Origin of the sequence: Bacillus sp. RIT 809 (assembly GCF_016892495.1) — a bacterium.
Classification (GTDB): domain Bacteria; phylum Bacillota; class Bacilli; order Bacillales; family Bacillaceae_G; genus Bacillus_A; species Bacillus_A cereus_U.
On record NZ_JAFEMR010000031.1, the window covers coordinates 1 to 49,979 of the forward strand.

The following is a 49,979-nucleotide window of genomic DNA, read 5'->3' on the forward strand; positions in this document are numbered from 1 at the left end:
ATTGAGCGTTGGCCAATGCCAATGAATCGACTTCTTTCAACCATTCATACTCCACTTTGTATTTTGCAGGAGTAGGGAATTTTTGTTTCTTCAGTTCTTCCTTGTTCTCTTTGTACGTTTCGTATACTTCTTTCCGCTCAGCCAGCATTTTATTATACACAAAGCGTACACACCCGAAAGTTTTACGTATCAGATAGGCTTGTTTTTCTGTTGGATACAGGCGAAACTTATACGCCTTATTATGCTTTGTCATATCAATTCATCTCACTTTCCCATAAACATTTCTACTTTATCTATGGCGGTGATAACACAACATGAACACTGCATGATCATCTCATTTCATTGTTATACCAAACTTTACCTCTTATAAGACTGATTATAGCAGAGGCGAAATAAATAGGAAAACCAATTTTTTGGCTACGCCAAACCGCAATTCATCTCCCACCTACCGCTTTGCTATCGTCCTTCACACGCTTGAGGAAGGAGACTTCTTCCGGATAATGCGTTAAAATTAAAAGTTATTTTCAGATTACAAAAGCACTTAGCTCATTTTGAAACATACACTCTTTACTATAACAGTTATAGAAAGGTGGTATCACTATGCCCCTTATCCCATACAACGAAAGTGACGTTGATTTACTAGCACGTTTAATCCGTGCTGAAGCTGAGGGCGAAGGACGACAAGGTGAACAACTTGTTGGATGTGTTGTAGTAAATCGTGTATTTTGTGATTGCTTAGATTTTAAACAACTTCGATCTGTAAGTGATGCAGTATATCAAAGTCCTGGTGGATTCGAAGCGGTACAATACGGATACTTTTATCAACGTGCCCGTGAATCAGAAAAAGAAATCGCAAGAAAAGTTTTACAAGGTGAATGGCGCTGGCCGGCAAGGTGGGCTCTTTGGTATTTCCGTCCAGTTGGAGCTTGTCCGCCTGAATGGTATAATCAGCCGTTTGCAGGGCAATTTAAAAGCCATTGTTTTTACGAACCACGTGGTGATGAATGTCCAAAAATGTATTCACGGTAGCAAAAATTGTAGTTTATATGAGTGGTGACAATTCTTATTTTTTATAGTCACCACTCATATATTTATGTAACCATCATTCCATTGTAATTACAATTTTCCCTCTAGTATGCTGACTTTCACTCAAAATATGAGCTTCTCTAACTCCTTTTTCATTAAACGGAACAACTTTGCTAATGATTGGTTTAATTTTTTCAGCTTGGATCAAACTAGTTAATTCGTCTAATTGCTTCCCACTTGGTTTCAACCATAAAAACCCTGATTTTATGCCCTTTACTTCATGAAGTGGTTCATGAACGATAGAAACTAGAACACCACCAGATTTAATAATTCGAAAACTTTTTTCTTGTACTTCTCCGCCGATTGTATCTAACACAATATCATAATCTGATAGTAACTCTTCAAATTTATCTTTTTTATAATCAATAACAAGGTCAGCCCCTAAACACTTTAAAAACTCTTCATTTTTACTACTTGCAGTTGTTGCGACAAAGGCCCCAAATGATTTTGCGATTTGAATTGCAAAACTCCCTACTCCGCCCGCTCCAGCATGAATGAATACTCGGTCATTTTCTTTTATTTGTGCATAATCAACAAGACTTTGCCAAGCTGTTAGTCCTGCAAGAGGTATAGATGCTGCCTCTTCAAAATTAAGATTATTTGGCATTTGCGCTACTAAATCCGATTTCACTGTAATGTATTCAGAATAAGAACCTTTCCCTATATTTTCGGGTTTCGTAAATACTTTATCTCCTATTTTAAAATGATTCACACCTTCTCCAACTTCTTCAACTACTCCAGCGACATCTAAACCTAAAGTGATCGGAAATGAAAATCGTAACTTTTCTTGTAAGTCCCCTTTTCTTATTTTCCAATCAACAGGATTGACAGATGTTGCGTGTATGCGTATTAATACTTCATTACATTTAACAACTGGCTTTGGAACTTGTCTTTCTTGTAATTCTTCAACACTACCATATTGATTAATAACAATTGCTTTCATTTCCTCGCCCCCTTGCTGTTTATTTTAATAACAAACAATTATTTTTCAAAATTTTTCGCCTTGAATGACAATAAATATGTTTGGAGGTGATATTTATCTCTACTAATTAAGTATCATGAGTGCAAAAAGCATGTACTTAACTTTAATACAATCTAGTTTACGGCTAAGAAACACCCAAAGTTATATTTCTCTTTATTTATTAATGACCTTTAAATGAAACGGAGAGTGTGCTATGAGTGAACAAGTTTTCAAAGTAAACGGTATTGATATATGTACAGAAGGCTTTGGAAATCCTAATAATCCAGCAATATTATTAATTATGGGAGCTACGTGTTCAATGGTTTATTGGGATGAAGAATTTTGTGAAAGGTTGGCTAGCACAGGAAGATTTGTCATTCGCTATGATAACCGTGATGTTGGGCGCTCTGTTACATATGAGCCTGGGACTTCCAATTACACTGTAGCTGACCTGGCTGAGGATGCAATCGGGGTACTCGATGCATATCATATTGACAAGGCACACCTTCTGGGCATGTCATTAGGAGGTATGATTGCTCAAATTGCTGCAGTAAAACACCCAGAAAGAATTTTGTCCTTAACATTACTAGCAACAAGCGTTATTGGATCTGATAACAATACTCGTGATTTGCCTCCAATGGATGAAAGAATTTTGACACATCATGCTAATGGTGCGAATTTAGATTGGACAAATAAAGATGTTATAGCGAAATATTTAGTTACAGGATCACGTCTACTCTGTGGATCAAAGCGTATATTTGATGAAGCAAGAACTTTGAAACAAGTAAAGCAAGAAATAGAACGTGCCAACAATTTATTAAGCATGTTCAACCATGCCCTCCTTACAGGTGATGATTCTTATGAAGGTATACTTAAGTCATTACTAGTACCTACTTTAGTAATTCATGGTACGGACGATACAGCTCTTCCACTTGAACATGGACTCGCACTTATTGATGAAATTCCGAACTCAAAGCTATTCCCCCTTGAAGGTACAGGACACGAGAATCATCCAGATGACTGGGATAAAATTATTAAAGCAGTTTCAGAACATATATCCCATATAAGATAAGAACAACTATTAGAAGGGGCACAAATTTTTTTGTCCCTTCTATTTATAATGATTACGATACAATAACAAAAACCCATCACTGCATTCTTATGTATAGTGATGGGCTCTACCTATATTTTTCTATGTTCAAAAGAATGGACAATCTAACTGATCAACAGATTCCCACGATTTTTTTTTTACATTTTCGGTGGATTTACTATTTTCTAGTGGTACGTTTTTAAATGGATTCACTTCAACTTTTAGTAGAGATGGCGGTTCTACATATAAAGAAAAAACATGACTACTTGGCAAGGCTTTCGATACATCAATATCTCCTACTTGTTTAAATAATTGCTGCGCTGCAAAGAAAAAGAAATTAGTTGGATTAGTTTGTTTATTAAGCCATGCAATCATTTCAGGTGATACCGATTTATTAATATTTATTTTCACTCGATCACCATGTTTAAATCGCCTAGATCGCATACTTCCACCAACTAACTTATCGTTAAGTTTGTGAATCCTAACTCTTTTTGCTTATGCTCTCTATATTTTGGCGAACATGTATATACTAAAAGACCACGAGCATTGGTGAATAACGGGTTATCTACAAAAATTACATTTTTCAAGCGTCCTTTTTGTTTCAAAATCATTTTTAAGCTATTTTTAATAATAACTGCGCCCCCACCATAAATAAATACGTATGGATCGTCTTTCATATCATCAATTTTGTTAATAATATCCGTTGCGACACGTGCTGCTAAACCTAAAAACGCTGGTTGCGATTCCTCAACTAACAATGCATTTCTTGGGTGCTTTTCATTTAAATAAATTTGGTTAAATTCTGTAATACTATCAATTGTTTTCGTAGGATATTTCCGATTCCACCTCGTAATAATTTGTAATAACGTTTCTTTTACACCGTACGATAATCCTTTACTTAATTGCGGGCGGAAATTCACCCCTAATGAAACAACTTCTTCCGTTGTCCCCGCGCCAATATCAAAAGACAATAAAGTTTTATCTACAAAATCAATTTCTGAAACTTGATTTTGTTCACATTCTATTTTATGTTTCACAACATTTCCTTCCTCATCATATACAATCCCCCACGTCCCAGAAGCGCCTTCAGGTAGACATTTACAAAACTCAATAGAAACATTAATCGTAACATCGCGTCCATTTGGATAATGGAATATGACCTTGTGATTACCCATATACCGTTTCGAATTTTCAGCAGCGATTTCCTGTGTAATAAGTTGCATTGGAAGAGCAACAGATAAATCATAACGAATATTAATATGACTTGAAGTTGGACTTTGACGCATAGCACTTATCGCTAAACCTGAAAGGATTGTAATAACCATTAACTCATCAGTAGATTTATTTGATTTTTTCTCCACTTCTGTACCTTTTAATTGATCTTGAATCACTTTTTCTCCAACGATGTATCGTACATTATTTAACATTAGCGATGGAGAACTAATGGTCACATCAATGTGATTCTCTAATTCTGACGATGAAACATCAACCTCATCTAACAACCCCGTAGGCTCACCGATATATAAAGAATAAATACTCGGAATAAAAATGGGTTCCTGCCCTTTCACCATTAACTTCAAACCATTATTTCCTGCATCTGCACCAGCTTTTAAAAGAATAGACATAACTACCCCCTAAATTAATCTGACATCCCTTCCAAATATATGCGAGCCCATTCTTTTACATTCAAATGTAATGTAATTTTTTATTTATCCCAAAAATAAAATATTATAAACACTCACTTCATATGTAAAAAACATTTCCAATTTTATACTATGGATGTAAAGAGTTTTTTACAACGGTGGAGGTGCAATTATATATTGAATACTAAAAAGATTATTTTTGTAATCATTGTTTTATCGTTAATCGCGATACTCGGACATGGCGCATACAAATATGCAACTGAAGGCTCGATTTTGGGCGGGACAATTTTCGCTGCTTCTTTAATACTTAGTAATTTAATAAATCATATTACATGGGGAGATCCAAACGGAGTATCAAAAAAAAGTCAAGATGAACTGGGACAACAAATTACATATAAAAGCTTTAAAATCGCGTATTTTGTGCTTGTAGTTGTTATGTTCCTTATATTACTCTGCTCAGAAGGATTTTCTATGGGTTCCAATTTGGATGGTGTAAAAAACCTTCCACTATTTATTGCACTCTGTTCTTCCTTTCTTATTTTCCCTATCGTTGAACTCATTGTCGCCAAACAATATAAATAAAAAAAGTGGTTTTCTATTTACAGAAAACTACTTTTTTTATTTAAATCTCTTCTGCTATTGCTTTCAGCTTATTCACAGTCCGCCAGTTCCTTACTGTAGCTGGCGTATGTAATTTTTGAAACTGGTTCATTACTTTAGAATTCCGAATGCTTTTTTTGAAAAACAAATACACTACTCCTCCTTCAATATGGCAATCTTCTATTTCGCTTTTAATCGTAAGCAACTGATTACTGTCTTCTTCAGAAAGTACATTGGCTAAGAAGGCAACATGTATGCTTTCTCCCTCTAACAATACATCGGCTTCATAAGGACACGTTTTTATAATATTTATAAATTCATCTTTTGTTCTTAACATAACTGGAACATCGAAATCAAAAACATTCTTAATTTCACATTCAATTCGTTCCTTTAAAAAACTTATCTCTTCTTCTGACTCAAACACTACATTTCCACTTTGAATATATGTTTTCACTTTTTTTAACCCTATTGATTCAAAGACTTTTTTCAAATCCGCCATTTTGATTACTTTATGCCCACCTACATTTATTCCCCGTAGTAATGCAATATAAATTGTCATATGATTACCCCTCGCGTATTTACATGCTTAGCAATCGAATTGTTTTGCACCTTCATACTTCTCGAATACTTACCTTAATGCCTCTAACATATCATGTTTGGAAAATATCTCAAATGAAAAAACTTACTACATGATTTTTTTCAAGAGTAAGCTTTGTTATCTTATTATCTCGTTATAGGTAAATGTAATATGAATTGTTGTCCAATTGGTCCCATTCTTCTAAATCCTCTATCTTGAAATCCAACTTTCTCATATAACTGTTGTGCCGGAATATTTTTTTCATTTACAGCAAGAATTACTTCATTTTTTATTGGATAATAATATTTTATAAAGTCTTGTAATAACGCCAATGATTTTTTAGCATATCCTTTTCCTTGTTTATTATGATTAACAGAAAAAGAAGTTAAAAGTATGGCATCCTTATTTTCTGTAAACTCCTGTACTCTATCACCTGTTTGTAATATAAATACACCTACAGGTACTCCGTTATAGTCTAAAATAACAACTACATTTTTCGTTCGATCATTTTTCGCTTTCTCCAGTAATTCACCTGGATTCGCCGTAAATTGAACTTGTTCACTTGGTAAAGTAAATGATTGTATTATCTCTTTATACTGCTCCTTATACGGAACTAATTGTATTTCCCCTGTATGTATGTTCATGCTTAACTCTCCCACTCCTTCAAGTTATTAACTTAAACCTTGCTGTGTTTTAGAATGCACTTTTCCATCCAAAAATGTAATTTCAGCAAATGATTTTGGATCGTTGCCTTTCCAAGCAAAAATTTGTTTAATTCGTGTAGAATGTTCTTCCCCTTCTTCTATGAGTAAATCCCCTTCAAAACCGATTAAATCTTTCACTTCTAAATATGTCATTCCTTCATTAATATTTGAGAAATGATTTACATTAATGGATTTTTGATTTTTATTTTCCGTTATAGTAGAAGATGTAGCAGTTTTCTTCTTCACTTCTTTCTTCTGGTCACACGCTGTCATACTAAAACCTATGCATAAACTACACAATATGAGTGTGCTTTTTTTCATCATAACGGTTGTCCCTCCCCTCATTATTAAACCATATTTCCCCTTAAAAATAAACTGAATATTTAATCTTAAACAAAAATCCCGTACGATTTAGTACGGGATTTCCACTATTTTTTCAAATGATTATTTGACTGATCATCTTGTTCTTTTCGAAGTTCTTGTTCTTCATCTTTTGGTAATTGTTTATCATTGTCTTTAATCGGGTTTGTTTCTCTATTTTCAATCATATCATTTGGAACTTGCGGCATTACACGGCCAACAATTGCTGCTAATTCATCAAGTATACCTTCACCCGTTTTACCATTCTTAATTTGCTTACCTATTTGTTTTAGTCTTTCATACGTATCAACATCTGCTACAACAACTGCATTAGCACCATTTGGGTCATTTTTCAAACTTTCTGCAACAGAATACTTAATTGACTCAACGCGAGTTCGATCAAGTTTCGCTTTTACATCAATACCTACAACAGCATATTTCCCAACTACTACTGCTGTCGCATCGTTTACACCAGGTATACTTGCAGCTAAAGATGCCAGATGATCAGCTGCTTTTTCATTTGGCTTATTTGATTTATTTGTATACGTAACATTTTTCATCGAGACATTTTTTTGTTCTGGCTTTTCATTAGGATTGTCTTTTTTTCCAATGCTACATCCAGTAATAACGAAACAAAGCATTAACATATATATAATGATTTTCATTATTTTCACCACTTTATCATTGATGTTTAATCATAAATTTTTTCAACAGCTTGCATCTTCTTCACTTTTTCTTCTGCCCCGCTATTTGCGTTAATGAAAATTTGGTACGTATCTTTCCCTAAAGTACCAACAAACTCATAGCAAAGTACTTCATTATGCAAGTCATTTACTACTACAGCTTTACGTTCTTCCATAACTTTTACATCGGGATTAATTTTCTTTCTCGCCTCAGCAGCAGTTAGCTTCGCACTCGGAATTGTTCGTTTTTGATGCGATGCTAAATATTCCTTTGCCGAAAAACCAACAATCGATCCATCATCTAAAGCAATTTTCATTTGAATTGCTTCTGGATAAATACGCACTCCATTTTCATTTACAACGTACGTAAACACACCGATATTATCATATTGAGAACTATCAAATAGCTCCATATTTGTAAACTTATGATCCTTTAAAAATGTTAATCCTTTACTTCCTGCATCATTTAAACTAATTTTTTGTTCTTTAATTTCTCGATTATTCATTACCCAAATTGGGTACCCACCTTTTCCGGTAATATCCATGTAATATTCGTTGTTTGTTGCTGGGTCTTTAATTTTCACACTGTAGAAAGATTCTTTTGCACCTTTTCCACTTTTCTCAACATCTACTTTTTCATTTCCTTTTAAATTCAAAAATGATTTTGCAATTTTTCCTGCCTCATCTTCTGAAATTGCTTTTCCTTCTGCTTCAAACCCACCTTTTTTGTTCTTTTGTGCACTTGTAAAAGTAGGTCCGAAATTAGTAGACGAGTACGACGTTACATTCTTTTCAACTGTTTTTAATCCATCAATAATTGTGTTATCTGCTGGATCTTGGTTTGACGCTAGAGCCATTTCTACATCCATCCAGCGAAGATTATTTTTCAATACAAGATGCTGCACTTTTCTCAGTTCATCTTGTATATTTTCTGCATTTGAATATAAACCTTGTAACGTTTTATATTCTTGATCATTTAACGGTTCTTTTTCTAAATCACGAACCGCTGCACGATAACTAAAATCACCGATATTCGCAAGGAACTCTTCCGTTTTATTAAATGGCATTAATGTTAATGGTAGTTGCCCTACATCAGAACGAGCCTCTGATGTTAAACGCCATACATCTGCTAATGCAGGTGATAAAGATGTGCGTGAATTCATAGCAAGCGTTGTGCCAATTTTATCGTGTAACAAATCAACCTCGTATGCTAAATCATGGAATGCTCGTTGATAACTATTTTCCGCTCGAATTAAAACCGCATTTTTCTCTTGGTGTTCTTTATAGCCCCAATATCCTGTTCCAACTACACCGATTGTTAATAACACAATAATAATACCTCTTAACATAGTTCCACCTCCGCTCTATTTACAGAAAATATGTTTACCGATTTTTTTAATTTGTGGACGAGTCCAAATCCATTTACTTGTCGCGGTATCTGGATTGAAATAATATAATGCATTCCCGGTTGGATCCCATCCATTGATCGCATCTAATACGGCTTTTTTCGCTGTTTCATTTGGCGTTAAATATATTTGTCCGTCTGCTACTGCTGTAAAGGCTCTCGGTTCAAAGATTACACCTGAAACGGTATTTGGAAACGATGCACTTGTAACACGATTTAAAATAACCGAAGCCACTGCAACTTGTCCTAAATATGGCTCGCCGCGTGACTCTCCGTATACAGCGTTTGCCATTAACTGAATGTCATTTTGAGAATAACCGTTTGGAACATTTGTCCCTTTACTTTGTGGTGGTTTATTTTCTTGTGCAGTACCACCGCTATTCCCTTTATTAGTTGTAGTACCTTTATTAGCGGTCGACTTATCATACTTCGTCGCTTTTACAAGCATTTGCTTCGTTTTAGCACCCGCTAAACCATCAACCGGCAATCCGAATTTTTGCTGAAAGTTTCGAAGCGCCCAATATGTACCCCATCCGAAAACACCATCTACTTTTCCTGAGTAAAATCCGTTATGTTTCAAACGAGATTGTAATTCAATGACATCTTCTCCAGATGCTCCCCTTTGGATTACTTGATTAGAAAAGGCTTCTACATTTTTGGTTTGTATACTACTTACCATTAAAGATAAGCCAATAAAGGTAAGTAAAACCGCTATCTTCAAAAAACCTTTTTGACGCATATGTTTCCCTCCTTAAATACAGAATGAATTCATGGTTATGTTTTGTAAATGTGAAGCTTTTATGTAAAGAAGACAAAAAAAGCCAAGCTTATATGCTTGAAGATATATGCACACAATATAAAAAAGAGTAAAAGGAGCTTATTATGAAGTATTTCTTCACACGTATAGCATTCGCGATTTTTTTACTAACAGCATGTTCAAATATATATACTGGTCCATCTATCGTTCACGCACAGCCACCCTATGCAAAATGGGGTAAACTAGCCGTTGAAAAAACGAAAGAACAATATCCGAAAGCTGAGATTATCGATTACCTTCATATAGGTAGAAAACCAAAAACTGTTCAAATAACAGTTGAAAAGTTTAAATTATGGCTACGTGAGGGTGGAAAAGAGTATGGTGTTTTTGTGGATATAGAGTTTGATACGAAAACAGAGAAATTTTTAAAGATGTCCTTTCAGAAGACAAATCGGTAAAACAAAGAAACCTCCGTCTTTACATACAGACAGAGGTTTCTTTATGTACTTCTTCCTTAATAAGGAGGATTATTTTTTATATGCAAAGATCGATTTCCTAACATTTTTACTAATCCGCAAATAGCTCCAATTACAACCGCTATTCCGATACTATATAAAAGCACTCTCCCATATCCACCTATTCTCGGATCGAGAAACGGATATGGGTACCAATTCACGAATGGACCGCGGATTAAGCTATAGACAACATATAAAAGCGGGAAAACAAGCCAACTCGCAGCCTGTTTCCATGTAATGGTCTTTGTAGGTGGATTTATAACCCAATCTAAAATCATCGCTAATGGCATGATGTAATGAAGCACAGTATTTACCCACGGTATCGGCGTTTGAAGTGACTCTTCTAATCCCCTTAATAACAAAAAATAAATAAGTCCTGTTGTCAGTATGTATACTGTAGCTGCGCCGCGAAGAACTCCAAACTGCTCGGAACGTCCGAATGTGGCTGTCCCCAAGCTACTTAATAGTAGAATTACCGCCACTAAAATATTACTTTCGATTGTAAAGAAACTAAAAAAATTAACTGGATTGAACGGTTTCACTTGTGCCCTTGTAACAAATTGTGTAATAAGTGCGCTAAACGCTAGAAGACTTAATAACAGTCTATAAACCGCTATCATTTTTGCACTTTTCATAAAACACCCCCTTCCTCTTCTTATTTATGATTGGAATTCTCTATTATATGCTCTATAAATAACTTTAATGGTACGAGGCCACGTTTCGGCATGTGACTACTAATAACCGCTACGAGCTCTAACTGCGGAATGATAATAATGTATTGCCCTCCGTATCCCATAGCAAAATACATACAATACGGTATGTGAAATCTTTCGTTATGTAATACCCACCAGTGATATCCATATGCCCCGACATGTTCATACGTTTCAAATAGAGCTGTATTTGATTCTTCTAACCATTTCGATGATACAATTTCATTCCCCTTCCAATATCCATTGTTCAAACATAATTTCCCTAACTTTAATAAGTCTATAGATTTCATTTTCATACCGAATCCGCCAACATATATATCTTGCGGGTCTTGTTGCCACTCATACTCCGTAATGTTTAACGGCTCAAATAAATACTTTTTCGCGAACTGCTCCGTCGACATTCCAGTTGCTTGTTGAATGATGTAACTAAGTAAGTGAGAAGAGCCTGAATTATAATTCATTTTCGTACCCATTTCTTCAATGAGCGGCTTTTCTAAAATGTATTGCACCCAATTGTCTGATTCCACAAAGTCATTTGGGAAAATAACCCCATTTCCGAACTCTTGCCAATCTTCTCCTGTTGTCATCGTTAATAAATGATACAGCGTTAATTCCCTCTTTTTCTCCGGTACATTTGGAATCCATGTTGTGATTTGTGTATGTATATTATTTATAAATCCTTTATCAATTGCGATACCAATTAATATAGATACAATACTTTTTGTAATCGAATTAATTTTAAATAAGTCATTTGCACAGTCTATCGTTTTATAGTACGCAGTCGTTAATTCCCCCTTTTGATAAACAAGAAATGTATTAACTTTTTTCTTTACAAATTTATTTTGTAATTGCTCAAAGTTCAAGAAATCTTCCTCCATCTAAATGATTATGTAATATTTGTTGTTCATCTCGTTCTCTCTATTAAATCATATTTGTTTTTAAAACAAAAAAATAAACTTGCCAGCATTTAATAGCTGACAAGTTTATTTTATAATTTCGTTCGAACATTCCAAAGCTCTGGGAAGAAGCATTGATCAAGTACTCGCTTTAAATAAGATACGCCAGAAGAGCCACCTGTTCCCATTTTATGACCAATAATTCGTTCTACCGTTTTCATATGACGGAAACGCCATTGTTGTAGCCAGTCTTCAATATCGATTAATTTCTCTGCAAGCTGATATAAATCCCAATATTTCTGCACGTCCGCATATACTTCTATCCAAGCCGCTTCTACAGTTGCATCCTCTTCGTAAGGCTGCGTAATATCACGGTTTAACACATCTTCATGAATTGGGAATCCTTCTTTAACAAGCGCTTGTATCGCCACATCATACAAACTTGGTGCATGAAGTGCTTTATGAAGACGAGCATGTAATTCTGGGTCCTTTTCATAAATCTTTAATGCATGTGGTGTTTTATAACCAAGTGCATACTCAATCATTCGATATTGATACGATTGAAAACCGGAAGCCTGACCAAGTGAATCACGGAACTCAATATATTCTGATGGCGTTAATGTCGCAAGAATATCCCAAGATTGAATAATTTGCGACTGAATTTTTGATACACGTGCTAACATTTTAAAAGCTGGTGGTAATTTATCTTGTTTAATAGATTCAATTGCTGCATTCAGTTCATGTAAAATTAGTTTCATCCAAAGCTCACTCGCTTGGTGAATAACGATAAATAACATTTCATCATGATGATCTGATAATCTTTGTTGACTAGATAATAAGCTATCTAGCTGTAAATACTCTCCGTACGTCATATTTTCCTTAAAATCAGTGTGAATCCCTTTTTCCATAATTACCTTTTCGTTTTCTTTCATATTAATCAAACGCCCCTTTTATATATTTCTATTTATATTGGTCTAATAACAGCGCGAACTGGGCTCCCATCTGCATCTGTTAATGCAAGTGGTAAGGCAATAAGTTCGTAATCGCCGTCTGCTACGTGATCGAGTACGACATTTTCTAAAATGTGAATTCCGTGTTTAAATAATTGATGATGTGCTTCTAGTTCTTTATCATCTAAAGGATCAACAGAGGGTACATCTACCCCAATTAAACGAATGCCCTTACTTGATAGAAAATCTGCAATATCAGCACGTAAATACGGGATTTTTTCTGGGAATTCTTGCGCTTTACCATGTGAAGATGTACGTAATAATAATCGCTCTACACCTTCTAATTTAAAACGTTCCAATTCCTTTTTACCGATACTCTCCAGCCCTGACACATCGATAACTCGTGCTGCGCCTACATATACGTGTATATCTAAATCCAACACCTTCTTACCGTCATTATCGAAATGAAATGGTGCATCAATATGAGTACCTGTATGGATACTCATCGTTAACTTTCCGACATTTACCGAACCACTGTCTTCTTTTGACCATGAAACTTCATACGAGAACGGTGTATCCCCTGGCCATGTCGCGATATCATTATTTAGCGGTTGTGAAATATCAATCCACTGCGATGTTTTCATGCTTACGCCACAACCTCTCGCTTATTTTCAAAGTTTTTATATTCTTCATTTTTCATAATTTTCTTTAAGATTTGTACAGAGTTCCATACTTCCTCATACGTATTGTATAAAGCAACAGGCGCAAGTCTAACTCCATTTGGAGCTCTAAAGTCTGGAATCACTCCATTTGCTTTTAACGCTTTACATATACGTGCCGCCTCAGCATGTTCTAAATAAATATGCCCGCCTCGTTTTTCATCCTCTAGCGGATTTCCGATTGTAAATCCCATATCATTTAACTCCAATTGAATTAAATCGAGCATATATCTTGTTATATGTAATGACTTTTCACGTAATCTTTCAATACGGGCATCTTTAAAAATTTCAAGAGAACCGATTAATGGTGCAATACTTAATACGTGAGGTGTCCCTATTTGATAGGCTCCAGCATGATCAGCCGCAGTTAATGAATGTTCCATATCAAACTGCTTATCCTTTCTAGAGCTAAACCAACCAGATAATCCTGGAAGTCTATCTAAATGGTTTTTATTCACATATAAACCTGCAACACCACCAGGACCTGCATTTAAATATTTATAATTACACCATACAGCGAAATCTACATCCCATTCGTTAAAATGATGCGGAATAGCACCGATTGAATGACATAAGTCAAAACCGATATGAATACCACGTTTATGAGCTTCAGCTGTTAATCGCTTCATATCGAGAATTTGTCCGCTTCTATATAGTACAGAAGGCAATAAAATTAAAGCGATATCATCTGTCATTGCCTGAATAATATCATCTTCAAAAAGTGTTCTTCCATCTCGACTTTTCACTCGTACTAAATGCTCATCTGGATCTAAGCCTTTTAAACGAATTTGACTTTGAAGCGCATAAATATCTGACGGAAATGTTAATTCATCCGCAAGAATTTTTGTACGTATTCCTTTCGGCTCATAAAACGTCGCAATAACTTGATGTATATTCGCAGTCGTGGAACCGGTTACAATTGTTTCTTCCGGCAAAGCTCCAATAAGAGGTGCTGTCAATTCACCTAATTTCTCCGAAAGGAAAAACCACGGATGCTCACCTTCAGTCCATCCATCAATTCCAAACTCTTTCCATGAATCTAGCAAAGTAAGTAACGATTTCTCTGCTCTTTTTGAAAGCAAACCTAAAGAGTTACCATCTAAATATATTATTCCTTCTTTTTTATAAAATTCAGTTTGAAAATCTTTCAGTTCATCATGTTTATCACATTCAAGCGCATACTCATAAGTTGGTTGAAATGGTTCTTTATACATGGTGTCACCTTCTTTTAATTTTCTTTTTATTCTAACTAATTGAAATATATCACTTAAATTGATATAACGTCAATGATATTATGTCAGTTGACTTTATATACGAACTTCTTTTACAATACAATTATATTTTCAGATATTTCAGTATAAAGAGGTGATTCCTTGAAAAACACTACTCTTTCAACAAGAAAACACCGCTCCTTAGAAACGAAAAAGAAACTATTACATTCCGGTTATACTATTTTTATAAAAAACGGATTTCAGAAAACTACAATCACACAAATTATTAAACATGCAGAAACTGGTTATGGAACAGCATATGTATACTTTAAAAACAAAGATGCTCTCCTCGTCGTTTTGATGGAAGGTGTGATGAATCGCTTTTATGATATTGCTGATCGCTCTTTTTCCCCTCAAACAAAGGCCGAAGCACGAGATATGATTCAGAATCAAGTGCGCGCTTTTTTACAGTTAGCACAAGAAGAAAGAGCTATATTACAAGTTGTTGAAGAAGCAATAAGAACCTCAAAAGAAATACGTCAAAAATGGGATGAGATTCGCGAACGCTTTGTAACACGGATTATACAAGACATTACTCATTCCCTGGAAAATGAATTAGTACGAACTAAGTTAAATAAAGAGATTGTCGCATGCGGCTGGTTCTCTATGAATGAAATGTTCCTTTGGACAATCGTTCAAAATGATAAAAAAATTGATGTAGAAGAAATAGTGTATACATTGACGGAAATGTATACGACGGGGTTATATAAATAGCACATTATAACCTCAAATAAACCGTTACTAAGTATATTGAGTAACGGTTTATTTGAAATATTTTATTAACGATACAATAATACAAAAAAGTGATGTAAGTAATAGCAAAAGCCCCATATTCCTATTCTCTTTTTCATCCTTCTTAAAGTTTTGTATCCCCATACCAGCTAACATAAATCCTAGAAGCAATTGTAGAATAAGCATACTTTGTTTCGAATCATCATTCCAACTATAGATGGAATAGACCATTACAATAATTGCGAGTATGAATGTGGTAATTCTAATCATAAGAACACCCCCTGTTTGATTCTATTGTTTTAACCTACTCACCATTCCAACAATAAACTTATACTCAGCTCTACTTTTTCTTACTTTCTTAAAGCCCTCTCTCGTATCAAAAATAAAACACGTTTTCCACAACCAAATTCGTACATATAAAGACTCAAAATAAATAGGTTTTATAATGCCGCGTTCCTCAAATTCAGTTCCGTCTTTATTTTCAGTTTCTGTTCGAACGAACCACCTATTCCCGATTCCAATTTCAATATACTTCACATGCTAACCCCCTTCAGGAAATCTTCTTTCTAACTATTCTATTATTTCCCCGGTAAGCGCACATTCCGACAGAACGTGAGCCCATAAAGAAAAAGTAGATTACAAAAATCTACTTTTATAGCCTAAATTTTTGCATACGTTTATAAAATGTACTGCGTGGCACATCTAATAGTTTTGCAGCTAATGAAACATTTCCATTCGTTTTTTACAATGCTTCCATCATGCTATAACACTGTATTTTTTCGCGGAAATTCAGCGTATGTTTTCTTTATTTCCATTTTGCAACTCAATTTGTTTTTGATTTCCTATCACCTTCTGTAATAAAATGACATTTATGTTCCGCATATTTCCCGTCCATTTATATTTTGAACATTGATTACAAATAACAACTTGTTCATCACTATCAATTACATCTAAAAAGCGGTGAATTACATGTAGTTCGTTTTGATGTATTTGAATGCTACATTCACTTTGAATCACATGAGCAATTGAAGTTAACATACTTAGCATATACGGATGTGAAAACTCAATCGAACAGGAGAAATAGCATTTTCAACACAATTAGAAAGACGACACAAATATGTTAATAATTTGAATATCTTAATGAATTTCTTTATGTTTTTTTATCAACACTATATTTTGTATAATGGAGCCTACTAAAATACATAACCAAAACCACTTTATCGGATTGTTATTTAAAAAGAATATTGCCACCGCTATTGCGAATAAAATAGTGGATGCTAAACTAATATATAATTTCGTTCTCATCCCCATTTGGCTTCACTCCTCTATCATTTTACAGTACATAGTAACTTTTCATTTTTCATCTCTATTATGTACTCTCGTAAAACATATTCTTTCCCGCCATGTTTATCATACCAATCATGTATTCTTTTAACATGCATTTTATCATTTCTAATTTCCGTTTCAATTTCTACATATTCTTCATAACTATCATATTCCCATATTGCAAATACTTCAGTCTTACCATCATTATTATCTTTCATCCAGCGTCCTATTAAACGAGAACCATATTTTAATTGATTAGGTAAATTAGTATCATTGAAATGATCATTAAATATTTCTATGAATTCATTTTTTACTACATAGTACTTCCTTCTGTAAAACATACTTCTTCACCTCTTTTATGAAAAGTATCAGTAAACCTTCCCATTACTATCGTATTATAATACTTACCATCCGACAGTTTTTTATCATTCTTTAGAATACCTTCTACTTCAAAACCTAATTTTTTATAAAGCTGAATGGCTTTCTCATTTGTCTCTAGCACTTGTAACGCTATCTTTTTCACTGCATTTTCATCAGCCCACTTTATTGATTCTTGTAAAAGATTTTTGCCAATCTCATATCCCCAATACTCTTTTAAAATACAAACTCCGAACTCTACTTTATGAGACAATCTCTTCAAATTAGACCCTTCACATCTTGAAAATCCAACGATTCGATTGTGCACTTCTGCAACTAAAAAGAGATTTCTTGTTTTTTCACTATCCGTTTTTATTATTTCCTGGAATCCCTTCGTATCTATAAATCCCTCACCTTCTTCTCTATCCATATTTTCAGTTTCTCCATCGATTCGTACTCTTATTTTCGATAGCTGATCTGCATCTTGCTTAGCTGCAGGTCGAATTGTATAAGTTAATCCATTTATATGAAACTCTTGTCCTTTTATAATCATTTCAAACTCCTTTTAAATGCAGTCTATTGGCGCTATTACAATTTGTTTACCTTGTTTCTCAAATTCTTGAATAGTTTCTTTACTAGCCTCTTCATCTGTTATTATAAGGTCAATTTCTTTAAGTGACTCTCCTTTTATAAAGCAGTCTATTCCGAGTTTATTATGAGGAGCTAAACAAATATTTCTTCGAGCGATTTTGCTTACTGTTTTTCCAAAATGAGCAACTTCCGGTGTTGCAGTACTTATACCATGTAATGAAACTCCACCACCTGTGGAAAAATAAATATCAATAGTAAAACTACTAATCAATTCCGAGGCAAGTGTATCAGTAATATTTCCTGAAGGTTTTACCTTACCACCAATTAAATACACTTCTATGTTCTTATATTCTCGTAACGAACTAGCTATCTCTATAGAATTCGTAATAACTGTGAATGATGTTTCGGGTAAAAATTTTAACATAGCACAATGAATTGAAGCCCCACCAATAAAAACGGAATCTCCTTCTTGTATATAAGATGCAGCAACTTTAGCGATTGCGTCCTCATATATAGGGCCATTACTATAACGTTTAGATGGCTCTGCAGCTAAGTTCCTCACTCTTGCAAGTTCAATTGCACCTCCGTGCGTCCTTTTTAATAAACCCTCTTTCTCCATAATAGATAGATCTCTTCTTATAGAATCAATAGACATATCAAATATTTCAGCAAGATCTTTTGCGACTACTCTTCCATCTTTCTTAAGCAATTCTAAAATGTTCTCTCGACGCTCTTCAGTAAACATGTTCTCACCACCATTATTGAAAATTCAGAAATTTAATATTTATGTTAATTATATGCATGTCCCTTCCGTTTTACAATATTTTCAATTCTTATTTTTTCAGCTTTATGCAGGTTTTCTCTCTCTTTCTATTTCATTAACTTCAACACCGAATAAATGTATATTTGCATATCCTACTAAAATACTTCTATTTATCTCCTTATTGTTGTAAAATTATCCCTATGTTTTACTTTTTAATACAGAAAGGAATTACTATGAAATCTTTAATTAAAGTAACTTGTACAGCATTAATATTTACTGGAATAATGGCAGGATGTAATAGCAGTGCTACACCAAAACAAGAAAAGAGCTCTCTCGAAAAGAATGCAATGCACTATGGGGAAATAGTTAAAAACGGATACTATAGAGCAACAGTTGAAAATGCAAAATTTGAAAAAATAGACAAAGAGTGGCGTCTTACAACTCGTGTTATGATTAATAATGTTCGAGCCGATGGACAAACTATTGATCTTTCAGAGATAAAATATTTCATAAAAGATGAAAAAACTGGTCAAAAATATGAAGGTGAAGCTCATCCAGTAGATGATGAGAAATATAAAAATGTTCCACTCGAATTTTCTTTAACTACTGACGTTGTATTTGAAATGAAAACTTCGCCTAAAGACTTAAATAACATGTATTTGTATATAGATAGTAAAGTTGCTCCATTAACAAATACATATTGGAAGCTTGATAATTTAGTATCAAAATAAAAAACAGTCTTAAATGACTGTTTTTTTGTTATCGAACTTGTAAACTTCAGCAAAAGAAACTCTCTTTATTATAAATTAATATACAAATAACCAAGTTATTTTTTCTCAAGCAAGACATCTTTTGCACAAATCGTTACTTCTTCAAATGGGCAATCAAATAACATACCTAATTCAAATCCATCTTCAGTAAGCTCTATTTCATGGTATAGCCACCAAGCACCCTCAAATTTTTTCGGCATAGAACATTTCGTCACTCCTGTAAAAGTTACTTGAAGTTTATCGAAATCACTAAAAGTGCCACTGCAATCTAATTTTATAGATAAAATATCTTTTGATTTTCTCTCTACAGTTGAAATTTCACTATCATGTAGTGATGCCTCATGTAACTGAATGACATTTGCCGGAAGCATTTCCTTAACGGAATTAAAATGTTCTAAGTATGATTGATCTAATTGAGCCATTCTTTTCTCATAATCTGCTGTCCACTCTAACAAAAGTTGCTTTAATTCATTAGGTGGATATTCTGAATCAATAGTGTTATTTTGAATGTATGGATGTAGTGTTTCAGGAAGAAAATCCAATAAATCTTCTTTCCTTTCTTCTACTTCGTCTTTCAAACTTTGTATATAATCAGGATCCACTTCTTTCCATTCTTCTATTAATTCTATGTAATTTACAAATCCTGAAATTTGCATTTCTTTATACCAATCTCTTGTGAAATATTTCAATGACATCTCTCCTAAAATATTTTAACATCCAAGAAAAGCAATATATTTATTTATTATATCATTCCAATAACCATTTTTTCTAAAGAAAAAATGTAAAACTGCAAATATTCCGCCTATTATTTCTAAAACTTCAGAATATTTACAAGATTATAAAACTAGATTACATTTTACTAGTACAAGATTTTCCTGTACAAAAATCTAAACAAAAAAAGGGATGGTTATATGTTGAAGAAATTAGTAGCAGGGACATTAGTAGCAGGTTTTGCATTAACTGGAGGATTAGGAGTAGTAAGTGCTGCAGAAAAAGATAATACAATTAAATCATTTGATTATTTAAAAGTTGATGAAAAGAATGTTAATTCATTCACAAAACTAAGCGATCAATCAAAAAAAGACATCCAAATTACTATGGTACTACCTAAGCAAAATGAAAATGGAGATTGGTTAGCTTATGGCTTTACTAGCAGAGAAACATTGAATGCTTTTATTGAAAAGGATAAAAAGGCACTTAAAAATCAAATTAACCCCTTAGGTAGTGGTGCTGGTAGTACCGATTTTTATGAGCATCAAAATAAAGGTGGACAGTATATTTATTGGAGCAGCGGCTTTAAAAACCTACCTTCTAGCTGGAACGACAGAATTTCTTCTGTAAGTACAGCTTCACCTTCTGCAAGTTATTCAACAACGCTATGGGAACATTCTTCAACTCAAGGATATGGAAAAGGTGTCTCCTTTAGACACTCTGATTGGTATGGTCAAACTGCTAATTTAGCTGCGGATTGGAACGATATTACTTCAGCAATTGAAATCAAATAGCAACAGGGCATTTCAATTGAATAGTTGGAACTACATTTTTATAGTTTCACACAAATTGCTACTTAAATATTATTAGATAGTAGAAAGACCAGTCATTTTAGACTGGTCTTTCTACCTTCAAGCGTGCACAGCATGTCTTACGGCCTACAATAATGCTTCATGAATTGCTTCAGATAAATTAGAGAACCATTACACTATTCACTATCAAAACTCTTCTGTAATTTCCGAATGTAAATAATTTGACCAATATGATACGCATTATGAGTTGTTACATTAGCTAATACTTCCCACCACTTCGCAGATACAGGAAATCCAATTACATCACTTTCAACCTTGTCTTCATTTATGAGATTTTGCCATTGTAACAGTTTCTCTAATAGTTTTTCTCTTAACTCTTCAAATGTTTGATTATCTGATAGCATAAAACTTTTGTTATTATCACCAATAGCGGGCACGGCATTAACATTTGATTCTTTATACCTTGTTTGCCACGTCGAGTTCCAATACAGTAAATGTTGTACAATTTCAGCTATACTATTACTCTCTTCATTCGGTTTCCAGAAAGCTTCTCTCTCAGATAAATCCTTAACTGCATCTGAAAACGGAATATACCAACTAGGATCATTCGCATTTGCTAATAACTGATCTGCTAAAACATCTTTAACATGAAACATTTTACTTCCCCCCGTTAAAAAGATTCATTTCAAGACAATACTCACTTCTCTATATACGCTGAGTTTGCAAAATCCCCTCTTTTTAGCCTCAATCCCAAACATATGCACATAAAGAAACCGAAAGCACCTAATCCATAAGCTGTTGTATAACCACTTTCCCCGATAATCCATCCTGCAAGTCCTGGTCCAATCATTTGACCAACTGCATAGAAAACGGATATAAAACTAATTGCCATTGAGACATATTTCGGAGATACTTGCTTTGAGGCAGCAACTTGAATTAATAAAAGGATACCTCCGAGGCTGGAACCCCAAATAATTGCCGACATGATAAAGCCAATGATATGTCCAAATATAATTGGAATCATATCACCTATTACAGCTAATAAAAGTGAAATACATAACGTCTTCTTTATACCAATCCGATCCGAAATCAATCCCCAGACAGGAGCTCCTACGATTGAAAACATACCTGCAATCGCATAAACAGTTCCCGAAATTGATGCCGAAATACCATTATCAATCATAAAACTAGTTTGATATAAATTTGGAATTAAATAAACAACTCCAACAATAAAATACATCCATGCAATGATGTATAGCTCTTTCGTTTTCCATAAAAACGACTTATTATTCCTTTCCCCCTCATCTTCAGTAACTTCTGGATTTTTCAAAACAATTGAGGAAACGAATACAACAATACATGTAATAACGCCAAACAAAAGCCATGAACCACGCCAACTATACTCTGGAAATGTACGTACTATATAAGGAACAATTATTCCACTAAATAGCATGCCTATGCCAGCACCGCTTAATAACAGCCCCATTGCAGTTCCTCTTTTTTCTGGAAACCATCCTACTGTTATTGACATGAGTGGTGTATATACAAGAGCACTTCCAGCTCCAGCACATAGCATAAAAATAGCAGCTATCCAAACTGAAGGAACAAATGCTAATCCTATTAAACTTACAACGACGAGCCAACTCCCTATTAATAAAACTGATTTTGCTCCAAAATGAATGGTGAGTATTCCAGATGTTCCGACTGTTAATAAATAGCCTAAAAAGAGTATCGTTCCTAGCATACCTGATTGAGCTGTAGATAAATGGAGTCCTTCTTGCATAAACGGCAATATAATTCCATATGCCATACGTGCAAAACCCGTCGTTGTTATAATAAGAAACATTCCTGTTAATACAAATATCCAAAAATGACGCTCCTTCTGCTCTTTCATTTAAATCCCTCCATAAAAAGTTATTTCCAATTGGATGTTGATTGTAATTATAATGACCATTACAAAAAGCAACTACCAAATGACGGAGGAGTTTACGGTATAGCGGATTATTCCTGTTTTACGTTAATAAATACGTAAAAATTTTGATGGATTCATTCCATACTTTTTACGAAATAACTCTGAAAAATGACTGACATTATTGTATCCAACTGCAAATGCCGTTTCGGTCACATTACTATTTCCCGAACGCAGTAAATCTATCGCATGTTCCATACGTTTTTCTCGTAAATATGCAAATGTGGACATCCCAAATAATTCTTTAAACCCAATTTTTAATTTATAATCATTTAATTCTACTATTTTAGCCAATTCTAATAATGATGGGGGTGATTCCATTCGTTGAAGTAAAATTTCTTCAGCTTGTTTTATTTTATTCAAATCCTTTTTTGATAATTGACTCCTTTTATTGGCGTCACAATCATTAAGCAACACTCTCCCAAAATGTATAGAAAGCAATTCGAGCGCTTTACTTTCTATTTCTAGTTGATTAATACGATCCTTTTGGGGATGCTCTATCATTCTCTTAATAATATTAGATGTTATAGAATCAATTGGATTTTGAAACTTTTTAAAAGGTTGATTTCCTAATATAGAATGAAAATCAAGACTTTTTTCAATAGCATTATTCATCATGAAATGATTAAACAATTGTACAGGAATCCCAATCGCCAATGAATATAGAGGCGTTTCTTTTTCATATTCAAATAATACATCAAAATCATTCATAAAATATAAATAGCTATTTCCAGTCATTAATTCATACGAAGAATGACCAACTTGCACTTCTCCGAACCCTTGTAAACAAAAATTAAGCTCCACCATTGCTGCATCAGATGCAAACTGGATGCGATGATTTTTATGAAATTGATAATTTGATAACACAATTTCCATTCCTGAACACGAAGTCCATCTTCGTATTTCACCCATACCTATTGTTTTGGGCATATTCATATGTCTTTCCTCTACAACTTGTAAACCATGAAAGTATTTATGAAAAATATCATGAAAACCGTTAGTCTCCATGAAATCCACACTCCTTTTATGTGAAAACTAAAATTTAATTGATAATTATTTTCAATTAAATCAAATATCTTTATACAATAAATAGATTTTCTTCTTATTACTCGTTATGATAAAAGAAAAAGAAAGCGAGCGGACAATGAATAAAAAAATTGCGGTTATTACAGGTGCATCAAGTGGATTCGGACTATTAACTACACTTGAACTTGCAAAAAAAGACTATTTAGTCATTGCTACAATGCGAAATCTTGAAAAACAAGTAGACTTAATATCTCAAGCTACTAAACTCAACTTACAGCAAAACATAAAAGTTCAACAATTAGATGTAACAGATCAAAGTTCTATACATAACTTTCAATTATTTTTAAAAGACATGAATAGAGTAGACCTTCTCATTAATAATGCAGGATATGCAACTGGAGGCTTTGTAGAAGAAATTCCAGTAGAGGAATACCGTAAACAATTTGAAACGAACCTTTTTGGAGCTATTTCAACCACTCAACTTGTCTTACCATATATGAGAAAGCAGAAAAGTGGAAAAATCATTAATATAGGCAGTATTAGTGGCCAAGTTGGATTTCCTGGTTTATCCCCTTATGTATCTTCAAAATATGCATTAGAAGGCTGGAGTGAATCGCTTCGCTTAGAAGTAAAACCTTTCGGAATAGACGTTGCCATACTTGAACCTGGTTCTTATAACACGAACATATGGGAAGTTGGTAAACAATTAGCTGAAAACCAATCTGATACAAACTCTCCTTACAAAGAATATATGGATAAAATACAAAAACATATTAATAGCGGCAGCAATACATTTGGTAATCCGATAGATGTTGCCAATAAAATCGTTGAAATTGCCGAAGCGAAACGTACTACATTAAGATATCCAATTGGAAAAGGTGTCAAATTTATGATCTTTGCGAAGAGAATTCTTCCATGGAGATTGTGGGAGTTTCTTGTTTTGAGGAGTTTTAAGAAGATGTAACTTTAACACGAATAGTAACCATTTATCATCTTTCAGATAAATGGTTACTATTTACTTTATGATCTCAACATTTGTACCATCAATACCTATTATTATAAGTGATTGCTCTTTATATTTTTCACGAATCCATTTTAAAATTACGGTAAAATCCAAAATAATCCATCCTCTTATATCTCTCGCATCAATATTTTTTTATTATGTAGCTGGTGGAACGAAGTAAAATAGCATCGAAGTCATAAAAATAAATGCAAATAATCCAATTATCGAAAAAATATATTCTTTCGATTCTCTATCATACTTCCATTCCATCCATGTCCTTAGGATCCACGTAACCCCTAAATAAGTGAAAATGATAAACCAAATATTAGTGCTTTCGAATTTAAAGATGTAAATAAAACTAATTATTAAATATACAAAAAGCAGTCCTATTTCCAATTTTTTATGTAAGCTATTTACATATTTATTATATCCCCAAAACCCGCTCTTTGGCATATTCAATTTTTTTCTTAAAAATCGATCCAAAAAGTAGCCCGCTATACAAAAAACAAAAATTATAATCCAAAATGTATAGGTTCTCAATATCATCCCTCCTATTACTTCATTGAATTGTTTAAAATAAAGTGGACTATATTAACGGTTATTGAACGAGTATTCTTGAATGATCTTCATTAAAAATGATCGCCTCTGCACATAATAAAGGTCTTTTCATTTCTTCTCTCCTTCTTGCTTTAAATTCATACTATATTAAAGGAAGAAATATAGTATGAACCCTGTTATTATTAATGCTACAACTCCTAATAATGAAATCAAAAACTCACGCGATTCCTTATCATATTTCCACTCCATATATGATTGAAATCCATATAACGTAATAAAAAATAAAAGAGGTACATAGCCCATAAATATACGATTTGGAAGAAAAGTGCTTATAGTAATAACAACTATATAAGAGAAAATGATAATTCTATTTCCCCACTTATGTGTATCATTCACATATTGGTTATTCCATCCTTTTTGTTTCGGTATATTTAACTGTCTTCTCGCTATTCTTTCAAAAACCAATAAAGATAGCACCCATAAATTTAATAAAGCTATTTTTGTAATTGACAGAAAATCCTTCCTTTTTATTTTTTTACTTTAATTTTCTCCGGCTGATCACTCGGATACGTAGCATATGCATCATTTTCATAATCCCAACTAATAATGGTAGCACTATCTCGTCCTAATTGATGATGAACGTGTTCTAACACATTATGAATATTTTCTTTTAGCCCAATATTATTTCCATTCATATCATTATAAAGATTTAATGGTGTTTCATAACAGCGTTCCCCGCATTCTAATACCCCATCTGTCACCATTACAATTCGATTCTTTCCAGTACGTAATTCACGAATTCCTGAAGAATAGCAAGGAACGAGTAAATCAAATGTGTTTACATTTCCAATCCATTCGTAAAAGTGGCGTTGATTCAATGCATATTGTCCTAATTTATGTAATTCTTCATGAAATACATAAACCAAGCAATCACCTATGGAAAGCCACCATATGTAATTTTCTTTTCTTACGCATATTAAGCAAGCAGTTTCACCTTTTACTTTTTCGCACTTTTCTTTAAATGAGCGGGATTGAAAAATCGCAAGTATATAATTTTCAACAGATCGAAATACGGTTTCAAGTGATTCTTTCATAATCACTTTTATATTTTCATATTCTTTTTGAATTGTATTTACTACTAAATCTACACTTTCTGCACTATTATGTCCGTCTAATATAACGGCGAATTCCCAATCACCATTCGACAAAACTAATGCACCGTCTTCATTCTTTTTTGCTCCGGCACTTATATTCCCGCCGTATTTACCAAGTACGATATCACCATATTGCTTTACTGAAACTTCGTCTAAACACATTTCCCTACTTCCAACCCATGAATATTGTGTATTATTTGTTGTATGCATACTCATTTACCATATACTTTCGTATTCTTTCGCATAGTTTTTTGATTTTCTCTGAGTCACCATATGGTGCCCCAGTCCATTTCGCTACTTCAGTTGGTGACCAAAACTCTTTTGGTGTATTCGGATAACGCGGAATAATGTGCATATGCAAATGTGGCACACCATTACCTGAAACGAAACTGTAAATATGTTCTGCACCTTCGCTTTCTTTAAGTGCTTTACTTACTCTACTAGTTATAAGTCCGAACGCTTTCGCTTCTTCATCTGTTAGTTCAGCGAGACCAGGTACATGTCTTTTTATATCAATCATTACATAACCAAGATATATTTCTTCTTTATCCCAATGGACATGTCCAACGTATATGAGAGAATCTTCATAAATAGCACCACCTGGAACTATAATGTTTCCTTTATGTTTTTCGCAAATAAAGCAGTTTTGTTCTGCTTGATTGTTTATTGGCATATCCATCACCATCCTTTTCATATATAATATCATAAAAAAAGGAAAAATAGGTTTTATATTCCGAAAATTCAATCTCTTAAAGCGATAATTTTCACATTAAAATAATTTACAACTCATTGTTTCTTCAAAAGCGTAATCCCCATTCCAACTGCAATCCCAATCGCTATTCCGATTGCTATATTATCAGTAAATACACCAGGAATTACACCAATTACAACACCTATAGCGACACCAATTGTCATAGCATCATTTCTTTTTTTATTTTCAGACAAAATTGCATCTCCTCCCATCATTTCTCCCTATATAATATCTATTTACATAAACGTGGTAATATCCTAATATATTCGCTATTCCACTTGAATATTTACAAAAATGTACTTTAAATATATTACTTTTCCATTTTCCATACATACTCCTCTTATTATGAAAAAATTTTCGAGTAACCATTAAATATACATAGGCATTTACTATAAGAAAGATTCGTAATTCATTTAAGGAGGAACGATTCAAATGCATCCTCATTGGAATCCAAATTTAAATCAACAATATGTTTACTCACCCCATACCCCAAGGAATACACTGCATTATGATTCGCAATACATGATGCAGCGCATCGCAAGCCTTGAAAGCCAATTAGCTAAATTGATCTCTTTAATCGAAGAAAATAATCATTTAATAAAATCAATGGAACAACAGCAAAACCAAGTTTGTGCACCAGCTGGAGGTTCTGTTATTGTTCGGATGTAATTCGAATTCAAAAAAACACACTTTGTTGTATAAAGTGTGTTTTTTGAATTATTTTCTTTTTGTATGAAACCCTTGCGTAATTCGGTCTAATATAATCGCAATCACGACGATAGCTAGTCCCGCTTCAAATCCCATTCCGATATTTACTTGTGTTACAGAGCGATATACATCAACGCCGAGACCTGGCGCTCCTACAAGTGAAGCTGTTACAACCATCGATAACGAAAGCATAATACTTTGATTCACTCCAGCCATGATCGTTCCGGTTGCGAGTGGTAATTGTACTTTAAATAATTTTTGTGATGTGGTAGAGCCAAACGCATTCGCAGCTTCAATTAAATCTTCTGGAACTTGTCTAATTCCTAAGTCTGTAAATCTGATTGTCGGTGGCATAGCAAAAATAACGGAGGCGATAATGCCTGGTACGACGCCTACCCCAAAAAATGTTATCGCGGGAATGAGATAGACAAATGCTGGCATTGTTTGCATAAAATCTAATGTCGGTTTTAAAAATTTTGAGAAACGTTCATTTTGAGATGCTAAAATGCCAATTGGAATTCCGACAATAATTGAAATAATAACAGATGTAAGTACGAGTGCTAATGTTTGCATCGTTTGTGCCCAGTAGTTAATATTTAAAATAAATAATAATCCAATGAGTGTAAAAATGACTAAAGATAATTTTCTCGTTGTGTACCAAATGAGGAAACATAGGATAATAATCATCAATATGGCTGGTATTATTGTTAAAAAATTAGTGAGTAAATCAACGAATCCGCCGATAATATAGGAGAATCCTCGGAACAGTCCTTCAAAGTGCTCATATAAACTTGCAACAAATGAGTCGACCCATTCCCCTAATGGAATACGCGGTATACTATTCATCGTCTTTCACCTCTTCCTCAATGTTACCTGCAAGAGCTTGAATGACACTTTCACGTTTAATAATTCCTCTTAACCTTTTCTTCTCATCAATTACGGGTAACGGATATTTCATCTCCGCCATTTTTGCATACGTCTCTTCAAGTAAAGTATCTAAATAAACGTGCGGAATATCATTAAGTAATAAATCAGCAATCGGCCACTGTTTTTGTACTGCTTTACTTGCATCATCCGCAGTTAATATACCTAAAAACTCATACTTTTTGTTTACAACATATACGGTAGAAACACCTGCATTCCTCATAATTTGAAGTGCTACACGTGGTCCACGATCAATTAATAAAGTCTCCGGTCGTTTTAATATAGATTCCGCCGTAATTACTTTTCCTAAATTCACGTCCGCCACGAATTTCTCTACAAATTCATTGGCAGGACTCATCATAATTTCTTCCGGCGTTCCAATTTGAACGATTTCTCCATCTTTCATTAATGCAATACGATCACCAATTCGAAGAGCTTCATCTAAATCATGTGTAATAAAAATAATTGTTTTCTCCATTTTGTCTTGTAGCTCTAACAATTCATCTTGCATTTCTTTTCGAATAAGCGGGTCTAATGCACTAAATGACTCGTCCATTAGTAATACATCTGGATTATTCGTTAGTGCCCTTGCGATTCCAACACGCTGCTGCATACCACCACTAAGTTGACTTGGGTAATTATCTTTATGATGATCTAGCCCTACTAACTGTAGCGATTCTAACGCCTTATTTTCTCTTTCCTCTACTGGAACTCCTTGAATTTCTAATCCGTACGCAACGTTTTGTATCACTGTACGGTGCGGAAATAAAGCGAACTTTTGAAACACCATGCTCATCTTCGTTCTTCTTACTCTTCGCAACTCTTCTTTTCCCATCGTTGCGATATCTTCACCATCTATGTATATATGCCCCGCTGTCGGTTTAATTAATTGATTTAGCATTCGAACCAATGTAGATTTCCCACTACCAGATAAACCCATAATAACGAAAATTTCTCCAGTGTATACTTCAAACGTTGCCTTTTTCACACCAACGTTCATTCCTGTCTCCTTTAAAATTTCGGATTTGCTTTTTCCTTCTTTTAATAAGGTAAGCGCTCGTTGCGGATGTTTCCCAAATACTTTTGTTACATTTTCAACACGTACCTTTGTATTATCCATGTCACTACTCCTTTTCTGCCCATCTATTTACATAGTGTTGCGATTTTGCAAAGAAATATTACATAAAAATGACATTCATAAGCTTTCTTTAAAATTCTCGTTTCCGTTCATAATAAGAATGCTTACTTATACATTTATTTAAAAAGGCAAACGTTTCTTAGGAGGGTTTCGATGAAAAAGAAAATATGGCTTATATGCCTTGCATTATTTATTACTATGATTTTCACTTCATGTAATGCAACAAATGCAAATTCGAAAGGGAAAATTAAAATAGGTGTAACAAGTTGGAAAGAAAATATCGCAACCGCAAACATGTGGAAAGTTTTATTAGAAGAAAAAGGCTACAAAGTTGAGCTCATGTATTTAGAAAAAGCTGCGATTTGGACTGGAGTCGCACGTGGTGATGTCGATGCAAATTTAGAAGTATGGCTTCCAGTTACTGATCAACCATTAAATGATCGTTATAAAGATGACATTGTCTTAAAATCAAAATGGTATGAAGGTACTGGACTTGGTTTAGTCGTCCCTTCTTATGTGAAAAACATAAACAGCATCGAAGATTTAAACGCTCATAAAGATGAGCTAGATAATAAAATCGTCGGGATTGAACCTGGCAGTAGCCTTATGAATTTAACGAATAAAGCAATGAAAGAATATGATATAAAACTAAAACTTGTCCAATCTTCAGAAGCTGCGATGATGAGCGAACTAAAGAAGGCATATACGAAAAAGAAACCAATCGCTGTTACGCTTTGGAATCCGCATTGGGGCTTTTCAGAATTTGACTTAAAATATTTAAAAGACCCTAAGAAAGTATATGGTGAAAAAGATGACATTTATTACTCAGTTCGCAAAGGTTTTGAAAAAGATCATCCGGATATTGTGAAATACTTTGATCAATGGAAAATGAATGATGAACAGCTTGGTACGTTAATGGTCATGTTAAATAAAACGAAAGATCCAGAAGAAGCTGCTCGAAAATGGATAAAAAAGAATCAATCGTTAGTCGATGAATGGATAAAAGATTAAAAAAGTAGGCTAGAGAATAAAATATAATCTCTAGCCTACTTTATGTTATTTTTTCGTAACAACATCATCTACAATCCCATATTCCTTCGCTTCTTCTGCAGTCATAAAATAATCTCTTTCTGTATCATGAGCTACCTTTTCTACTGGTTGCCCTGTTCGATCAGATATGATTTTGTTAATATCATGTTTTAACTTTAATATTCTTTTTGCTGTAATCTCAATCTCCGTCGCTTGCCCTTTTACACCGCCGAGCGGTTGATGAATCATGATTTCACTGTTAGGGAGCGCAAATCTTTTTCCCTTTGCGCCAGCTAATAGTAAAAGCGCACCAAATGATGCCGCAAAGCCCATACAAAGTGTTTGCACATCTGGTTTAATAAGGTTCATCGTATCTAATATTGCAAATCCCGCTGTCGTTGAACCGCCCGGACTATTGATATAGAGGAATATATCTTTTTCTGCGTCTTCCGCTTCTAAAAATAATAATTGTGCTACTACACTGCTTGCAACTTGATCGTTAATTTCTGAACCAATCATAATAATTCGGTCCTTTAATAATCTTGAATATATATCATAGGAGCGTTCTCCTAATTTCGTTTGTTCTACTACGTAAGGAATTGCATTCATATTAAATCCCTCCATCTATTTTATGCCGCACTAAGCATACAACTGTAAGAAGAAGGTTTTTTCATACTGAAGAATAACACCGGTTGTATTGATGGTAACTTAGTGAAATCTATTGTTGGGAGAAGTTTCGTCAACAATTCAGGTCTTTCTTCACGAATAGAAGTTACAACGATTTCAACATCATCCGTGTACTCCACTATTTCAATCCCTTCTTCACTTACCGTTTTCAGCCTATTTCTACTCCTAAATAACGATGCTTTCACTGCACCTTCTGATACCGAACATACTTTAGCAATATCCGCGATACTATATTGAAAAACATCCTTTAATAATAAAATTACGGATTGTTGCACATTTAACGAAGATAATACTTTCCCTACCATTTCATGCAAATCTGCAATTTTTTCATGTGGTTCTTCAAATGTATTTTGCTGTTCTAACTTTTCTTGAACGGATTTTGATTTCATTTGATCTAACCACTGATTTCGAGCAATTTTATACAGAAGCGTTATACAAATTTTCTTCTCACTATACTTTTGAAGAACTTTGCAAATTGCTTCTTGGGCAAGGTCTTCCCCATCCCATTTATTCTTCGTCAAAAACGTACAGTACCTTTTTACCTCTGCATAATGTTCAATCAATAAATTTATATTTGAATGATTCATATCGATATGATCCTTTAAAACCTGAGTTACTTTTGTGCACAAAATAACCACTCCTTTTCAGCGCTTACTTATTAAACGATTGAACAAATAAAAAAGTTACGGGGCTTATAATAAATTTTATGTTTATGTTCATGAATACGGGTCATAAATATGTTATATAGCATTTTACATGAGGAGGAATCAATTTGCCAAAATTAACAGTTGAAGGTACCGGAACTTTTGATGTTGCGGAAGGAACGAAATTAGTATTAGCACTTGAAGATAACGGTGTACACATTCTTCATCGTTGCGGTGGCAAAGCAAGATGTACAACTTGCCGAGTTGAAGTCATTGCAGGTGATTTTTGTGAGGCTACAAATGATGAAAAACAAGCTATTACGGAAAAAGGAATTGAAGACCACTTACGATTATCGTGCCAAATGCGTGTACATAAAGATATTACTGTTCGCCCTATACTTACAGTTGAAAATTCCGGTTTAGATGCTGGACCACGTCCGGCGGAGTAAAATGATGAATTTAAAACAGCTAGCCGGTGAATATGCTGCTGGCTTTGTAAAAGATGGTATGAAGGTTGGACTTGGTACGGGTTCAACTGTATATTGGACAATACAAAAGTTAGGTCAACATGTAAAAGAAGGGTTATCTATTCAAGCTGTACCGACATCAAAAGAAACTGAAGTATTAGCAAAGCAACTATCTATTCCGTTAATCTCTTTAAATGAAGCCGATATACTCGATCTCACAATCGATGGAGCAGATGAAATCAATAATGATTTACAATTAATAAAAGGTGGCGGTGGTGCATTACTTCGCGAAAAAATTGTTGCCACCTCCTCTAAAGAACTTATTATTATTGCAGATGAATCCAAACTCGTTTCACACTTAGGTGCCTTTCCACTTCCTATTGAAATCATCCCCTTCTCTTGGAAGCAAACTGAAAAGAGAGTTCAATCTTTAGGATGTGAAACACGTTTACGTATGAAAGATGGCGGACCATTTATAACTGATAACGACAATTTAATTATTGATTGTATTTTTCCAAACAAAATACTGAATCCAAATGACACACATACAGAGTTAAAGATGATTACCGGTGTAGTTGAAACAGGATTATTTATCAATATGACGAACAAAGCGATCATCGGAACAAAAAACGGGATAAAAGAATATTAACCATTTTAAAGGCTGACTTTTGCAAGTCAGTTTTTTATTTTTCATAGTATAACATTACAGTATGATATACTATGAAAACACATTCATATCACACTAGAAAGGGCTGAACAATTTGCAATCCAAACTCATAACAGAACTTACTGATTTAGAAACTGCCTTTTACATTCGAAAAGAAGTATTCGTAAAAGAGCAAGGTGTCCCTCTTGAGGATGAATTCGATACATATGACCAAATTGACGAGACATGCAAACATATATTAGTTTATTATAATGAACTTCCTGTAGGAACTGGCCGTATACGATTCATTGACGGAATGGGTAAACTAGAACGAATTTGTATTTTAAAAGACTATCGCAAATACGGATTAGGAAAAGTAATAATCCAGGCACTAGAAGAGATTGCTCGTAACAAAGAAGCAAATAAAGTGAAACTACACGGTCAAACACAAGCTGAAGGATTTTATGAAAAATTAGGCTATCAAACTTCTTCTGATGTATTTATGGAAGATGGAATTGCGCATATTCTTATGACGAAAGTGTTATCATAAGAAAAAGGTGTAATATAAATCTGCATTATTGGTTTATATTACACCTTTTCTGTATCCTATTCTAATTCTTCTATTTCATAAAACTTATCATATTCTTCTCTGTATTGAAGTTTAAATTTTTCTATTAAACTTGCATCTGCTAAAATAATATCAATTACATCTGAATTTATATATAACAAATAAGTATCGTTATAAAAAGAAATATACGCTTGCTGACCACCATTTACGATATACTTGCAATACTTATATACTTCATCTTTATGTACACCTTTAATCGTAGTAAATATTATTGTACTTTTAAGATCATCATCGTCTACTTGCGTTTCTGTCCAATTTTTAATCTTCATGAATCTTCCAATTTTTGTTTTCTCATTTATTCTCTTACTTCTACCATATGTTATATAACCGGAAGTAAATGAAATATCAATTGCATCAGGACTTTTAAAAAGTTCAGTCAAAATCCCTCTTAATTTTCTCAAATTACCCTCAAATAATTCAGTGTCAAATCTAATTCTATTTTTCGCCTCCACTTAGAAAAAGGGTGTGGCTCTCATATCATCAAAATTCACATTTAGTATTTTCATTCTTTCCATATAATCCATTCCTCGCTTCATATAGACACTTTTCACATGTATATTTTTAATACCGACTTGTAAATTTAATAATTTCATCAACAGCTTTTTTATACCCACCTGATTTTCGGAAAGACTCCTTCATATTCAAAGCAGTTTCTTTGAATGAAGAGTTATTTAATAATAGATCTACACTTTCACGTAGTTGATCCTCAGTTAATTCTTTCATATGTAACTTAATTCCTGCCCCAAGATTCTCCACTTGCTTTGCGATTACTGGCTGATCCGCACTTTGCGGAATTACAATTAGTGGCACCCCATTATAAAGTCCTTCATGTGTACTATTCATTCCACCGTGTGTAATAAATAATTTTGTATATGTAAGTACCTCAATTTGTGGAACATAATTTTTCACAATGAAGTTTTTAGGAATCTCACCTAAATCACTTATTTTAGTCTTTTCACCGATAGACATAACAATAGTATAATTGGTATTCTCAAACGCTTTAAAACAAAGTTTATAGAAAGTAATGGACTCGTTAAAAACCGTACCTAGTGAAATATAAATGAGACTTTTCCCTTCGATTGTAGTAAAATCGAAGTTTTCTTTTCTTAATTGTGTAGAAATAGATGGTCCTACAAATTTATATGATTCATCAAAAGTTTCTCCAAAAGGTTGGAACTCCCTCGTTGTATAAACAATTGTAAGTGGTGCAGGATTACAGAAAACTTCATAAGGTGATTTAATTTCAACACCATATTTTTCTTTAATTCCTATTGTTAAGTTTTGATAATCATTTTTAATTTTTTCAATAGATTCATCTCGGATATTTTTTGAAAGATGTTCTAACATTATTGTGAATGATTTTTCATCCTGCGCAAAAGATGTACATGAATTAATTGCTGGCAGCTTAAGAATTTGAGCAATTAGATGTCCACAGCCAAACATAGAATCGTGAATGATGTAATCAAAATGTTCTCCTTCAATTTGTTCAAGAACACTCGGTATAATAACATCTGCTGTATGTAAAAGACCATTTATTCTTTCTGGTAAATAATTTCGACCACCGGAAAGAAAAGCTTTTATAAACTTTTGGTCGTCAATTGTTCGTACAGTAGCCCCTGTTTTTTCAATACGCTCTCTGAAAGCTTCTATTGAAAAATAAACTACCTCTTCACCGCGGGAAATTAGTTCTTCTACAACTTGTACTGTTGGATTTATATGTCCTTCTGATCCAGCGTTAATGAATAAAACACGTGCCAATGTAAACACTCCTTAGGTTAAATGATTTCTATGTTGTCATTAGGAGTACAGACACTTTCCGTACTCCTATCTTTTATTCTCCTTCTAAATGGACCTAGCAAGCCTAAAACCAAGATCATCTATATGAAATGTAGGATGGCTACGGCGGCGACAAGTAGCACCGCACCCTCTCGCTCCTTCAGCCCAGCTACCACCCCGGAAAATTCGGTACGATCCATACACCTTTTCATCATACAAATCGTAACACCATTCCCAAACGTTCCCTAACATATCATATAATCCCCATGCATTCGGTTCTTTTCCCCCGACCTCATGAATATGTCCATCTGAATTTTCATTATACCAAGCAATCTCTTTAAGCTCTCCATATATGTATCCAGTAGTTCCTGCCTTACACGCATATTGCCACTCTGCTTCAGAAGGTAATCGGTAGCCATTGGAACCTAAATTACAACTAACAATTTGACCGCTATCACTAATAGAATAATACTCTTTTAATCCCGCTTTTTTTGAAAGTAAATTACAAAACACAATCGCATCATTCCATGAGATACTTACAACTGGTCTATTATTATATTTGAATATATTTGGTGTATTATTCGTAATAGCATCATATAATTCCATCGTTACAGCATATTTTGCAAGAAGAAATGGTTTAACTTGAACTTTCCATTCTTTTTTTATTCGATCATCTCTTAATACTACCTCTCCTGTTGGAACTTTTACCATATAAGAATCAGTCGAGCGAATGATTTCATTCAATATTATCCCTCCAATTCAAAATGGAACATAATTTAATTCTTTTAATGCACCAATTTATACTTACCGTACTTCCTTTAAGAATCGTTGAACCTCACTTGGTGTTTTTAAAATAATAACTCTTTTATCCTTATTTAATTGATCGAGTCTTTTTACAATTGCAGGTCTTTTCGTCTTAGGATATTCCCATATCCATTTGAAAAATTGCAAGTCAAACCTTTCTTCACATCCAGCACCCATATCCGGTCTTGTTTTATTCCGATATTGCACAATTCTTTTAAAAGCACGATAAACACATATTGTTCTATGAATATCAAGAAAGATAATTGTATCCGCTGCGTTAATTCTTATGTCCATTGTCCCGCCATAATTCCCATCAATAATCCACTTTTCTTCTTTAATTAAGTCATTTTGAACTGTTCTTTGTTCCTCCCTTGGAACACCTACCCAATTCGGTTTCCAAAATAATGCATCAAGATGATACACCTGTATTTTTAGTTTATTTCCTAACTGCTTTGCTAATGTAGATTTTCCTGAACCACCAGAACCAATCAATATTATTTTTTTCATATTAGTATGACTCTTTCTATAGATTCTTCAATAGCTTCTTTATTAGCAAAAATCCATAAAAACATCTCTTCATTTAACTTTAGTAAATCTTTTAACTGAACAAAATAAGTAATAAAAATAATTTGTATAGAAAGCATAACATACCATATAGACTGTATTTCCTCTCTTGTTAAAGGATTTTGCTTATTATATCCTTCAAAGATCTTTCCAACTATACGTAGCCATTTCCCTCTTAATATTTCATCAATATATAACTCACTCAAAATGCTCGTACAACAATAGCATAAATCGAATACCCTTACATTACTTTCTAAAAGTTCAAAATCTATAAACCCTTGAAATTCATTCCCTTTAAAGATTACATTCGATAAGTGCATATCGCGATGAATAATTTGTTTTGGTAATGAGTGAACCGTTTCCTTGAAAGCTGTATGTATTTGACCCATTTTTTGAATTACATTCCGATGAACATGCTCATTCTTTTCTAAAATTGGTAAAACCCATCTGTATACTACTTTATACAAATCTCTTTTTATTAACCCGCTTGTACTGTTCACTGAATCTAGTGCTTGATGTAGATTCGCTATTTCATCTCCAATAGTGCTCCCTAGCTTTATCAGCTTTTCTGTATCTTTTATTTCTAGCACACTTCCAGTAACATATTCGTACAAACAATAATACTTCTCTTTATAAAATACGTACCTTTCATCATTTCTCGTTTTTACTAATTTTTGTACTTTAATAACTTTCTCATCAAACTGTTCTAATACATTTAATTCATTTAGAAGCTGCTTCATCGATCCCTTTCCCTTTAAAATATACACTTTATTATTACAATGAATTTTCGTTACGTTTGGTTGAATTTCAGTAGCTGCAACATCTTTATATTGAAACCAAAACTTTGCAATTTCTAATATATCCTCCATATACAAATACCCCTTTTAAAATTCACTTATTTCTTCCGTAGCATAAACTCACCAAGCATTCCTACTCCCACACCAATTGTGTAAGCCACTAAATCACTCCATAAAAATCCGTACCCTAATACGAGTCCACCTAAAGTCGTTGCGCGAATGCTATCTATCCAAGTCTCATGGTACAATTGGCTAATTTCAATCCCGTAGCAAAATATCAAACTAATAAAAGCTAATTTCCTCGTTTCTATTTTAGGAAACAAAAATCCAAATCCAGTGAAAATCATTAATGCCCATAATGCATCACCTAAGTAGTCATTTAATAGATCTGGCAATACAAAAGCAAACTTTCTGGAACTAAGACCTAAAATAACAACAACTATAGTAAACAGTGCATATAGTAATCTGTTTCGTTTCGTATTCATTTCAAAATCTCCTAATATATAATCTAAAACTGCAAATAGCTAGTAAAATATAATCATTTTACTAGCTATTTATGGTCGACTTCACTTTGTATTTAATCCAATAACTCTTGCTGCTTTTTCTTTGAAAATGATTGTAGTACTAAATCATACGACCAATCAATCATTTTATTAATTTGTTCTTGTTCTACACCCTTATGTATATAAACTGTATTCCAATGTTTTTTATTCATATGATATCCAGGAATAATTGTTTCCGGATAATCTTCTCTTATTCGCAAGGCAAGTTCTGGATCACATTTTAATGTAATCGCAGCTTTTTCACCTTCTTCATGATTCACTATCGCAAATATTTTATTATTGATCCTCATACATGTTGCACTCCAGCCATCTGGAGAATCTGCTGTCGCTTTTCTTTTCGATAAACAATATGCTCTTGTTGCATTCATTCTAATTGGCACCTATTATTCTTTCACTATTTGATTACGATGCATCACAATTTGCTTCGTCGCTTGAAACTGCTGTTCACCATAAAACTTTATTAGTTTCTCTCCGCAAAATAGACTAACAATATCAATATGAGATATCTCTTTCAGTAACATTGTTAGCATCTTCTCACCAATACCTTTATTTCTTACACTTTCATGTACGACAACATCTTCAATATACGCCCGAAAAACACCGTCAGTAACAACTCTAGCAAATCCAATTAATTCGTTTTCTTCCCATACTCCAATTGCTATACTATTCTTTAACATTTTTTCAATATCAATTACTTTTCTTTCTGGCCACCAGCCAACAGAATCGTAAAGTTTCTTTATTTTTTCTACACAGATTGGTTGTTCATGTTGTAATTTATACGTGTACATTTTTTTCTCCCATCAACTAGTATACATAATATTATTATAATCTCTTTTCTAAAAAGTGTTGACTATGCCCTTTAGGATGATTTTCAACAACACCATATTCTCGGTATCCGTGCTTTTTATAAAATTCTGGTGCTTGGAAACTAAATGAATCTAGTAAAATGAGTCTACATCCTTTTTCCTTCGCAATTTCTTCTATTGTATGTAACAATTGACTACCATAACCATCATGGCGAACTGATTCATCAACCCATAAAAAATCGATGTGTAGATGATAAAAATACATCATTCCTGTTACCCCACCAAAGATTTTACCTTCCTCATCTTTCACTACGAAACTTACTTGTTCCATTGGCTGTTTTACTTCATCTGACAGCGCAGACATGTTATATTGAATTAATTTATTTTTAATGTATTCTCCTTCAGTGCGTGTACCGTTCTCTATACGTTTCATATATTTCATCCTTTCAATTCTTATAATATTTACATATTTTTATTGCATCATTTCAATAGACTAATCAATACAAATCTACCATATGTAACAAAACATGAAAAACCAATTAATCCCGGCATTGATACATGCCCTGTTCTTGCATAACTTATGACGATAAAACTAGCAATTAATGGAATAGGTTTATATCTGTGACATAAGGGCATATGCTTATTTTTATTTTTAAGGGCTTTTTCCTTATACTTGTGTATTAACTAATTCATAAGTTGTAGAGTGTAAGTTGGTAAATGATAAGGATGGTGTGAAAATGAGTAAATTTAATAAGAAATTTCATATTCCATGCGAATGTTTCGGTCCCCCTATACCTCCACCTCAAATTGGGCCTACTGGGCCTACTGGACCAACCGGACCAACCGGAGCAACTGGTTCAACTGGAGCAACTGGTTCAACTGGAGCAGGAGCTACTGGGCCAACGGGGCCAACCGGACCACCAGGAGGACCGTCAGGACCGACTGGGGCAACTGGACCGACTGGACCAACCGGAGCTACTGGGGCAACTGGAGCTACTGGAGCTACTGGAGCAGCTCAGATGGTAATTTATTTAGCTACTGATCAGCCAATTGCTAATAATCAATTTTTTGGTTTAGGTACTGCACAAGCAGGTTTCGTAAGAAATAATGTGGTTATACCACAAACAGCAACAATTACTGGTATAGTTTTTAGTATTCGAGATGAGAATTTAGTTGCAGGAGCTACTGTATCTGCTGAAATTGTTGTAAGTGATACATGCGCTACAACATCAATAAATACAGGTATTATAGCAACTGTAGTGGGTACGGGTTCTCCTACTAATTGTTGTGCAGTTGGTACTGGTAGTTTTCTGGTTGAGCAATGCGATTTATTATCAGTAAGGGTTACAATAACAGGAAGTGGAGCATTAATGCGTGGTGCTGCTGCCACTATTCTATTTGCTAACTAACCATATTTTTTATCTACCTTTATCTCCTGTATAAATAGGCGATTTAGTTCCAGGTTGGAATCAAGTTAGGGATGTTGAAGAAGTAGGTGTTCCAAACGTTCATAGTGGTCGTATTTCAGCTTACTGGTGGACCTTGTACTTCATGTGCACAGAATTTCTAATGTATTGATATACTTGAAGCTTTTCGTTTTGCTGGTAGGTCCCATAACTATTAAAGAGAGCCTTCTGGCTCTCTTTTCATATTAGGAATCACCATACACTCCCATATGCTGAGCGCATTCCTTTATAGTCCCGATACATATGAGCGATTCACTTTTGTAAACGGTATACTCCTTTAGGTGCACTATTCCCCTCCCTGCTATTAAAATAACGTTTTTATTCAATTATCGGTTACAACGTTTGTTTGACTTGTCATCTTATATTCTTTATATAAGCACTTCAAAGCTTCTAGAATTGTTTCATCAACCTCTTTATTATCAAATCGATTAGGTAAATTTCTTCCCCCAATTACATAAAGGAACGGAAATTCATGAAACATCCCTATTATACCAATATTTATTGTAGCGGTGGATAAACCACCTGTCACATGCGCTAAATGATAATACGGTATCCCTTCATAATTACCTTGTTGCCTTACCATTCCACTAATAATGGGTTCCCATAATTCTGGTTCTGCTTTATACCCTTGAAAAATATGTACTAAAAGTGAAAGAACTTGATTTAACTCTCCGACATTTTGCTCATCTCTAGGGTTTTCCTGTATATGAATCTTTGAAAAGTACGTTAAAACATTTTCTCTGACAGTTTCCCATCCTCCGCAGTGCATTACAACCGAGTGAGCAATATAACTGTCGTGGCAAGCTATCATTACTTCAACCGCTTTACTAAGTGTTAATGTAGTTCTTCCTTGTAAATGAGGATATAACTGCACACTATCCTCATTTGGATTAAACTTAATGTGATGAAGTGTATCATTCCAATTAATTTGTTTGTCCTTTACCATCCTCGCTACTGCAAATCCAATTGCCACTTTTGCTGCTGATGCTAATGGAATATAAAGATTATTATTATAGGAGGCAACTATATTTTCATATTTTGTAGAGTAAACAGATACTCCAACTTGACCAGATTGTATTTCTTTTATTTTTCGTATGACAGTTTCCATATTCATCCCTCTTTTTATATTGTTTTATCACCTCCTGAAAATTCGATATAAAATGTCAAAACCCTCCTTTGTTAAATTATATTGGTGAATACAAAAAAGATAGCATGAGATTTCTTCATACTATCTTTTGAAATATACACAATTTCTTTTTAAAATTATTTTTACAGTAATAGATACAGCTATTCTTCAGTAGGATTTTTAGGACCATTAAGCTCCAATTGATAAAAAGCTAAATCTAGCCATCGATTGAACTTATAACCGGCTTTTTTTATTGTCCCTGTATGAACAAATCCATAGTTTTGATGCAGGGCAATACTTTTCTCATTTTCTGCGTCAATTCCAGCAATTAAGGTCATATATTCTCTTTCTTTCGCAATAGCTATTAGTTCTTTCATTAAAGACTTCCCAATTCCATTTTTTCTATATTCCTTATCAACGTATATGGAGTGTTCAATTGAATATTTATAGGCAGGCCACGCTCTAAATGGACCAAATGTTGCAAATCCAACCACTTTTTCATCTTGTTCACAAACTAATATCGGATAACCTTCATCAATCTTTTGTTCATACCAACTTTGTCTATCTTCAAGTGTTACGGATTTATAAGCATATACAGCAGTAGAATTTAGAATGGCATCATTATAAATATCTAAAATATACGTTAAATCTTTTTTAGTTGCTTCTCTAATCATTTTCCCCTTCCTTTCAAAGTGATTTTCCTCTTTAACTTTCTATCAAGAGATCTTTCAATTGAAATTTTGAGTTTATTTATCTGAACGAACTCTAGCTTTTCGAAAACCATCAATTATATTTAGTACCGCAGATAAAATAACGAAAAATAAACTTCCACCAATTAGCCACGATTTAAATTCAGTAGAGGATATGGTAAATATATTCGCCACATACGTAACGAAATCTTCGTTTAACAAATTCGGGTTTATGACTATTACAATGAACGCTATCGTTGCAGCTAACTGTAGGATTGCATTCCAAGTTGCCATTTTGTTCGTCCATTGACCTTGTATAAATTTATATAGTGACATCGCTATTTCTAAAACGATCATAATAACAACGATTGGCCAGTACTGAAGTAAAACATCTTGATTGAAAGTTGGCGCGACAAAATTCAGTCCATTTTCAGTACCTTCATATACGCCTACAAGATGATTGGCATAAAAATAAAGCGTTGCCCATACTGCCGTCCACATCAGCCCTCCAAAAACTTCAAACTTTGAAATCGCCTTTTTCTTCGGGATATACGAGATGCTTTTCAAATCATCTGGTGTCCATTTTTTAAAACTTGTTGTTAATGGGTGCGCATCTTTTTCCTTATCCGTTCTTTCTAAAATAGCAAAAACAATTGTTACCCAGAAAAATACTTGGAGACCTACTTCCAATGTCCTTCCAATGCCTTCACCTATCATTTTTAAAATTACATTTAATACCGCCTGATCACCACTATAGCCAATAAAATTTTCTGCAACCATTGAAATAAGCGCAATAACAACCGCAATCGGTATAATCATTTTTAATAAAGTCATATATACATCAAAATAACGTGGTCCAATTAAATGCATCGGTCTATCCAAGTACCCATTAGCCAATGAGACTGGACTCCCTAATTTTTCAAGAACACTTTTTTCATCGTCTTCATTATAATCATCAGGTAACATATCCTCGATTGTTGACCGTAGTTCAAGTATAATATCTTCACGATTTTTTTCAGGTAATCTCTTCGCAACTTCCTCGACGTAGATATCAATCAAACTCATTCTTGTCCTCCTCCTTTAATAAGTTATAAAGTTCTTTCGAATCCTTTATCCATTCCTTTTTCAACTGCAAAAATATATCTAATCCATATTCACTTAAAACATAATACTTACGAGGTCTACTCTCAGTTTTATCCCAACTACTCGTCACTAGCTCCTGCTTTTCTAATCGGCGAAGTAGTGGATATAAAGTACTTTGATCTATCATGATTCCTGATTGCTCCAATAATTGGACAAGCGAATATCCATACTGCGGCGTTCTTAGTTGACTTAAAACCGCTAATGTCAATGTCCCTCTCCTTAGCTCAGTAATTAATGAATTTAATAAAGTATCCATTCATCCACCTCATTTCCATTACTATATGTCATACAGTATGTGTTTTATACTATGTATCGTACAGTATTAGTGTGACAAAAACAATGATTTTTCAAAAAAATATACAATAAAAAGCACAAACGATATGATTTGTGCTTTTCTAGCTAACTTAAATGCCTATATAACACGCTTAACTTTGTACCTCTGGTAATATAAACTCTCCTTTTTCTTTTGGAAATGGGACAACATCTACAATTGCATCTACGTTGATTACTCCGTATACATGCGGATATTTTTGACCGTTAGAAGCAAGTTCATATTTTATTTCTGCTTTTAACAGGGATGGATCAATTGTAAGTAATAAAACATCTTCTTCATGACTAAAATGTTTTTGAGCAACTTTTAAAGCTTGGTTTAATAATGAACAATGAATAAACCCCTCTTTTATAAGTGATTCTTCATTAATTTCTCCCGTTGTTTTCGCGATTTCCCAATTTCTTTTTGATATTATTTTTGTAATCATAGCTATTCCCCCTTTTTAATATATGTAATGATATAATAATACTAAAATTTCCAACACATGATTAATAGATTGGAGACTTATAATGGATAAAAAATTAGAAGAGATAATTGTAAACTCCTTTTTTACTAAGCGACTTCAAAATAGGATCATGTTTGAACTTTCTTCAACTAAGAAACGTAAAGATGCCATAGGTCGCCTTTGCCATAATTACAGAACTACGCTACGTGAAGAATATATGATTGAAATCCCTAAACCTAATTCGTGTCCAATTGATATAGGTCGTCTGTTAAAAAAACATGGGGCCGATGATTCTTGCTACGCCATATCATGGGACACTAAAATCGATGGGAAAATACTCCCTTTGCTGGACGCATTAGAGGCTGCTGTTGGAATGGGAATGCCTTCTATTCTATACTCAATTACAAATCAAGTTGCGTATTTTGAAGCAGAACAAGAAACACTTCCATCACCAAGATTTATACTTAAACGCACATATTAAATCATATAACTCCAGTGAATTTTTTCTATATGCTTACGTTATTCAATTAAAATAGCATTTTATCGGGATGGAGATACATAACTAATGAGTAAAAATCACACTGCACTACAAGCCATTATTATACATATGAATACAAATGAGAACTGGCATGATTTTATTTCTTACTGTCAGCAGCTCGAAGTAGGACTACGAAAATTAGCTTTTAAGCATTTAGATATATTTATTACAAATGCAAAGAAATGGGAATCCAAAGATCAACAAGAGTTTGCTATTACGCTTTTTACTATTTTAGATACATCCAACGAGAAAAATGAAGTATTAACTTTCCCGTTAAATTGTTTTCTAATAGACATTCTATATCAATGGTTAGAAAAGGATCCATCTGATTCAAGACCTTTTAGATGGATGGGACTTTATATGGGTTCCGGAAATACTGATGAGGATTTGGAACAACTTCTCCAAAAAGCCATTGAATTAGGTGGCGATACCGAACAAGAGGCAATGATACATCTTGTTTCTTACTATATAAATAGCTTAGAGTTTTGTACGCATGAATTTCCATCAGGTTATTGCGGAGATTTAAACGAATGTAAAGAAAAACTTCCCTATATGATTCAATTAATTGAGAGAATTCAGGATGAGAACATAAAAGAACAAATATTGTGGCAAATACAAGAGCAACTAGACTTAATTCTAGATTGGTTAAAGAATGCACAAAATCCGGTAGATGCTGTTCGTCTATGGGAAAAAGAGCAAATTAAAGAATTTGAGAATATGATATTTTATCATTTAAACAACAGCTCAGGGTGTTAATTTACATACCTTTCAAGTATAAAAAAGAGGATTTTCATGAACTGCTAGAAAATCCTCTTTTTTATTTATTTTAATCCCTTAATTAAAGGCGATGCTTCCCCACTATAGAAAATCCATAAATCATGAAGTGATCTCGTACATCCGACATACAATAATTTCGCATCATGTTTTGTATTTTTGTAATGTTCTTCATCAACGTCGATTAGAAGTACAGCATCAAATTCTAACCCTTTCGCCAAGTATACTGGTACTACCGAAATACCACCTTCATACTTACTTTGATCTGCTTCAATGAAGTTAACAGTCAATCCAGCATTTGTTAACTTCTCATATATATCACGGCACTCATCATCTGTTCTTCCTATTACCGCAATTGTTTTCACATCTTCATTTTGTAGATGTTGTAATGTCTTCACAATTTCAATAAATTGGTCCTCTACCCGAATTATTTTCACGTCTTCACCGCTACGGAAAACTGGTGTAGCAAGCCCTACTGGAATCTCTGCATTTTTTATTATTTCATTAGCAAATTCAATAATTTCTTTTGTAGAGCGATAACTTCTCGTCAATTCATAATAGCCTGTTTCTTGGAATACTTCCTTAAAAGCATTCCAGTCTTCAATTCCTTGATAATCATAAATCGCTTGAGATAAATCACCTAATATAGTGAAAGAATTACCTAGTGTAATTTCTTTTAATACATAAACTTGGAAGGGTGAAAAATCCTGGGCTTCATCAATAACGACGTGATGGAACTTCTGTCCGATTTCAATGCCTGTTATGCGATGATGTATGTAAATTAAAGCTGGTAAGTCTTCCACATATACTTCTTTTTTACGACAACTCTTTTCTGTTTCTTGAACAAGCTCTTCAGGTAATACTTCGAGTATTTCTTTACTTTTCAACATTGAACTATACAGTGAAAGTGGGCTCATTTTCGGCCAAAAATTCATATATGTGCTCAATCTCTTTGTTGCTTCTTTTTTTAGTAACTTTTTCTCGTTTGTTTCTCCAAACTTTTTCAGTTCAATTTCAATCCAGCGCTTCATTCTGCCGACTAAACGTTCTCGTCTTTTCTTTAATGGATAGTGTTTATATTCTACCTGCATCCATTTTTTAACGTCTTCCACTGGAATAACTGCTTTATCCCATGCCTCAAAATCTTTTGTCGGTACTAATTCTTTTTCAAATTGAATCATTCTTTCTTCAATAAACGACTTGAATTCCAGCGTGCCTTTTAATTTACCGAGCATAACTTTTTTTTCATCGCGATTAATTGAAAAAGCTTCTTTCATTTTTTCTTCTGTCTGCTTCAGTTTCACCGAACCATCTAACGTACGTAATGCCCAATCTGGAAACGTTGTTTGACTAATATTTCCTACCCCTAACTCAGGAAGTACACTCGAAATATAATCTAAAAACAAACTGTTTGGAGCGAATACGATCATTCTCTCCGCTTCAAGTTGTTCACGATATTCATAAATTAAAAAAGCAAGGCGATGTAAAGCGATTGTTGTTTTTCCGCTCCCTGCAACCCCTTGAATTAATAATGGTAAGTTTCTTTCCGCACGAATAATATCATTTTGCTCCGATTGTATAGTCGAAACGATATCTTTCAATTTATTATCTTTATTCTCACCTAATCGATATAGAAGAAAATCATCAGCATGCGAGACATCTTCATTTCCTTTTACATATGTATCAACAACACGTTCTAGTTCTCTTTTTCGAATGGAAATGTTTCGCTTTAAATAAACATCGCCTTCTACTAATCCGTCTGGTGAATGATAAAATGCTAATTCATCACCACCGGTAAATGAATAAAACATACTCGCGACAGGTGCTCGCCAATCAATTACAATTGGTTTCATCGTATCTTTATCTGAAACACCTACTTTACCGATGTAAATCGGCATTACGTCTGCCTTGCCATCCTCCTGAAAATCTAATCTTCCAAAGTACGGCTCATGTACACCAATACGTAAGCTTTGTCTATTAGACTCCCTCATACTTTCAAGAATTTGCTCTTTAAAATCTTCTCCATAATAAACTGGAATTTTTTCAAGCTGTTCTAATTGATCATCCATCGTACTTAAAGTATCTTTCATTTTTTGTAACTCTGCGTCAAAAATGTTGTTCATTTGATGATTCCCTCCTGTCCGTTCCAATTTTTTTAGTCAAGACATAATTGTATTAAAAATCCATCCATAAAGTCAATAGTTAGATTGAGAATTTTCCGAAATAAAGAAAATACAAAAAACATGCCTCTTTATCTAAGATTTTGAAGTATCCTTAAAACAAATTTTTTCTCTATATTTATTTATGAGAATTACATTCATTTTTTATTTTGGGGACCAATCAATTTTTCACTTACATGCAGGAATTACATACTTACCAAATAAGTCTAAAGATGAAAGTACTTTATGATGTTCTAATCCACCAAAATTCATTACTGCCATAAAATTCGTAACACCTATTTCACTGTAAGACTGAATTTGTTGAATAACTTCATCAGGACTTCCTATTATTGGATTGAATTTATGTTTAAGGTCTTCATATGAAATATTAGTCCCACGTGGAGTATTCATAAATAGTTGATAAGGGCCTTTTGCATCTGATTCAGCATCTGCAGATGTTTCACCAACATGAACATGAAATGCAATAGGGATTTCCAATTCTTCTGGATTACCGTATCCTGACTTTAGATACGTATTCTTGTAAGTATCAATCAGCTTTGCTAATTCATCTCGTGATTTACTAAACCCAAGCCCCATGAAATTGTTTCCCATACTAGCAACATGATTAACACCTTTTTCACTAGAGGTTGCAATCCAATGAGGCGGAAACGGAGCTTGTGTTGGCTGAACATTAAGCCTAAGGTCTTTGTATTGAAAAAAGTTCCCTTGATGAGAAAAAATCTTGCCTGACCATGCCTTACGTAGCACTTCTAGAGACTCGTTAAAACGCTCAGTTTTTTCCTCCAATGAAATATTATAACCATCAAATTCCTTCTGTGCATATCCACTACCTAACCCAAAATCTAATCTTCCGTTTGATAAAAGATCAACCATCGCATAATCTTCAGCAACTCGTATAGGGTTGTGTAATGGAAGTACTGAAACACCCACACCAAGACGAATTCTATTCGTCCTTTGAGATACCGCAGCGAGCAGAACTGCTGGAGAGGGATTAACACCAAAATCTGAGAAATGATGTTCTGCAAACCATACCCCATCAAAATTCATTTCTTCAGCCCGAACGGCTTGCTCCAATACCTCATTATAGAATTGTTTAGGAGTTCGGGATAATTGATTGGGGTAATTATCAAATATTGTCAATGTACTGAATTTCATTTAATATCGCTCCTGATAATTTCATTTAGTTTCTTCCCTTCATAGATTGCTTACAAACAATCTAGATGGCACTGTATGTAAAAATAATCATTCTAGTTATCCGAATCATTCCACTGACGACTTATTTCTAGCCCATAATCCATATCGTAAACTTCTTTTATAGCTTTAACTTTTTCAAGACTTGTATCGCTAAATACGGGTTTATTTTCAAAAGAATGTAGAACGATTCTTTCAAGAAGAACGCCTAGCGAAATATCATGATATTCTGCCATTGCTTTCAAAACTTTTACCATTCTTTTTTCCATCCTAATACCAGTTTGCACACGTTCAACTTTAATTTTTGTATTTTTTTCATTTATTTGTTCATTATTTTGTTTCATAACTTCACATCCTTAATGTAAAAAACGATATTTTATTACCACGATAACAATGTATCATTATAACATTGATGTATATTTTGTCAATTGTGTCATTTTATTATTGGTTAAACATAATAGATTC

66 protein-coding genes and 2 pseudogenes are annotated in these 49,979 nt (G+C 33.8%); 16 read left to right on the forward strand and 52 right to left on the reverse strand.

What is annotated here, in order from left to right; all coding sequences use genetic code 11:
* On the reverse strand, positions 1 to 253 hold a 253-nt coding region (locus JTF23_RS24170), incomplete at its 3' end, for a helix-turn-helix domain-containing protein (protein WP_204209966.1).
* Positions 254 to 600: 347 nt separating this feature from the next.
* Between JTF23_RS24170 and JTF23_RS24175 the strand changes: the two genes are divergently transcribed.
* Positions 601 to 1,029, forward strand: a complete 429-nt coding sequence (locus tag JTF23_RS24175; protein WP_016105034.1) for a cell wall hydrolase — start codon at positions 601 to 603, stop codon at positions 1,027 to 1,029.
* 73 nt (positions 1,030 to 1,102) lie between these two features.
* Here the strand turns inward: JTF23_RS24175 and JTF23_RS24180 are convergent, their stop codons facing one another.
* Entirely contained in the window at positions 1,103 to 2,029 is a 927-nt protein-coding gene (locus JTF23_RS24180) for an NADP-dependent oxidoreductase (RefSeq protein ID WP_016105035.1), read from the reverse strand.
* A 232-nt stretch (positions 2,030 to 2,261) separates the two neighbouring features.
* Here JTF23_RS24180 and mleBCA point away from each other — a divergent pair, with 232 nt between their 5' ends.
* Positions 2,262 to 3,119 carry a BCA family alpha/beta fold macrolide esterase gene (mleBCA, locus tag JTF23_RS24185; protein ID WP_204209967.1) on the forward strand — a complete coding sequence of 286 codons (858 nt, stop codon included), beginning with the start codon at positions 2,262 to 2,264 and terminating at the stop codon, positions 3,117 to 3,119.
* A gap of 126 nt (positions 3,120 to 3,245) precedes the next feature.
* Here the strand turns inward: mleBCA and JTF23_RS24190 are convergent, their stop codons facing one another.
* The gene (locus tag JTF23_RS24190; protein ID WP_016105037.1) at positions 3,246 to 3,581 is read right to left on the reverse strand and encodes a hypothetical protein; all 336 of its coding nucleotides are present in this window, start codon (positions 3,579 to 3,581) and stop codon (positions 3,246 to 3,248) included.
* Between the two features lie 11 nt (positions 3,582 to 3,592).
* Positions 3,593 to 4,762: a ParM/StbA family protein gene (locus JTF23_RS24195; protein ID WP_016105038.1), complete on the reverse strand. Its 1,170-nt coding sequence runs from the start codon at positions 4,760 to 4,762 to the stop codon at positions 3,593 to 3,595.
* Between the two features lie 195 nt (positions 4,763 to 4,957).
* On the opposite strand from JTF23_RS24195, the gene JTF23_RS24200 reads away from it, so the two are divergent.
* Positions 4,958 to 5,362 (forward strand): hypothetical protein, encoded by a 405-nt coding sequence (locus JTF23_RS24200; protein WP_016105039.1) that lies wholly within the window; start codon positions 4,958 to 4,960, stop codon positions 5,360 to 5,362.
* Positions 5,363 to 5,402: 40 nt separating this feature from the next.
* On the opposite strand, the gene JTF23_RS24205 is transcribed toward JTF23_RS24200, so the two are convergent.
* From JTF23_RS24205 to sleB, 6 genes are all read right to left on the reverse strand, one after another.
* Positions 5,403 to 5,939, reverse strand: a complete 537-nt coding sequence (locus JTF23_RS24205; RefSeq protein WP_204209968.1) for a DUF1697 domain-containing protein — start codon at positions 5,937 to 5,939, stop codon at positions 5,403 to 5,405.
* Between the two features lie 164 nt (positions 5,940 to 6,103).
* Positions 6,104 to 6,601 carry a GNAT family N-acetyltransferase gene (locus JTF23_RS24210; protein ID WP_204209969.1) on the reverse strand — a complete coding sequence of 166 codons (498 nt, stop codon included), beginning with the start codon at positions 6,599 to 6,601 and terminating at the stop codon, positions 6,104 to 6,106.
* Positions 6,602 to 6,628: 27 nt separating this feature from the next.
* The gene (locus JTF23_RS24215) at positions 6,629 to 6,985 is read right to left on the reverse strand and encodes a hypothetical protein (protein WP_002110242.1); all 357 of its coding nucleotides are present in this window, start codon (positions 6,983 to 6,985) and stop codon (positions 6,629 to 6,631) included.
* A 104-nt stretch (positions 6,986 to 7,089) separates the two neighbouring features.
* Positions 7,090 to 7,686 (reverse strand): YhcN/YlaJ family sporulation lipoprotein, encoded by a 597-nt coding sequence (locus JTF23_RS24220; protein WP_002110243.1) that lies wholly within the window; start codon positions 7,684 to 7,686, stop codon positions 7,090 to 7,092.
* Positions 7,687 to 7,712: 26 nt separating this feature from the next.
* Positions 7,713 to 9,053, reverse strand: coding sequence for a germination protein YpeB (gene ypeB, locus JTF23_RS24225; RefSeq protein WP_204209970.1), 1,341 nt, complete (start codon positions 9,051 to 9,053; stop codon positions 7,713 to 7,715).
* Positions 9,054 to 9,068: 15 nt separating this feature from the next.
* Positions 9,069 to 9,848 (reverse strand): spore cortex-lytic enzyme, encoded by a 780-nt coding sequence (gene sleB, locus JTF23_RS24230; protein ID WP_204209971.1) that lies wholly within the window; start codon positions 9,846 to 9,848, stop codon positions 9,069 to 9,071.
* 143 nt (positions 9,849 to 9,991) lie between these two features.
* Here sleB and JTF23_RS24235 point away from each other — a divergent pair, with 143 nt between their 5' ends.
* On the forward strand, positions 9,992 to 10,324 hold the full coding sequence (locus JTF23_RS24235; protein WP_078181338.1) for a YqzG/YhdC family protein: 333 nt from the start codon (positions 9,992 to 9,994) through the stop codon (positions 10,322 to 10,324).
* Between the two features lie 56 nt (positions 10,325 to 10,380).
* Here the strand turns inward: JTF23_RS24235 and JTF23_RS24240 are convergent, their stop codons facing one another.
* The 5 genes from JTF23_RS24240 to kynU form a co-directional block, all read right to left on the reverse strand.
* A complete protein-coding gene (locus JTF23_RS24240) occupies positions 10,381 to 11,016 on the reverse strand; it encodes a Pr6Pr family membrane protein (protein WP_204209972.1) in 636 nt (211 codons plus the stop codon).
* 20 nt (positions 11,017 to 11,036) lie between these two features.
* Positions 11,037 to 11,954, reverse strand: coding sequence for a serine hydrolase domain-containing protein (locus JTF23_RS24245; RefSeq protein WP_204209973.1), 918 nt, complete (start codon positions 11,952 to 11,954; stop codon positions 11,037 to 11,039).
* 125 nt (positions 11,955 to 12,079) lie between these two features.
* Complete coding sequence (kynA, locus tag JTF23_RS24250) at positions 12,080 to 12,919, reverse strand: tryptophan 2,3-dioxygenase (protein ID WP_002110249.1); 840 nt, start codon at positions 12,917 to 12,919, stop codon at positions 12,080 to 12,082.
* Positions 12,920 to 12,951: 32 nt separating this feature from the next.
* A complete protein-coding gene (gene kynB, locus JTF23_RS24255; RefSeq protein WP_078173595.1) occupies positions 12,952 to 13,581 on the reverse strand; it encodes an arylformamidase in 630 nt (209 codons plus the stop codon).
* 2 nt (positions 13,582 to 13,583) lie between these two features.
* Complete coding sequence (gene kynU, locus JTF23_RS24260; protein WP_204209974.1) at positions 13,584 to 14,870, reverse strand: kynureninase; 1,287 nt, start codon at positions 14,868 to 14,870, stop codon at positions 13,584 to 13,586.
* A 159-nt stretch (positions 14,871 to 15,029) separates the two neighbouring features.
* Between kynU and JTF23_RS24265 the strand changes: the two genes are divergently transcribed.
* A complete protein-coding gene (locus JTF23_RS24265) occupies positions 15,030 to 15,641 on the forward strand; it encodes a TetR/AcrR family transcriptional regulator (RefSeq protein ID WP_002110252.1) in 612 nt (203 codons plus the stop codon).
* Positions 15,642 to 15,689: 48 nt separating this feature from the next.
* Here JTF23_RS24265 and JTF23_RS24270 read toward each other — a convergent pair whose 3' ends face one another.
* The 7 genes and pseudogenes from JTF23_RS24270 to JTF23_RS24300 all read right to left on the reverse strand — a co-directional run bounded on the left by JTF23_RS24270 (position 15,690) and on the right by JTF23_RS24300 (position 18,678).
* Positions 15,690 to 15,929: a DUF3953 domain-containing protein gene (locus tag JTF23_RS24270; RefSeq protein ID WP_193658006.1), complete on the reverse strand. Its 240-nt coding sequence runs from the start codon at positions 15,927 to 15,929 to the stop codon at positions 15,690 to 15,692.
* A 21-nt stretch (positions 15,930 to 15,950) separates the two neighbouring features.
* Positions 15,951 to 16,196: a DUF3977 family protein gene (locus JTF23_RS24275; protein WP_002110254.1), complete on the reverse strand. Its 246-nt coding sequence runs from the start codon at positions 16,194 to 16,196 to the stop codon at positions 15,951 to 15,953.
* Positions 16,197 to 16,311: 115 nt separating this feature from the next.
* A pseudogene (locus JTF23_RS24280) lies at positions 16,312 to 16,580 on the reverse strand (helix-turn-helix domain-containing protein); the annotation flags it as partial.
* 216 nt (positions 16,581 to 16,796) lie between these two features.
* Complete coding sequence (locus tag JTF23_RS24285) at positions 16,797 to 16,970, reverse strand: hypothetical protein (RefSeq protein ID WP_002110256.1); 174 nt, start codon at positions 16,968 to 16,970, stop codon at positions 16,797 to 16,799.
* A gap of 17 nt (positions 16,971 to 16,987) precedes the next feature.
* Entirely contained in the window at positions 16,988 to 17,326 is a 339-nt protein-coding gene (locus JTF23_RS24290; RefSeq protein WP_204209975.1) for an NIPSNAP family protein, read from the reverse strand.
* Positions 17,299 to 17,895 (reverse strand): GNAT family N-acetyltransferase, encoded by a 597-nt coding sequence (locus tag JTF23_RS24295; RefSeq protein ID WP_204209976.1) that lies wholly within the window; start codon positions 17,893 to 17,895, stop codon positions 17,299 to 17,301. Before JTF23_RS24295 ends, JTF23_RS24290 begins: the two co-directional genes overlap by 28 nt.
* A gap of 12 nt (positions 17,896 to 17,907) precedes the next feature.
* On the reverse strand, positions 17,908 to 18,678 hold the full coding sequence (locus JTF23_RS24300; RefSeq protein ID WP_204209977.1) for a DeoR/GlpR family DNA-binding transcription regulator: 771 nt from the start codon (positions 18,676 to 18,678) through the stop codon (positions 17,908 to 17,910).
* Between the two features lie 251 nt (positions 18,679 to 18,929).
* Here JTF23_RS24300 and JTF23_RS24305 point away from each other — a divergent pair, with 251 nt between their 5' ends.
* Entirely contained in the window at positions 18,930 to 19,427 is a 498-nt protein-coding gene (locus JTF23_RS24305) for a hypothetical protein (protein WP_204209978.1), read from the forward strand.
* Positions 19,428 to 19,522: 95 nt separating this feature from the next.
* Here the strand turns inward: JTF23_RS24305 and JTF23_RS24310 are convergent, their stop codons facing one another.
* Complete coding sequence (locus JTF23_RS24310; protein WP_204209979.1) at positions 19,523 to 20,155, reverse strand: DUF4085 family protein; 633 nt, start codon at positions 20,153 to 20,155, stop codon at positions 19,523 to 19,525.
* A gap of 222 nt (positions 20,156 to 20,377) precedes the next feature.
* Between JTF23_RS24310 and JTF23_RS24315 the strand changes: the two genes are divergently transcribed.
* Positions 20,378 to 20,971, forward strand: coding sequence for a hypothetical protein (locus JTF23_RS24315; protein ID WP_000914462.1), 594 nt, complete (start codon positions 20,378 to 20,380; stop codon positions 20,969 to 20,971).
* 194 nt (positions 20,972 to 21,165) lie between these two features.
* Here JTF23_RS24315 and JTF23_RS24320 read toward each other — a convergent pair whose 3' ends face one another.
* The 3 genes from JTF23_RS24320 to JTF23_RS24330 form a co-directional block, all read right to left on the reverse strand.
* Positions 21,166 to 21,645 (reverse strand): DinB family protein, encoded by a 480-nt coding sequence (locus JTF23_RS24320; protein ID WP_002110268.1) that lies wholly within the window; start codon positions 21,643 to 21,645, stop codon positions 21,166 to 21,168.
* 41 nt (positions 21,646 to 21,686) lie between these two features.
* Positions 21,687 to 22,883 (reverse strand): MFS transporter, encoded by a 1,197-nt coding sequence (locus JTF23_RS24325; RefSeq protein WP_002161527.1) that lies wholly within the window; start codon positions 22,881 to 22,883, stop codon positions 21,687 to 21,689.
* A gap of 123 nt (positions 22,884 to 23,006) precedes the next feature.
* Positions 23,007 to 23,966, reverse strand: a complete 960-nt coding sequence (locus tag JTF23_RS24330; RefSeq protein WP_204209980.1) for a helix-turn-helix domain-containing protein — start codon at positions 23,964 to 23,966, stop codon at positions 23,007 to 23,009.
* Between the two features lie 136 nt (positions 23,967 to 24,102).
* On the opposite strand from JTF23_RS24330, the gene JTF23_RS24335 reads away from it, so the two are divergent.
* Positions 24,103 to 24,948: an oxidoreductase gene (locus JTF23_RS24335; RefSeq protein WP_206775087.1), complete on the forward strand. Its 846-nt coding sequence runs from the start codon at positions 24,103 to 24,105 to the stop codon at positions 24,946 to 24,948.
* A gap of 195 nt (positions 24,949 to 25,143) precedes the next feature.
* On the opposite strand, the gene JTF23_RS24340 is transcribed toward JTF23_RS24335, so the two are convergent.
* The 5 genes from JTF23_RS24340 to JTF23_RS24360 all read right to left on the reverse strand — a co-directional run bounded on the left by JTF23_RS24340 (position 25,144) and on the right by JTF23_RS24360 (position 27,662).
* Positions 25,144 to 25,527, reverse strand: coding sequence for a DUF4181 domain-containing protein (locus tag JTF23_RS24340; RefSeq protein WP_001261511.1), 384 nt, complete (start codon positions 25,525 to 25,527; stop codon positions 25,144 to 25,146).
* A gap of 165 nt (positions 25,528 to 25,692) precedes the next feature.
* Positions 25,693 to 26,010 (reverse strand): DUF4181 domain-containing protein, encoded by a 318-nt coding sequence (locus JTF23_RS24345; protein ID WP_204209982.1) that lies wholly within the window; start codon positions 26,008 to 26,010, stop codon positions 25,693 to 25,695.
* A gap of 62 nt (positions 26,011 to 26,072) precedes the next feature.
* Positions 26,073 to 26,909 carry a PP2C family serine/threonine-protein phosphatase gene (locus tag JTF23_RS24350; protein ID WP_176108027.1) on the reverse strand — a complete coding sequence of 279 codons (837 nt, stop codon included), beginning with the start codon at positions 26,907 to 26,909 and terminating at the stop codon, positions 26,073 to 26,075.
* Positions 26,893 to 27,393, reverse strand: a complete 501-nt coding sequence (locus JTF23_RS24355) for an HIT family protein (protein ID WP_078174707.1) — start codon at positions 27,391 to 27,393, stop codon at positions 26,893 to 26,895. The genes JTF23_RS24350 and JTF23_RS24355 overlap by 17 nt, the downstream gene beginning before the upstream one ends.
* A gap of 92 nt (positions 27,394 to 27,485) precedes the next feature.
* Positions 27,486 to 27,662, reverse strand: coding sequence for a glycine zipper domain-containing protein (locus JTF23_RS24360; protein WP_078174706.1), 177 nt, complete (start codon positions 27,660 to 27,662; stop codon positions 27,486 to 27,488).
* Between the two features lie 220 nt (positions 27,663 to 27,882).
* Here JTF23_RS24360 and JTF23_RS24365 point away from each other — a divergent pair, with 220 nt between their 5' ends.
* Positions 27,883 to 28,119, forward strand: coding sequence for a hypothetical protein (locus JTF23_RS24365; RefSeq protein WP_016105064.1), 237 nt, complete (start codon positions 27,883 to 27,885; stop codon positions 28,117 to 28,119).
* Positions 28,120 to 28,167: 48 nt separating this feature from the next.
* On the opposite strand, the gene JTF23_RS24370 is transcribed toward JTF23_RS24365, so the two are convergent.
* Positions 28,168 to 29,004, reverse strand: coding sequence for an ABC transporter permease (locus tag JTF23_RS24370; protein WP_204209983.1), 837 nt, complete (start codon positions 29,002 to 29,004; stop codon positions 28,168 to 28,170).
* Entirely contained in the window at positions 28,997 to 30,202 is a 1,206-nt protein-coding gene (locus JTF23_RS24375) for a quaternary amine ABC transporter ATP-binding protein (RefSeq protein ID WP_000370622.1), read from the reverse strand. Before JTF23_RS24375 ends, JTF23_RS24370 begins: the two co-directional genes overlap by 8 nt.
* Before the next feature lie 171 nt (positions 30,203 to 30,373).
* Here JTF23_RS24375 and JTF23_RS24380 point away from each other — a divergent pair, with 171 nt between their 5' ends.
* On the forward strand, positions 30,374 to 31,231 hold the full coding sequence (locus JTF23_RS24380; protein WP_002110276.1) for a glycine betaine ABC transporter substrate-binding protein: 858 nt from the start codon (positions 30,374 to 30,376) through the stop codon (positions 31,229 to 31,231).
* A 45-nt stretch (positions 31,232 to 31,276) separates the two neighbouring features.
* Here JTF23_RS24380 and clpP read toward each other — a convergent pair whose 3' ends face one another.
* Together clpP and JTF23_RS24390 are read right to left on the reverse strand one after the other, a co-directional pair.
* The gene (clpP, locus tag JTF23_RS24385; protein ID WP_002161520.1) at positions 31,277 to 31,858 is read right to left on the reverse strand and encodes an ATP-dependent Clp endopeptidase proteolytic subunit ClpP; all 582 of its coding nucleotides are present in this window, start codon (positions 31,856 to 31,858) and stop codon (positions 31,277 to 31,279) included.
* Positions 31,859 to 31,878: 20 nt separating this feature from the next.
* A complete protein-coding gene (locus tag JTF23_RS24390) occupies positions 31,879 to 32,565 on the reverse strand; it encodes an RNA polymerase subunit sigma-70 (protein WP_002161519.1) in 687 nt (228 codons plus the stop codon).
* Between the two features lie 143 nt (positions 32,566 to 32,708).
* Here JTF23_RS24390 and JTF23_RS24395 point away from each other — a divergent pair, with 143 nt between their 5' ends.
* From JTF23_RS24395 to JTF23_RS24405, 3 genes are all read left to right on the forward strand, one after another.
* Positions 32,709 to 33,029, forward strand: coding sequence for a 2Fe-2S iron-sulfur cluster-binding protein (locus JTF23_RS24395; RefSeq protein ID WP_204209984.1), 321 nt, complete (start codon positions 32,709 to 32,711; stop codon positions 33,027 to 33,029).
* 4 nt (positions 33,030 to 33,033) lie between these two features.
* Positions 33,034 to 33,696, forward strand: a complete 663-nt coding sequence (rpiA, locus tag JTF23_RS24400; RefSeq protein ID WP_002161518.1) for a ribose 5-phosphate isomerase A — start codon at positions 33,034 to 33,036, stop codon at positions 33,694 to 33,696.
* Positions 33,697 to 33,808: 112 nt separating this feature from the next.
* Positions 33,809 to 34,243: a GNAT family N-acetyltransferase gene (locus JTF23_RS24405; protein WP_078174704.1), complete on the forward strand. Its 435-nt coding sequence runs from the start codon at positions 33,809 to 33,811 to the stop codon at positions 34,241 to 34,243.
* A 56-nt stretch (positions 34,244 to 34,299) separates the two neighbouring features.
* On the opposite strand, the pseudogene JTF23_RS24410 reads toward JTF23_RS24405, so the two are convergent.
* The 9 genes and pseudogenes from JTF23_RS24410 to JTF23_RS24450 all read right to left on the reverse strand — a co-directional run bounded on the left by JTF23_RS24410 (position 34,300) and on the right by JTF23_RS24450 (position 40,064).
* Positions 34,300 to 34,836: pseudogene (locus tag JTF23_RS24410) on the reverse strand (phosphatase).
* A gap of 46 nt (positions 34,837 to 34,882) precedes the next feature.
* Positions 34,883 to 36,079 (reverse strand): macrolide family glycosyltransferase, encoded by a 1,197-nt coding sequence (locus JTF23_RS24415; RefSeq protein WP_078174703.1) that lies wholly within the window; start codon positions 36,077 to 36,079, stop codon positions 34,883 to 34,885.
* An 84-nt stretch (positions 36,080 to 36,163) separates the two neighbouring features.
* Positions 36,164 to 36,841 carry a formylglycine-generating enzyme family protein gene (locus JTF23_RS24420; RefSeq protein ID WP_078174702.1) on the reverse strand — a complete coding sequence of 226 codons (678 nt, stop codon included), beginning with the start codon at positions 36,839 to 36,841 and terminating at the stop codon, positions 36,164 to 36,166.
* 60 nt (positions 36,842 to 36,901) lie between these two features.
* Complete coding sequence (locus tag JTF23_RS24425; RefSeq protein ID WP_199709126.1) at positions 36,902 to 37,408, reverse strand: DNA topology modulation protein; 507 nt, start codon at positions 37,406 to 37,408, stop codon at positions 36,902 to 36,904.
* Positions 37,405 to 38,334, reverse strand: coding sequence for a phosphotransferase enzyme family protein (locus JTF23_RS24430; RefSeq protein WP_204209985.1), 930 nt, complete (start codon positions 38,332 to 38,334; stop codon positions 37,405 to 37,407). Before JTF23_RS24430 ends, JTF23_RS24425 begins: the two co-directional genes overlap by 4 nt.
* 26 nt (positions 38,335 to 38,360) lie before the next feature.
* Complete coding sequence (locus JTF23_RS24435) at positions 38,361 to 38,747, reverse strand: ribosomal maturation YjgA family protein (RefSeq protein WP_078174699.1); 387 nt, start codon at positions 38,745 to 38,747, stop codon at positions 38,361 to 38,363.
* 92 nt (positions 38,748 to 38,839) lie between these two features.
* The gene (locus tag JTF23_RS24440) at positions 38,840 to 39,193 is read right to left on the reverse strand and encodes an MmcQ/YjbR family DNA-binding protein (protein ID WP_002161512.1); all 354 of its coding nucleotides are present in this window, start codon (positions 39,191 to 39,193) and stop codon (positions 38,840 to 38,842) included.
* A gap of 15 nt (positions 39,194 to 39,208) precedes the next feature.
* Positions 39,209 to 39,613 carry a GNAT family N-acetyltransferase gene (locus JTF23_RS24445; RefSeq protein ID WP_016105075.1) on the reverse strand — a complete coding sequence of 135 codons (405 nt, stop codon included), beginning with the start codon at positions 39,611 to 39,613 and terminating at the stop codon, positions 39,209 to 39,211.
* A 34-nt stretch (positions 39,614 to 39,647) separates the two neighbouring features.
* A complete protein-coding gene (locus tag JTF23_RS24450) occupies positions 39,648 to 40,064 on the reverse strand; it encodes a GNAT family N-acetyltransferase (RefSeq protein WP_002110291.1) in 417 nt (138 codons plus the stop codon).
* 304 nt (positions 40,065 to 40,368) lie between these two features.
* Here JTF23_RS24450 and JTF23_RS24455 point away from each other — a divergent pair, with 304 nt between their 5' ends.
* Positions 40,369 to 41,040 (forward strand): hypothetical protein, encoded by a 672-nt coding sequence (locus JTF23_RS24455; RefSeq protein ID WP_204209986.1) that lies wholly within the window; start codon positions 40,369 to 40,371, stop codon positions 41,038 to 41,040.
* A gap of 379 nt (positions 41,041 to 41,419) precedes the next feature.
* On the opposite strand, the gene JTF23_RS24460 is transcribed toward JTF23_RS24455, so the two are convergent.
* The 5 genes from JTF23_RS24460 to JTF23_RS24480 all read right to left on the reverse strand — a co-directional run bounded on the left by JTF23_RS24460 (position 41,420) and on the right by JTF23_RS24480 (position 44,813).
* Positions 41,420 to 42,205, reverse strand: coding sequence for a serine hydrolase (locus tag JTF23_RS24460; protein ID WP_078174697.1), 786 nt, complete (start codon positions 42,203 to 42,205; stop codon positions 41,420 to 41,422).
* Positions 42,206 to 42,384: 179 nt separating this feature from the next.
* Positions 42,385 to 42,897: a GNAT family N-acetyltransferase gene (locus tag JTF23_RS24465; RefSeq protein ID WP_078174696.1), complete on the reverse strand. Its 513-nt coding sequence runs from the start codon at positions 42,895 to 42,897 to the stop codon at positions 42,385 to 42,387.
* A gap of 72 nt (positions 42,898 to 42,969) precedes the next feature.
* A complete protein-coding gene (locus JTF23_RS24470) occupies positions 42,970 to 43,977 on the reverse strand; it encodes an HAAS signaling domain-containing protein (protein ID WP_204209987.1) in 1,008 nt (335 codons plus the stop codon).
* Positions 43,964 to 44,311, reverse strand: a complete 348-nt coding sequence (locus JTF23_RS24475) for a PadR family transcriptional regulator (RefSeq protein ID WP_002110296.1) — start codon at positions 44,309 to 44,311, stop codon at positions 43,964 to 43,966. Before JTF23_RS24475 ends, JTF23_RS24470 begins: the two co-directional genes overlap by 14 nt.
* Positions 44,312 to 44,480: 169 nt before the next feature.
* Positions 44,481 to 44,813: a DUF952 domain-containing protein gene (locus JTF23_RS24480; RefSeq protein ID WP_078174694.1), complete on the reverse strand. Its 333-nt coding sequence runs from the start codon at positions 44,811 to 44,813 to the stop codon at positions 44,481 to 44,483.
* A gap of 82 nt (positions 44,814 to 44,895) precedes the next feature.
* Here JTF23_RS24480 and JTF23_RS24485 point away from each other — a divergent pair, with 82 nt between their 5' ends.
* The gene (locus JTF23_RS24485; RefSeq protein WP_078174693.1) at positions 44,896 to 45,312 is read left to right on the forward strand and encodes a hypothetical protein; all 417 of its coding nucleotides are present in this window, start codon (positions 44,896 to 44,898) and stop codon (positions 45,310 to 45,312) included.
* An 84-nt stretch (positions 45,313 to 45,396) separates the two neighbouring features.
* Entirely contained in the window at positions 45,397 to 46,125 is a 729-nt protein-coding gene (locus tag JTF23_RS24490; RefSeq protein ID WP_078174692.1) for a hypothetical protein, read from the forward strand.
* 65 nt (positions 46,126 to 46,190) lie between these two features.
* Here the strand turns inward: JTF23_RS24490 and JTF23_RS24495 are convergent, their stop codons facing one another.
* The 3 genes from JTF23_RS24495 to JTF23_RS24505 form a co-directional block, all read right to left on the reverse strand.
* Positions 46,191 to 48,266 (reverse strand): HelD family protein, encoded by a 2,076-nt coding sequence (locus tag JTF23_RS24495; protein ID WP_204209988.1) that lies wholly within the window; start codon positions 48,264 to 48,266, stop codon positions 46,191 to 46,193.
* 225 nt (positions 48,267 to 48,491) lie between these two features.
* Positions 48,492 to 49,478, reverse strand: coding sequence for an LLM class flavin-dependent oxidoreductase (locus JTF23_RS24500; RefSeq protein WP_088078704.1), 987 nt, complete (start codon positions 49,476 to 49,478; stop codon positions 48,492 to 48,494).
* Positions 49,479 to 49,570: 92 nt separating this feature from the next.
* Entirely contained in the window at positions 49,571 to 49,858 is a 288-nt protein-coding gene (locus JTF23_RS24505; protein ID WP_199659546.1) for a hypothetical protein, read from the reverse strand.
* Between the last annotated feature and the right edge of the window lie 121 nt (positions 49,859 to 49,979).

Coding starts and splice junctions, on each gene's coding strand:
- JTF23_RS24215 (WP_002110242.1), bottom strand. CDS start 6,985: ATGATGAAAAAAAGCACACTCATATTGTGTAGTTTATGCATAGGTTTT.
- JTF23_RS24440 (WP_002161512.1), bottom strand. CDS start 39,193: ATGAATGCAACAAGAGCATATTGTTTATCGAAAAGAAAAGCGACAGCA.
- JTF23_RS24445 (WP_016105075.1), bottom strand. CDS start 39,613: ATGTACACGTATAAATTACAACATGAACAACCAATCTGTGTAGAAAAA.
- JTF23_RS24355 (WP_078174707.1), bottom strand. CDS start 27,393: ATGAAAAGGATGGTGATGGATATGCCAATAAACAATCAAGCAGAACAA.
- JTF23_RS24370 (WP_204209983.1), bottom strand. CDS start 29,004: ATGAATAGTATACCGCGTATTCCATTAGGGGAATGGGTCGACTCATTT.
- JTF23_RS24175 (WP_016105034.1), top strand. CDS start 601: ATGCCCCTTATCCCATACAACGAAAGTGACGTTGATTTACTAGCACGT.
- JTF23_RS24375 (WP_000370622.1), bottom strand. CDS start 30,202: ATGGATAATACAAAGGTACGTGTTGAAAATGTAACAAAAGTATTTGGG.
- JTF23_RS24300 (WP_204209977.1), bottom strand. CDS start 18,678: ATGTTTACTGAAGAGCGTCGAGAGAACATTTTAGAATTGCTTAAGAAA.
- clpP (WP_002161520.1), bottom strand. CDS start 31,858: ATGAATGCAATTCCTTACGTAGTAGAACAAACGAAATTAGGAGAACGC.
- JTF23_RS24315 (WP_000914462.1), top strand. CDS start 20,378: ATGTTGAAGAAATTAGTAGCAGGGACATTAGTAGCAGGTTTTGCATTA.
- ypeB (WP_204209970.1), bottom strand. CDS start 9,053: ATGTTAAGAGGTATTATTATTGTGTTATTAACAATCGGTGTAGTTGGA.
- JTF23_RS24450 (WP_002110291.1), bottom strand. CDS start 40,064: ATGAAACGTATAGAGAACGGTACACGCACTGAAGGAGAATACATTAAA.
- JTF23_RS24485 (WP_078174693.1), top strand. CDS start 44,896: ATGGATAAAAAATTAGAAGAGATAATTGTAAACTCCTTTTTTACTAAG.
- JTF23_RS24455 (WP_204209986.1), top strand. CDS start 40,369: ATGAGTAAATTTAATAAGAAATTTCATATTCCATGCGAATGTTTCGGT.
- JTF23_RS24465 (WP_078174696.1), bottom strand. CDS start 42,897: ATGATTAGAGAAGCAACTAAAAAAGATTTAACGTATATTTTAGATATT.
- JTF23_RS24430 (WP_204209985.1), bottom strand. CDS start 38,334: ATGGAGGATATATTAGAAATTGCAAAGTTTTGGTTTCAATATAAAGAT.
- rpiA (WP_002161518.1), top strand. CDS start 33,034: ATGAATTTAAAACAGCTAGCCGGTGAATATGCTGCTGGCTTTGTAAAA.
- kynA (WP_002110249.1), bottom strand. CDS start 12,919: ATGAAAGAAAACGAAAAGGTAATTATGGAAAAAGGGATTCACACTGAT.
- JTF23_RS24295 (WP_204209976.1), bottom strand. CDS start 17,895: ATGATTATAAAAGGACAAGAGTTTCATATAAATGGATTAACTTATACA.
- JTF23_RS24335 (WP_206775087.1), top strand. CDS start 24,103: ATGAATAAAAAAATTGCGGTTATTACAGGTGCATCAAGTGGATTCGGA.
- JTF23_RS24470 (WP_204209987.1), bottom strand. CDS start 43,977: ATGAGTTTGATTGATATCTACGTCGAGGAAGTTGCGAAGAGATTACCT.
- JTF23_RS24495 (WP_204209988.1), bottom strand. CDS start 48,266: ATGAACAACATTTTTGACGCAGAGTTACAAAAAATGAAAGATACTTTA.
- JTF23_RS24270 (WP_193658006.1), bottom strand. CDS start 15,929: ATGATTAGAATTACCACATTCATACTCGCAATTATTGTAATGGTCTAT.
- JTF23_RS24330 (WP_204209980.1), bottom strand. CDS start 23,966: ATGGAGACTAACGGTTTTCATGATATTTTTCATAAATACTTTCATGGT.
- JTF23_RS24235 (WP_078181338.1), top strand. CDS start 9,992: ATGAAGTATTTCTTCACACGTATAGCATTCGCGATTTTTTTACTAACA.
- JTF23_RS24500 (WP_088078704.1), bottom strand. CDS start 49,478: ATGAAATTCAGTACATTGACAATATTTGATAATTACCCCAATCAATTA.
- JTF23_RS24460 (WP_078174697.1), bottom strand. CDS start 42,205: ATGGAAACTGTCATACGAAAAATAAAAGAAATACAATCTGGTCAAGTT.
- mleBCA (WP_204209967.1), top strand. CDS start 2,262: ATGAGTGAACAAGTTTTCAAAGTAAACGGTATTGATATATGTACAGAA.
- JTF23_RS24320 (WP_002110268.1), bottom strand. CDS start 21,645: ATGTTTCATGTTAAAGATGTTTTAGCAGATCAGTTATTAGCAAATGCG.
- JTF23_RS24195 (WP_016105038.1), bottom strand. CDS start 4,762: ATGTCTATTCTTTTAAAAGCTGGTGCAGATGCAGGAAATAATGGTTTG.
- JTF23_RS24480 (WP_078174694.1), bottom strand. CDS start 44,813: ATGATTACAAAAATAATATCAAAAAGAAATTGGGAAATCGCGAAAACA.
- JTF23_RS24210 (WP_204209969.1), bottom strand. CDS start 6,601: ATGAACATACATACAGGGGAAATACAATTAGTTCCGTATAAGGAGCAG.
- JTF23_RS24435 (WP_078174699.1), bottom strand. CDS start 38,747: ATGAATACGAAACGAAACAGATTACTATATGCACTGTTTACTATAGTT.
- JTF23_RS24305 (WP_204209978.1), top strand. CDS start 18,930: ATGAAATCTTTAATTAAAGTAACTTGTACAGCATTAATATTTACTGGA.
- JTF23_RS24205 (WP_204209968.1), bottom strand. CDS start 5,939: ATGACAATTTATATTGCATTACTACGGGGAATAAATGTAGGTGGGCAT.
- JTF23_RS24425 (WP_199709126.1), bottom strand. CDS start 37,408: ATGAAAAAAATAATATTGATTGGTTCTGGTGGTTCAGGAAAATCTACA.
- JTF23_RS24365 (WP_016105064.1), top strand. CDS start 27,883: ATGCATCCTCATTGGAATCCAAATTTAAATCAACAATATGTTTACTCA.
- JTF23_RS24190 (WP_016105037.1), bottom strand. CDS start 3,581: ATGCGATCTAGGCGATTTAAACATGGTGATCGAGTGAAAATAAATATT.
- JTF23_RS24490 (WP_078174692.1), top strand. CDS start 45,397: ATGAGTAAAAATCACACTGCACTACAAGCCATTATTATACATATGAAT.
- JTF23_RS24380 (WP_002110276.1), top strand. CDS start 30,374: ATGAAAAAGAAAATATGGCTTATATGCCTTGCATTATTTATTACTATG.
- JTF23_RS24290 (WP_204209975.1), bottom strand. CDS start 17,326: ATGTTTTACAGAAGGAAGTACTATGTAGTAAAAAATGAATTCATAGAA.
- JTF23_RS24475 (WP_002110296.1), bottom strand. CDS start 44,311: ATGGATACTTTATTAAATTCATTAATTACTGAGCTAAGGAGAGGGACA.
- JTF23_RS24350 (WP_176108027.1), bottom strand. CDS start 26,909: ATGCATACAACAAATAATACACAATATTCATGGGTTGGAAGTAGGGAA.
- JTF23_RS24240 (WP_204209972.1), bottom strand. CDS start 11,016: ATGAAAAGTGCAAAAATGATAGCGGTTTATAGACTGTTATTAAGTCTT.
- JTF23_RS24360 (WP_078174706.1), bottom strand. CDS start 27,662: ATGGGAGGAGATGCAATTTTGTCTGAAAATAAAAAAAGAAATGATGCT.
- JTF23_RS24325 (WP_002161527.1), bottom strand. CDS start 22,883: ATGAAAGAGCAGAAGGAGCGTCATTTTTGGATATTTGTATTAACAGGA.
- JTF23_RS24285 (WP_002110256.1), bottom strand. CDS start 16,970: ATGGGGATGAGAACGAAATTATATATTAGTTTAGCATCCACTATTTTA.
- JTF23_RS24505 (WP_199659546.1), bottom strand. CDS start 49,858: ATGAAACAAAATAATGAACAAATAAATGAAAAAAATACAAAAATTAAA.
- JTF23_RS24180 (WP_016105035.1), bottom strand. CDS start 2,029: ATGAAAGCAATTGTTATTAATCAATATGGTAGTGTTGAAGAATTACAA.
- JTF23_RS24220 (WP_002110243.1), bottom strand. CDS start 7,686: ATGAAAATCATTATATATATGTTAATGCTTTGTTTCGTTATTACTGGA.
- kynB (WP_078173595.1), bottom strand. CDS start 13,581: ATGAAAACATCGCAGTGGATTGATATTTCACAACCGCTAAATAATGAT.
- sleB (WP_204209971.1), bottom strand. CDS start 9,848: ATGCGTCAAAAAGGTTTTTTGAAGATAGCGGTTTTACTTACCTTTATT.
- kynU (WP_204209974.1), bottom strand. CDS start 14,870: ATGTATAAAGAACCATTTCAACCAACTTATGAGTATGCGCTTGAATGT.